Here is a 57,671-nt window from a genome sequence, read left to right as displayed (position 1 = left end):
TTATCCTGACTACGGTTACGCAATTGCCGAAGACACAGGCGGCGCAATCAAAGGAATGAGAATCGATTTATTTATGGATACTGTTTGGGAATGTTTCCAATTCGGAAGACGAAAAGTTAAAGTTTTTATTTTACCTGCAAGCACGCCTGACAGTTTGTTCAGATAATTACTACCCGAGTTTATGCTCGGGTTTTTGATTGAAGTTATTTATTTTAGGGTAAGAATATTTTATAGGAGGTATAATATGAACAGAGATAATAAAGTTATGTCAATTGTTTCAATTGTGCTCGGCATAGCTTCCATTTTATGGTATTTCGCCGAAGACACAAGATTTGTTCCGTTTGTGCTTGCTGCAATTGCACTCGTTGTTGCAATCATTGCATTCTTTAACAGCAAAAATGAACTCACCACTCCGGCACTCATAATCTCTATTGTGGGCATCGCTCTTACAAGCGCAAGATTTATCGGATGTGTCGCATGTGCAAGTTGCATTAATAACGGACTTGGCTCAATTTAGATAGAGTTTATATTCATGGAATCGAAATTAATTTTTCGATTCTTTTTTTTTGCAAAAATATGAAAAATTTGATATAATATTAAGAAGGTATTGATATATGAAGATAAAGACAAGTTCAAAACTAAATCTGTTTTTAAAAGTGATTTCAAAAAGAGATGACGGTTACCATGATATAAAAACAATTATGAGCGAGTTCGACTTCGGAGACGAGATTTTTATTTCAAAGAGCGCTTCCGACAGTTTTACTTCAAATATGGTTTCAACCGGTCCGAATCTTGTGGAGAAGACGCTTTTAAAGCTGCGTGAACATGTGCATGTTCCGAGTGTTTCAATCGAGCTAAAAAAAATGACCCCAATCGGTTCTGGCATGGGGACGGGTTCGTCCGATGCCGCCGAAACTCTAAAGGGGCTGAATGATTTTTTCAATCTTAAACTCGAGAGAAAAACTCTTTTAAATATCGCCTCCGAAATCGGGATGGACGTTCCCTTTTTCATCGACGGAAAGCTTGCACTTGCAACAAATAGAGGCGACGAGCTAAAAGCAATCGACGGCATTTTTAAAAAGGCGCTTGTCGTTATGGATGAACCTGTTATTTCTAAAAATATTTATACTCTTTTGGAGCCATCTGATTTTGATTCAGACGAACCGAACACACTTATTCTTCCGGTTTTAAGAAATTATCCGAAGGTGCGCGATTTTTATTTTCACCTTCAGATTATTGATAAAAACTTCAGAATGAGCGGTGCCGGGGGAGCATTTTTCCTAATTGGTGAAAATGATTATTTAAACCAAGTAAAAGATAAGGTGTCTGCAAAGTTGAAGATGATTGTGGATATCCGAGTACCTGAGGTGGGTTATGACGACTTTATTTTTAGTTCTTAAAATAATATTTGTCCTGTTTTATTTGGGTATTTTGTCGTATATGGCGAACTACTTTTTCAGAAAGTCCGGTTGGAGCAGGTTCTACTATATTTTGGGCGTGCTTGCGGTCATCGGAATAATTATCACGGGACAGGCGTTTATTGTGAGAGCTTACAATTATTTTTCCCCAAATGAGGCGCTGCCTTTAGTCCTTGGAATAAGCAGATTTTTGGTCGCACTTTTCTTTGTGATTGTGAATGTTCTCAGTTATTATATGTATATTGCATATTTCAACAAAAAGAGATATCAAAATCAACAAAATGTGGTTTGGATTTTGACCGTGCTTTCAATTATTTTAGTTGCACTCCCTCAAAACGACTACGCAAAAGATGTGCCGGGGCTTTTACTTCCAAGACTCAGAGTCATTCCGTCTATAATTTGCGGACTTTATATTTCGCTCATTCTTATGGTCGACTCATATTACAAAAGAAACGCACATTTTCAACACTACGCACTTTGCTTGTTTTTGCTGCAGCTCGTGCAAATCGTTAACAGCTATTTTTTAAAGGCGAAGGCGAAAACTGAATTTATTTACTATGCAATGATTTGTGTAATATTCATTGCAATGCTTACTATTTTTTATCGTGAACTATATAAGAAAAATGAGCTTGAACGATTCTAAAGCAGGATACTTTTCCACCCGAAGAGAAATTGGCCGGATTGTCCTGCTATTTTTGTCTTAATTTTTATTGGAGGTTTGTATGAAAAAAGAACTACTAAATTGCTTAATTGCAAAATCACAAAGAAAGAGAAATTGGTTCGTTATGCCAGGGCACAAAGGACGCGATTTCGGTTATTTAAAAGGACTTAACCTTTCCGCCGACACAACGGAAACATATGACACAGATAATTTAAACAACCCTGTTGACATCATTATGCGCTCACAGGAAAGAGCCGCCGAAATTTTCGGTGCAAAAAAGACCTACTATACCATCAACGGTACAAGCGGTGCAATGATTGCAGCAGTTACAGCCTTGACCCTTCCGGGCGATAAGATTTTGGTTTCGAGAAACTGTCACGTCTGCGTTTACAGAGCAGCCGCAATAAGAAGGCTCGAGCTCGACTACATTTTGCCGGAGGTAAAGGACACTGTCGACAGAAATGTAACGCCGGAAGAAGTTGAAAAAAGAATTATTGAAACCGACCCGAAACTCGTCATCGTGACAAATCCGACATTCTTCGGATACACGACCGATATTCAAAAAATCGTGGATATCTGCAACAAACACGGCGTCCTTCTAATCGTTGACGAAGCACACGGTGCACACTTCCCTTTCAGCGACAATCTGCCTCTTTCTGCAGTTCATGCGGGAGCAGACATCGTCGTTCACTCAACGCACAAAACGCTTTTGGGACTCACAAGCGCAAATATGATTCACGTTTGCTCCAACAGAGTTGACACCGAAGAACTTATGAGATGTATCACCACTTACCAAACGACATCTCCGAACTATTTAATAACCCTTTCAAACGAGCTCTCCGCCGCATTTATGACCGAAGGTGGAAAGGAAGTTTTGGAAGATAATATAAGATGGGCAAATGAAGCAGCCGACGAGATAAATAAAATCCCGGGACTCAGCTGTCTTAAAGACCCATGCAAAGATCCGCTGAAGATTATTGTGGACACGTCGAAACTCATAAACGGACGTGAGTTCGCAAAATATCTCTTTGACAAAAAGGATATGGACTCCGAAATGTGCGACGAAATGCACATCGACTTCTATGCGGGCATAGGTAATATTGAATCCGACTATCACGAACTCGTGCAAGCTCTAAAAGAAGCAGCCGCAGAAGTCGAACCGCATCCGGTGGTGCAAAATCCGCCGAAGATTCAAATACCTGAAGTGCAACTGGACATTTGCGATGCGCTTGATGCAGACTTCTATTTGGAAGACGTCGAAGATGCTGTCGGAAAAGTTTCAGTCGACTACATCATGCCGTATCCGCCGGGAATTCCACTAATTCTTCCGGGTGAAGTAATTACGGAAGATGCAATTCAATTTTTCGACAAACCGAAAATTAAAATCTTTAAAAAATCTCCGTTCTTTTAAAATCTTAACCGACACATCTGACTAAAAATTGTTTAAAGAAATGTGAAAAGGGTATAAAAAAGTGAGGAGGTACGAAATATGATTTATTCAATTATAATCGGTGCACTTGCAGGATGGCTTGCATCAATATTTATGAATAAGAATGCTGAAATGGGATGGCTAAAAAATATCATCGCAGGTATTTTGGGCGGAGCTGTCGGAAGATGGATCCTAGGCATGATTATCTCAAAGTCGGAAGGCGGAGTCATTTATGACTTACTTGCAGGCGTTATTGGTGCATGCATACTCATCGCAATCATAAATTTGATCACCGGAAAAAAAGGAAGGTAAGAAATGCTAATTGACGAACTAAAGAAAAAGCTCGAGGGTAAAAATGCTTCAATCATTTTGCCTGAAGGCGAAGACGAAAGAGTCAGAGAAGCTGCAAAAATTCTAAAAAAAGAAGGCATCATCGAGCCGATTGTTTTGACTGACGGAGAAGAAATCGAAGGCGTCACAACAATCAATGTTCACGACTATGACATCACTGAAATGGTCGATGCTTTTGTAGAAAGAAGAAAAGGAAAAATCGATGCGGAAGGCGCAAAGAAATTGGTTTTGGAAGATAAAAACTATTTCGGCACAATGCTCGTTTATATGAAAAAGGCAAGCGGACTTGTTTCCGGAGCATGCCACAGCACAGCAAACACTGTCAGACCTGCTCTTCAAATTATCAAAATGAAAAAACCGTATAAAAAGACAAGCGGCGTTTTCGTTATGATGAAGGGAACGGAAAGATATATTTTCACGGACTGCGCAATAAATATCGCTCCGACATCTGAAGATATCGCTGAAAATGCTATTATTTCATACGACACTGCAAAATCTTTCGGAATCGAAGAACCGAAAATTGCTCTTCTTTCATTCTCAACAAAAGGCAGCGCTTCATCCGAAGAAGTCGACAAGGTTGCAAACGCTTTGAAACTTATCAAAGAACAAGCACCTGAACTTGTGGTCGACGGCGAACTTCAATTTGACGCGGCATTTGTTCCGAAAGTCGGCGAAACAAAGGCAAAGGGTTCCCCTGTTGCAGGACACGCAAATGTATTTGTTTTCCCGAGCCTCGAAGCCGGAAATATCGGATACAAAATTGCTCAAAGAATGGGCGGATTCGAAGCAATCGGACCTATTCTTCAAGGACTCAATTCTCCGGTAAACGACCTTTCAAGAGGTTGCTCAACCGAAGATGTGGTTGCACTTTCGTATTTAACAGCTGCACAATCACTATAAAATTAAGCGGAGAGAAATCTCCGTTTTTTTGTTGCAATAATTGTGTCGTAAAATGGGTATATTAAAGGTGGAGGCAAGTTATGAGAGGAAATTTTAATGTTATTTACAATGGAATGGAATATTATGGAGGGCATCAAGAATGGCTCAAGAGTTTCGGCGTCAATGAGTTTTTCAGAAATCGCGCATGCGGTCTTGCCGCAATTTCAAATGTTGTTTATTACTACAGCGACGCTGAATATTGCGAGATTTTAAAGCTCGCATACAATATTATAAAGCCCTCTCTCGCCGGCATATACAGCGCAAAGAGACTCGAAAATGCGCTCAACGAAATTGCACTTTTATATGAACTTCCGCTTTCCACGGAAATTTTTAACCCCTATACATATGAGGGATTCAGATGGTATATAAATGATGTGATTAGAAGCGGCGGTTTTATTATAATGCTTAACTATAACAACCGAAACAAGGAGCTTTCGTATCATTGGGTCACAATAACCGGTGCAAAGGGCGACGTCATCACTACCTCGAACTGGGGCTCGAAGCTCAAATACAATCTGCGCGAGATTTGGAAGATGAAGGGGCTAATGCTAAAGCTCATCAAGGTGAATCTCGATGACAAACAAATAAAATAAAAAAGGCAAGCCTTTTAGCTTACCATTGTTGTGTGTCTTATTTTCCATTGACGGAGTTTTATAAATACCCAAAATCCGTAGATGCCGAATGTGATTAATGTGAAGAACCACCATTTAATCCAATTTCCGAAAAGTCCGGTTGCGGTTCCGTTGAATTCAAGTCTGTGTCCGTCGATATACGTGTTGTTGATTTGCCATTTATACAAAAGGCAAACAGCCCACGGATACATTATCCCGAAAGTTACAATTGTCAAAAGCGAGCCGACGATAATTCTTAGAACATAGTCCAAAAGACCACCTTTAAAATCTGACATAATAAATCCTCCCTTTTAAATATATTATAACATATTTTTTACAAATATAGAAAGGAGATATCATGAGTAAAATTGATGAATTAAAAAAGATTATAGACGAGTCCAAAAATATTGTTTTCTTCGGAGGTGCCGGCGTTTCGACCGAGTCGGGCATTCCGGACTTCAGAAGCAGCAACGGAGTTTTTTCGAAAATATTAAACTCAAATCTTGCGCCCGAACAAGTCGTGAGCCACACATACTACAAAAAAATTCCGAAAGAGTTTTTTGAATTCTACTTCAACAATATGGTCTTTCCGGATGCAAAGCCGAACGCTGCGCATATCGCGCTTGCAAAGCTCGAAGCCGAAGGAAAGGTTAAAGCCGTCGTCACGCAAAACATAGACGGACTGCACCAAATTGCGGGAAGTAAAACCGTTTATGAACTTCACGGCTCCGTTCACAGAAATTACTGTGAAAAGTGCCACAAGTTTTACAATCTCGAAGACGCGCTCAAAAAATACTACGAAGGCGGCATTCCGTTTTGCGACTGCGGCGGTGTCATAAAACCTGACGTCGTGCTTTATGAAGAAGCGCTTCCAAACGACATGATGTTCGGTGCAATCGACTCCATAAGTAAGGCGGACACTCTTATAATCGGCGGCACAAGCCTCGTCGTCTACCCTGCCGCAAGCTTTATAAACTACTTCAGAGGCAAACATCTTGTGGTGATAAATATGACGCCGACAATCGCCGACCGCGATGCCGATCTTGTCATCGACGAAAAAATCGGTGAAGTATTTAAAAAAGTTATGGAATAAAATTTATTCGTAAATTTTTATAATGCTTTCAATTATTTCGCGGGATTTTTCGTCCTCGATTTTTAAATAATCTCTAAACTTTTCAGGAACATCTTGTTCCTGAATTTTTTCATGAAAATCTTATCTTTAACCTCGTAAAATTCATATATATGATCTGAAATTCCGATGTCAAAAATATAATACTTGGAATCGTCAAAATAAAAGTTTCCTTGCGGCTCTCTTAAGCTTAAAAGTCCAACGATGCCCAAATACGGCACCGAAAGAACAAGTAGAATTGCGACAATTGCAAAAATAATTTTTAAATACATTCGTTTAAATTCGTTAATCATATAGCCTATTAAGATTGCATCTAAAATCGGAAGAAGCGCAAAAATAAAAACCGTAATTACATTATTTATAATTGGAATAAAATCTATTTTTAAAATAGTAATATATAGAATGACTTTTAAAATAAAGCTTGCCATTAGTATGGTTATTAATTTTTTCATTGAAATCTTATTCATACTGCACCTCATATAGATTATATCATATTTTATAATGTAATAATATATCGTGCTAATATATATTGAAAAGTTTTCAATATTATGTTATAATTAATTTATATGAAAGGAGAATACTATGATTTGTAAAAAATGCGGACAAGAACTCCCGAACGGTGCAAAATTCTGCACGAACTGTGGAGAAAAAATCGAAGAGACAAGCGAATTTAAAGTTTGCCCGAAATGCGGCGCAAAATGCAAAAAAGATGCAAAATTCTGTACAACTTGCGGATATGCTTTCGACGACAATGTAAACGTTGGTAGCGGCGACGGTAAAATCGAAGCGGCGATAAAGAAACCGTCAAACCAAAAAATCATCCAATATGTAGCTCTCGGAGTTTTAGGACTGCTCCTAATATTTGTATTGTTCAAAATGGGCTCCTGCATCTTCGGCGGTGGAAAACTCACTGAATCAAAAGCGGAAGACATAGTCGACGACTTTGTAGACGCACTTTTTGATTTTGATGTAAAGAAAATGGCAAAATACACAGTTTATGATCCGGATTCTCTCGAGCGAATAATCAGCGACGGGGATATGAGATCTCTAAACGCTCTAAAAAATTTGAAGGACACAATGGTTGACATAGACGTTGACGTTGATATCGTCCCCGGAACGCTCCAATTCTCCGACGACAAAAAAGAAGCCTGGGCGGACTTTGAAATGAAAATGGAATACAAAATGATGGGCGAAGAATACAAGGACTCCGACGTCTCAACCGTCAGATTCATAAAAAAGAATAACAAATGGCTAATCTCACTGTTTGAAAATATGTTTTAAAATTTACCGCAGTATGCGATTGCATATTGCGGTTTTTGTTTATGCGAACCGCGCGATTTGGGTATATATATAAAAGGAGGGATTCTATGCAATATTTTTGGATAATTTTACCGGCGATTTTGCCAATATTGATGATTATAAGAGGTGTGCTCGTTTTTCGAAGCAGATTAAATAAGGAGTTTTACGGAACGACAAAGAAAGACGGTTTTCATAAGGTGAGCGAGTTTACGCTGCCGACGGAGCTTCACAACGAAAAGAATATCGAAATTTCGAATTTGCTGCGCGGATATTGGACTCTCGTAAGCGGTCTCATACTGTTTGTTTGCTGGATGATTTATGCTTATGTGTTTACTTTTAATGTTCAAGCGAATTCAAACCTCGCTATTATAAGTGTGATTTCATTTGTCGTCGAACTTGTTATTAACGCAATTATCGTTAAACGCACAGCTCCGCATTTGGAGTAGTCGGGAGTTTTTATGAAGACAAAAGATATAAAAAATTTACTTATAGCGCTTGAAGATGAGATTGTTTTAAACGAAAGCGAAATTTCTCGAGCGCTTTTTTTGGACCTCGGGAAGTCGAGAGAAGAGGCAATCATGACGGAGACCGGCATGGTTTTAAAAGAGCTGCGCTCTATGATAAAAAATTTAAAGAGATATAGAAAACCGAAGCGAGTCAGAAATACAATTTTAAATTTCAGAAGCAAAAGTTTTATTTATCCTGAGCCGTGGGGCCACGTTTTAATCGTGTCACCTTGGAACTATCCTTTTAATCTCTCAATGATTCCTCTAATCGGCGCAATTGCCGCCGGAAACACGGTCACTTTAAAAACATCGTCGAAGTCCATAAACACGTCGCGCGTGATTAAAAAGATTGTGGAAGATGTTTTTCCGGATTATATTTGTCGTGTGATTTTCGGCGGTGAATCGAATGCGGAAGTTTTAAGCACAAAATTTGATTATATTTTTTTCACGGGCGGACTTGAAACCGGTCGACTTTTTTATGAGAAGGCGGCGCGCGATATGGTTCCCGTGACGCTTGAACTCGGCGGAAAGAGCCCCGCATTTCTTCTCGACTCTGCGGATCTCGATTTGGCAGCACGGCGCATCGCGTTCGGCAAGTTTTTAAATGCAGGGCAAACCTGTGTCGCCGTCGATTACTGCATGTGCCCTAGAGGAAAGGAGCGGGAGCTCAGGCTAAAAATTCTAAAATATGTGCGCGAATTTTATGGAGATAATCCGACAATTTCACGAAATCTCGGAAAGATTATTTCTGAAAATGATTACAGAAGACTTGTCGAAACACTCGAAAGTGAAGATGTGAAGTTTAAGAGGGACGACAGGAGACTCAAAATCGAACCGACAGTTGTTATAACCGATCTCAATTCTCCTTTAATGAGTCGTGAAATTTTCGGTCCGATTCTTCCGATCATTCCGTACGACTACAAGGAGAAAGCGCTCGACTATATAAAGAGTCAAAAAACGCCGCTCGCATTTTATATTTTCGGCTCCGAAAAAGAGGCGACTGAAATTGCGGGTCGTATGAAGTTCGGCGGCGCATCGATAAACGACACGATGAGTCATATGGTCGGCGACCTTCCTTTCGGAGGAATGGGCGAGTCCGGCATCGGAGCATATCACGGGGAATATACTTTTAAAACATTTGCCCGCGAAAAAAGTGTGCTTGTGAAAAAGAAATGGCCCGATTTTAATATGAGATATCCCGGAAAAACAAGTGTTGAACTCATTAAGAAAGTTTTTAAAATAAAATAACGATTTTAAATTGCACTCCTATGTTATTTTTATGAAATTTGTGTTATAATAACATAGGAGGGATTTTTATGGAAAGAAAATATCTTGCAATAGATTTAAAATCATTCTATGCATCGGTCGAATGCGTCGAAAGGGGGCTCGATCCTCTAAAGACAAATCTCGTCGTTGCGGATGAATCGAGAACTTCAAAGACAATCTGCCTTGCTGTTTCACCGTCTCTTAAAAGTCTCGGCGTGCCGGGGAGACCGCGCCTTTTTGAAGTGATTCGCGATGTGGATGAAATAAATAAAAATCGAAGATACAGGCTTAAACGCGAGTTCACCGGCTCTTCGGTCTTTATTGACGAGCTCAATAAAAATCCGGAACTTAAACTCGACTATATCATTGCCCCTCCGAGAATGTCGAAATACATTCACACCTCCACCGAAATTTACAAAGTGTACTTAAAATGGGTCAAACCCGAAGATATCCACGTCTACTCGATTGACGAGGTGTTCATAGACATAACCGACTATTTGAAGCTTTATGACGCCGATGCGGAGACGATTATTTCAAAAATTATTTTGGATATTTATAACACAACGGGCATCACAGCGACGGGCGGCGTCGGCACAAATCTCTATCTTGCGAAAGTCGCGATGGATATTTTGGCGAAACACAAAACTGCGAACGAACACGGAGTGCGCATTGCGATTTTAGACGAGATGAGCTATCGTCGTGAACTTTGGGGGCATATGCCGCTCACGGATTTTTGGCGTTTGGGAAAAGGCTACAGCCGTCGCCTTCAAAAATTCGGGCTCTTCACCATGGGCGATATTGCGCGCTTTTCAATCGGGAGTGCAGACAAGCTCTACAAGGAGTTCGGTGTGAATGCGGAGCTTTTAATCGACCACGCCTGGGGCTATGAGCCGTGCGAAATTTCCGACATAAAATCATATCGCCCGCAAAAAAGAAGCATTTCGAGCGGACAAGTTCTGCCGGAGCCGACAGTTTTTAACGATGCGCTCACGATTATAAAGGAGATGGCGGAAGCGGTTTCCTATGACTTGGTCTCCGAAAATCTCGTCACGAAAAAACTCACACTCACCGTAAAATATGACACGAGTAATCTTGAAAATCACGGACAAATTTACACGGGCGAGAAAAAGACGGATTCGTACGGAAGAATGGCACCGAAGGATTCGCACGGCACCATAAATCTCGACTTCAACACTTCTTCTACAAGAATTTTGCGAGAAAAAACGGAGGAGCTTTTCAGAAAAATCGTAGACCCGACTCTATATGTACGAAAGATGTATATTGTCGCATGTGACATTGTAAAAAAAGGAAGCGCTGACGACTCAGGCGTCATAAATCAGCTAAATCTTTTCAGCGCGTTCGATAAAAAAGACACCTTGCTCGACGAAAAACTTAAAAAGGAAGAAAAGGTCCAAAAAGCGATGCTCTAGATAAAGAAAAAATACGGAAAAAATTCCGTTTTAAAGGGTATGAATCTCTTAGAAGGCGCAAGGCAGATGGAGAGAAACTGCGAAATCGGAGGACATCGGTCATGACGGAAAATTACGACGATATTATAAATCTTGCGCGCCCGGAAACGAAAAACAGAGAGCATATGTCGAGATTAAATCGTGCAGCACAATTTGCGCCTTTTGCCGCCCTCACGGGATATGCCGCCGCTGTTTCGGAGACGGGACGGCTCACCGAAAAGAAGCGCGTGCTTTCAAGCGACGAAATTGCAATTTTGGAGCGCAGGATAAATTTTTTGATTGAAAATGAGATAAATGAAAGAATAAAAATAAAATATTTTAAGAAAGACGAAATAAAATCCGGCGGAAAATATTTGGAAATCGAAGACAAATTTAAGAAATTTGACGATATAAATCTGATTTTAGCTCTCGAGTCGGGACTTAGAATAAATTTTCGGGACTTATATTATATCGGTCCCGAAGAAATTTTTGAGAAAGAGCTTTAATGCGAAAAATATGTAAAATTTTTTGAAAATATAAATCTTTGCAGCATTAAAAATTTAATTAAGAAAATATTTTATAAAGAGGCTATAAAAATAGAAGTCTCTTTTTTATTTTAAATGCTACTTGCGAATTTACTCTCTCCAACTCAATAAAATACCCCCTCGTCATTTTACCGACAAAGAGGGTATTCTTACATAATTATTTATAGATAAACCAAACGAGTATATATCCCACAAAAACCGCCGTAAGTGTAAACGGCACACTCATTTGCATAAATTCCTTGTTTGAAACAGCGTGTCCGTTTTCTCGAAGTATTCCCAAAGAGGCGATGTTTGCAGATGCGCCGATCGGAGTGATGTTTCCCCCGAGTGTCGCTCCGCTTAAAAGTCCGAAATAAAAAACGGTCATATCAAACGGCACCTGTGCAGAAATGACGAAAAGCACCGGAAGCATTGTCGCAATATACGGGATGTTGTCGACAAATGCGCTTATTAAAACGCTGCCCCAAACGATTGCCGTGTATAATAGAAACGGTTTGTCCGATAGTTTTACGAAAAGTTTTGCAACTTCGTCGATAACTCCGGCATTTTCAATGCCCGAAATTATTATAAAGAGTCCAGCGAGAAGAAGAAGCGTGTTGTAGTCGATTTCGCTTATAACGCGCTTTATAACCGCCTTGTCCTTGTATCTCAAAAGATAATATATAATTCCTACAAGAGCAAGCGAGACGCAGATTAGCCCGTTTAAAATCGGAATCTTTTTATCCGAAGGGATAAATGATGCTGCAATCAATAGCACTAGCATTGCAATTAAAAGATATGTCGGGACCATGTCCTTAACTTTTGTCACTTCAATTTTGTCAACTTTACCCTTTAGATTTCGCACGGCAATATAGATACAAATCGTCGAAATGAGCGCAGAGATTTGCACTATAAAAAACATTCCCATCTTTCCGTTGTATACAAAGAAATCAAAGAAAGTCATGTCGAGTGCGCTACCGAGAAGGATCGACGAGGTATCGCCGACAAGAGTTGCGGCGCCTTGAAGATTTGACGAAATTGAAATCGCAATAATCATTTTTACCGGCGAGATATTGAGTTTTTTAGCTAGACTTATCGCAACCGGTGCAATCATAAGCACTGTCGCAACATTGTCGATAAATGCGCTCACAACGCCCGCAAAGAGCGATAGCACGATTATTATGAGTCGGATGTCTTTGAATCTGTTTATAATTAAATCGGCGAGTCTTGTCGGCATCAAGCTTTCCGAAAAGAGGGAAACAAGTCCCATAGTACCCGCAATCATTAAAAGTACGTTATAGTCAATTACACTTAGGACCGACTTTATCGGTACGATGTTTAAAACAACAAAAATCAGTGCGCTTATGCCAACGACAAGCGGTCTATGATTTACAAATTTTATCATAAATATATATGTCAATATAAAAAGCACACTTGCAATGATTAATTTATCCATAATTTCCTCCGTATACGAGTATTATACATCAATTACCTTAAAATAGAAAGAAAAATAAGACCCACAAATGTGAGTCTTATTTTATATATTCTGTAATTAAATTACATTCTTGGTCCCATGTTTAAGATCATTCTGATAGAATCGATCATTTCTTGAACTTTGTTGCTTGATGGTCTGATTGACATGATGAGTTTGTATGATGCGTCGATAACGTCGCCCAATTCTTTTCTCTTATCTCCTTGTCTTCTTGCCTTCTTAGCAGCACGTCTCATTTCTTTGAGGTCTTCGATTTCTGTCTTTGTTGCTCTGTGGTCTGTTTGAAGTTGTGAATAAGCTTTACCTACAGCTGCGTCAAGCATGTCTTCTGCTTGGTAAATTTCTGCAACTGTTCTTTGTGGTTGAAGTCTGATTCTTGTAACTTCTCTGATAACCTTGTTGAGTTCGTCCAATACATAATCCGGAGCTTCTTTGAGGTCGTTCATGTAGAGGAATCTTGCTTTGTGAAGTTTAGCATCGAGGTCTGTTCTTACATAGAGGTTTGCTGTATCGTTTTGTGTTAAATCAGGATATCCGATTAACTTTGCTTTCAAAGCTTCGAATTCAGCCATGTAAGCTTTCATGTCGTCAACTGTGTGGAATGGGCTTACTGCAATTACGAGTCCTTGGAAAACGTATTCAGCGATTTCTACGTGTGCTTGGTCAACTTTATATCTTAAAGCTGTTGTAGCAAATCTCATAGCTACGCAAAGTCTTCCAACGAGCATCAATCTTTGTGGGATTGAAGATAGGTCGTAGATTTGTGAGAATCCAAGTCCCATACCTTGTGCTTCGAATGATTTTTCAATGCTTACTTCGAGTTCATCTGTCTTTTCGTCGAAGTTGTTAAGCATCTTAACGTTTTCTTTGTTGTGCGGTGTCAATTGTTTTGCTTCTGATTTAACTGCTTGAACCTTTCTTTTGTATGTTTCAAGGTCGTTGATTGTCAGATCTTCTTCTACTTCCGGAGCGTCGTCATCGATGAGAGCTGCGTTTGTCACTGTAGGTAGTAAACTACCGACTGCCATAAATCCTGCTAATGTGATTGATAAAAACTTTTTATTCATAATTTTCTCCTTTTATTATTTGAAGCTGAAGTTGTGTTCTTCAACTATGTTTCCAATGCGAACCTTTGCATTGAAGTCCTTTGTCCATACGCCGAAGTTGAATCCGTTAAATTTAACAGATGCTGTTCCATTTTGCATATAAACAGTTCTTGTGATTGTCTTCTTTCCGTTTGAAACATCGAATCTTACATATCCTCTGTAAGGATTTCCGTTGTTTGTAGCTTCTACTTCAACTGTAAAGATTCCTGCTTTTCTTTCTGAGTTTGTGATGTTAACGATTCTGATATCGTTTTCAGGAGCTTTTTCTGTAACTTCTACAAGAATAGATCCCATTTTTCCGTTATTGCTGTGTGCAAAGATGTTAACTTTTCCAGGTCTCTTTGCTTCTACAAGTCCTGTATATTTGTCAACAACTGCGATTGTTTCGTTTTCTGAGGTGTAAGTTAAATCCTTGTTGATTGCTTCTGTAGGGAATACAAGTGTCTTTGAAGAAACATCAACTGAACTTCCTTCTTCAACCTTTACCTTATCAACTACGAAGTCAACGCTTGTTACTTCCGTCTTGTCATTTGAGATAGGTGGTAAGTCTTCGTCACCAGGTGTCGGGTCCATATCAAATGCATAGTTGTTTCCTGTTGGTTGAAGCGGTGGCATACCGTCCATATATCCACCCGGTTCTACAATGTAGAGTGTGAATGTTGCTTTTACGTTGTTGTCTTTTGCGATACAAATAACTTCAACTGAACCTGTTTTTTCAGGAATGATTTCTCCTGCACTTACTCTAGCAATGTAAGGATTTGATGTATACATGATAACATCTTTATTCTTTACTTCATGTGGGAAAATAACAGGTCTGATTCTTGTCTTTTTGTCAAGAGCGATATATCCTGCTTCACCTTCCATGAATTCGATTCTTTCAACTCTGATCTTAGGTCCTGTGATAACTTCCATTTGTTCGTGAACTTTTGCGATTTGAGCGTCGAGTTCGCCGCAAGTTACGTCAACTCTCCACCACATGCGTTGTCCTTCTTTGATTGCTTCAAGAAGCGGTTTTGCTCTGAATTGTTTTGTGATTTGGTTACAGCTGTTGTAAACGCGTCTAGCTTCTCTAAGTTCTCTGTTGAAAGCTGCTTTCTTATAGATTGTAGCAATATCTTCAGGTCTTAAATCAGGATATGCAAGCAATTCTTCTTGAAGTGGTTCAAATCTGTCGATATATTCCATGATTTGTCCTTCACTTGCAAATGGATTGAGTACATATAGAATACCTGTTAATATATATTCTGTAATCTTTGTGTGTGCTGCAACAACTTTGTTTGATAATTCTGTTGTTGCAAATCTGATTGCACGTCCAATTCTGATTAATAATTGAACTCTTACCGGGATAGTTGTGAGATCATAAACTGAATCTCCTAATCCAACTGCTCCATTAACTCTTTCTTCGCTTACTTCGAGTTCCCTGTTAATGCTGTCTGCTGCTTCGTGATACTTGTCAAGAATGTCTTTTTCGTCTTCGTTTGAAGGTTCGATGTCTTGAACGCTTGCGACAGCTGTCTTAACATCTGACTTCAAATCCGAGACTTCTAAAAGAAATCTGTCTTTTTCAGAATCTGCTTTAGCAATATTTCCTAGCGGACTCATTGTTGTTAATACCATCATTATAGCTAGTACGAATGATAGTACGGACTTATAATTTTTCATAAGTTCTCCTCCTCATAGTAAATTTATATAAATGGCAGTGCCAATTATAACCTATTTGTATCCGAATCTAATTTCTTCCGAAACATCTCCGATTGTAAGTGTTGCCTCAAAATCCTTTCTCCATACGCCGAATGCGAATCCTGTATATGTCTTTTCGAATTTTCCGTCTTTGAATTTAACTTCATGTTCTTGAACATGGTCTCCACTTACAACTCTGATAATAGCCTTTCCGTTGTACGGCATTCCATCTCCGAGTGCTTCAGCGTAGATGTGGAAGACACCTGCTTTTCTTTCAGGTGAATTATAGAAACGTGTGATTTCTATAAACTTCGGTGCTTCTTCATGATTTTGTTCCTTAGATTCAAAGAATTTAATAGTCTTTTCTTTGTCTCTGATTTTTAATGTTGCAGTGAAATTTTCTCTCCATACTCCGATTTGTCCACCGTGGTATTTCGATTCAAGCTTACCTGCGTTGAAGTACAATTTTCTTTCAATTGTTTTATCTTCAGCTGTGACGATAAGGTCTGCCGGTCCGTTGTATGGCATTCCGTTTACAGTTGCTTCAGCATAAATTCTGAAGATTCCGCCCTTACGTTCAGTGTTTCTCAAACTTGTAATTTCGATTACTTGTTTGCTGTAATCAGGAACAACTTTTGCCTTAAATACAGTTTTAAGATTGTTGTCCGTCATAACAGTTATATTTGCAGAGCCCACCTTGTGTGCTACCAAAATTCCGTCAGGTCTTGCTTCAACAACATCCGGTCTGTCCGAATAATATATGAAGTTTCTCTTTGCGGTTTCAGGGAAAACACCTACATAAGGCTCAACATTGAATTCTGTTCCTTCTGTGATAAGCTCGGATTGCTTTTTCATAAATAGTGTCATCGCAACACTTGGGTCTCTTTCCGGTCTGATTGGGTCCGGTTCTTTGTCGTCAGGAACGACACCCGGATCAGGTTCCGGTTCCGGCTCAGGTTCAGGTTCGTAATCGTTCATTCCGACTTCTTCGATTTGTTGTCTTCCCGGAACTCTGATTCCCGGATTTACAACTTGTACATTAAATCTTGTAACGATTTCGCCGCCCTTTGTTTTAATGTAAACATTTGTGTTTCCTGTATTAACCGGATATAAAACTCCGCCTTCTTTAAATACTGCAATATTCTTGTCATCTGTTCCGAATTCAAGTTCTACTTCAGCATCTGCCGGGTCGATTGTATATCTTAAAAGACCCTTCTTATCTATATGGATAAATCCTTGGCTTCCGATATCAAATGTAATATTTCTAACCTTGACTTCTCCATCGATTGTAATATCTGTGTCGTGGTCATCAACTTCGTCCAAATCCTTTTCAGGAACTTCATCGCCCGTTGTTGTTATAGCCTTGATACAGAAGTTTGCATTTGGCAAATTACCTGTAAGGTCTGACCAACCGTCTCCAACTCTTGAGAAATATGATTGACCCGGAGCTGCAACAGCTTTTGATGAATATCCGCCGATTCTTGTTTCAATAGGAAGCGGGGTGTTGTTTTTGGACTTTGTTGAGTTCATATAAACAATAACTGCAAATTGTTCGCCTTCATTTAACTGAACAGGGTCAATTGGAACTGTGTAGTATCCAGGATATAGGAAACTTCCCGATGCAACTTTAACTCTTTCATTCGAAAGTTGGCTTGTTCTTTCAACATTTCTTACAACATAGATTTCGTAATCTGTTTGGTTTGCAACGTTGAAAAGACCTACTTCGTGTAAAAGTTCCTTATATTGTGCCGTGAAAATATTTGCCATATAACCTTCGCCCTTAAATCCAACAGATCTTGTTGCTCCAAGCGGGTCATATTGGTGAATAATTCCTCTTAAATCCTTTTTCTTAGGAATAAATACCGTCGGGCTCTTACCTACAAATGCATCATAGTATGATACATAATAATAACCTGAGTCCATATATTTTGATCCCCATGAGTTCTTACAAATCCAAGCTCCATTTCCAGGTGCTCTTTGTGTAAAAGCCGTTGAAGGATATGTGTCGTCCCAACCTACAATCGTTACAGCGTGGTTTGCTGTTCCTCTTCCCGGATTGTACATTGTGAATGTTTTTTTATTTTCGTAATATGAGGATGAATTTATTGTCGTATAAACTCCACCATATTCACTGATTGCCCATTTAAGATTATCGACTTCGTTGATGTTTGTTACATCCGGAAGATAAATAACCTTATCCATATCAAGTTGTCTTCTTAGTCCTTTCGGTGAAACCGTTATAACCGGATCATACGGGTCGTCGTCTTCTGCGATAGGTCCCTTTCCGCTTGCAAGATATGCGGCAGCCATATCACGGTTGCCTCCCTTTTCAGCGCTCCAGTCAAATCCGTGCATATTTCTTAAATGCTTTTCACTGAAATCGAATTTACCTTTCTTTTGTCTAAGAAGAATTGATTCCATTGAACCGTAAGTAGCAAATGCCCAACATGAACCGTTAGGGCCTTGGTCTCTTACCGGTGAAACCATTCCAAACTTTCTTAAGTCAAACTTTGAAGGATAACCGTTTCCCGCAACCGGATTCAATGACATAGTTCTCATTTGAAGCGGTGCACTTTGACTTTCAATCTTAAGCGGTGATACTGTAAGACCGTCTTCCAAATCGTATTCGTTTGGATTAAAGTCCTCATTTATCTCGCTTAATTCCAACTCGGCCTCTTCCTCAGGGCCTTCCTCCTCAATTGTCGTTCTAGCGATTTCTTCATTTAATATATCGTCGTAGATTACATTTTCATCCGCTTTCGTTACTGATAGCGGTGTTAAAAGTGGAACTACCATTAATATAGTAAGAAGAAGTACCAGAACTTTTACATTTTTCTTTACCATTGTTCCTCCTCTCGCTGTCGTCTTTGCGACATCCTTTCCTAAATAAATTTATATAGTCACATTTTGACAATGATTTCTTTTGGGTTTTAAAAGTTGATAACATTTTATCACATTTATGTTGTTTGAGCAAATCTTTAGTATTTTTATAAGTATCGTAATTAATTTCAGTTTTTTTTACTATGTGATTGAAAACACTTTGTTTTCTAATATTTTCATAATACCAACCTATCTTTTTCTTAATTATACCATTAAAAACTATAAAAATCAACAGATTACAAAAAAATTAAGAAAAAAAATTGTTAATTTATCTATAAAAAACATTGAATGCATTGATATTACTTGTTTTTAGCATAAATATTAAATTTTCGCAACATTTGTATTTGTATTGTAATGAAAAGAAAAATCTGCTATAATTAATTTAGAGTTGTTTTAATTAGAAAATTTGTTCTTAAAATAAAAAAATCCAAATAATTTTTATCTAAGAACAAACAAAAAGATGATTTTCTAAAAACGGCTTTAATACGAAAGGAGAGTATTATGAACAAAAGATTTGTTAATACCATTATTAGTGTAGTACTTGCATTAGTTATGGTAGTGGCACCTATTTCTGTTTTCGCAGAAGACGGTCTTGAAATCAGCGATGTGATTCAAGATGTAAATCCGGAAACAGGAATTGTTGCCGAAGAAGAATTGGTCGATGATTTATTTGTCGACGAAGCTCCGGTAAATCCGGAATTTAATCGCGTAAGAGCTGCAGGAGATGAAAAGTTCTACGGTTTACGTGTTGACCCGTTAAAGGTTAATACAAACTATGACTTAAAAAAAGCTCCTGAATTTTCTCGCCAAGGTGCTCCAAGAAAGTACGATTTGAGACAACAAAATCGTGTAACGCCTGTTAAAAACCAAGGACCTAACGGTTCATGTTGGGCATTCGCAACTTACGGTTCAGCAGAATCAGCTTTGATGCCGCAAGTAAACGACTTCAGTGAAAAGAACTTGAGAAACACTCACGGTTACGACTGGGGTCCGGACCAAGGCGGTACATGGCAAGTTGCATCAGGTTATCTCGCTCGTTGGTCAGGTCCTATCTCAGAAGCTGACGAACCATATTCACCATATGGATTCACTTCACCAACAGGACTTCAAAGAGTTAAGGATATCGACAAGATCATGAATATTCCTGACGTCAGAAACGGTTGGGACACAGAAGGTCTTAAAGATGCTATCATGAGATACGGTGCTGCTTACACAACTATTAACGGAAGCGAATGGTATTTAAACGACAGAACAATGGCAAGTTACAACCCTGGTAATTCAGGATACGCAAACCACGCTGTAACTATTGTCGGTTGGGACGACGATTTCAGCCGTAACAACTTCGGTATCACACCTCCGGGAGATGGCGCATGGATTATTAAAAACTCATGGGGTCAAAACTGGAAGTATATGGGTGGATACTATTATGTTTCTTATTTCGACGGTTTTGCAGGAAGAAGCAATGCTATCTTTAAGATGAAGGAAAAGAAAGCAAACGAATCAATCTGGTACTACGATGATTTAGGTATGACTTCAAACATCGGTAACGGTCAAACAGGTTATTTCTCAAACGTATTCGGTCCTGTAAGAAACAACACAGATGTATTCGAAGTTGGTTTCTTTGTTCCGTCAAACGGCGCAAGCTATGAAGTTTATATGACTTCAGGAAACGGTCAAGTAAGTTTCAACAACCGCACACCGGTTGCAAGCGGTAATATTGAATACGCAGGATATGTAACTGTTCCTATTAGAACATATAATGTTCAAGCAGGACAATATTTCGCTCCAATTGTTAAACTTACAACTCCGGGATATTCATATCCTATTCCTATTGAAAATCCGATTGCTTACTATTCATCACGTGCAAGAGCAAACAGAAATGAATCATACATTTCTTACAACGGAAGCAACTGGATGGACGTTACAACACAAAGATACAATGCAAACGTATGTTTGAAAGCTATGACACGTCCTGCAGGATATAATCCGGGACCAAACCCTGAAGTAAAGAAAGTTGATTCAATCAGCTTCAACGAAAATCCACTTGAAATTGAAGTTGGACAAAGCTATGAATTAAATCCTGTAGTTCTCCCTGAAGATGCAGCAAACAAGACTTTATCATACAGTGTAAATCCAAGTTATGTTGCAACAGTTCAAAACGGAGTTATAAAAGGATTGAGAGAAGGTTCTGCAACAGTTACTGCAACTGCAACTGACGGTTCATACAAGAGAGCTACATTTACAGTTAATGTAAAAAATAAAGTTGTAAACGTTCCTGTAAAATCAATCGCTCTTTCAGAAACAAATGTAACACTTTCAGCAGGTGCTACAAAGACTATCACAGCAACTGTTTATCCACAAAACGCAACAAATAAGTCCATTTCATGGTCAACAACAAATTCAAGAGTTGCAACTGTTTCAGGCGGAGTTATCCGTGCAAACGGCGAAGGAACATGTAACATTATTGCAAAGGCTTCAAACGGAGTTACTGCAAGTGCACGTGTAACTGTAGAAAGCGCAGGAAAACAAGTAACTTATATTTCTCTTACACCTAACAACAAGACAATCTCTGTTGGCGACTCATACAGAATCTCTGCAACAATTATGCCGAGAGATGCAAAGAACCAAACATTGTCATTTGTAAGTGAAAATCCACGTATCGCAACTGTTGACAACAACGGAAACGTTCGCGGTATCAGCGCAGGTAAGGTTAAGATTACAGCTACTGCTACAGACGGTTCAAATGTTTCACAAGTTGCATATGTAACCGTTACAGGAAACAGCGGCAATACAAACCCTATCAATGTTACAACAACTCTTTCAAGCGATGTTGTAAGTAGCGGAAACAGCCAAACAATCACTGTTAATACAAAGGATAAATACAACAGAAACCTCAAATATACAACTGTTGAAATCGACATTGTAGGACCGAACGGAAACCACATCACAAAATCTGCTTATACAGATTACTACGGAAATGCAAGATTCACTATTTCATCTTATGAACTCGGCGTTTCAGGTAAATATACTGTAAATGTTAAAGCAAGCGGCGGAAACTATAATCCTGCAAATGATGTAGCAACATTTGAAGTTAACGACGGTCGTCCGACATTCGTAACAACTGTTACACCTGCTCAAAATTCAATTTACAGCAACGGTTCAATCGCACTTAATATTCAAACAAGCTATGGACAATATGCTATCAGCTATGCTGACATCAACATCGAAATCACAACAGCTGACGGTACAGTTCACAGAAACACAGGACGTACAGACTATTATGGTAGAGCAACCTACACATACAAACCTGAAAACGGTCCTGCAGGAACTTACAAAGTTAAGATCACATCTTCAAAATCAAGTTACCAAAATTCAATCGGTGAAGCAACATTTGAAGTTGTAAAATATGTAAATCCTAAACACTTGACAATTGAATTCACACAAGATAAGGACGAATACCAAATCGGTGAAAAAGCTACTATCGGACTTCAATTGAACTATCAAGACGGAAAACCTGTAAGAACAAACGCTATGAAGATTGTTGTTACAGACCCGCAAGGAAAAGAATACAAACTCACAAAATACAGCAACTGGTATGGTAAGGCTGAAATCTATGTTACTTCAGACACAACTATGGGTGAAGGCGAATACACAGTTAATGTTGTTGCAGACAGATGGGGATATGACGGAGTTAACGAAACATACAAGTTCTACATCGGACAAAAACCTGTAGATCCTGTTGACCCTGTTGACCCGGTTGACCCGGTAGATCCTGTTGAACCTGATGAACCGGAAGAAACCATCTACAAGATGATTGAAACCGACGAAGGTCAAAAGATGATCGAAGAAAACAAAGACAACGAAGACTTTGTACTTCTTGACGTAAGAACAAAGGCTGAATACAACGAATCACACATCGACGGATGTATTCACCACGACTATTACGCAAAAGACCACGAAGATTTCTTAAAAACATTAGACAAAAACAAAACTTATTTGCTATACTGCAGAACACAAGTTCGTTCAGGCGGTACAGCAGAAATGATGAAAGCCCTCGGCTTCAAGAAAATCTACTGGATGAACGGCGGAATGACCAAATGGTTAAGAGAAAACCGCCCATCAGTATTCCCTGAATATGAAAAAGCACTCGATATCAATATCGGAGCTGACAAAACAGCATATGTTAAGGGTTCAACAGTAACTGTAAACGCTAAAGTTACAGACCTTGAAGGAAACTATATTAGAAAATCATCTATCACTCTAAGTCTTAAAAACCAAGACGGAAGAGTTCTTGAAACAAAGACAGTAACAACAGGAAATACAGGAGAAGTTAGCCAAGTATTCACAGCTCCACAAGAAAACGGAAAATACAGTGTAGTTGCAGAAGCAAGCTACAACAACTTCGAAAAGATTACAGGTATTGCAAGTTTTGAAGTTGCTGACAGAGAAGTAGCATTCAAATCATATGCTGCACGTAAGGCTGAAGGTCAATTCAGACACTTAAAACCTACAGATTTCGAATATGAATCACTCGAAAAACACTACGGCAAAAACATTCTTCAATACACTGTTAAGGACGCTACTTTAGGCGACCACAAAATCGCTGATCTCATCGACCCGTCAAAGAAAACAGTTCTCGTATTCGGTTATCCTGGATGCGGAGCATGTGTTGACATGTGGGAAAAGATGGCTCCACTTCCTCACGATAAATACAATTTCTTAGAAATCGTAACATCAGTTGAAGAAGACGTAAAATCAACAGTTGACTTTGTAGACAGAGTTCTTAAAGACTTAAATATCGAAAACTTCAGAGATCAAATCTACTATGACGCTGACCAAAAAATTTGGGCATCACGTCTAGGATTCCTCACAACACCTAACACAGTTATTCTTGACGAAAACGGAAGACTTTTAAACATTGCAGGTCCGCTCGACAAAGACGGTCTATACAATATTCTAAAGACAACTGTTGACTTGGATGTTGAAGGCGAAGATGAAACTCCAGGTGAAGTTTACAACTCAACACTCTCACTCTCAGTTGACAAAACTGAAATCAGAGCAAATGAAACAGTAAGAATGACTGCAATGTTAAGAGATGCATCAAACAATCTTGTAAGAAATACAAATTTAAGATACACTCTTAAATATCCTAACAACCAAGTTCAAACAGGAACTTATGACAGAAACACAGGATATCAAGGTCAAACAAACTTATACTTCACACCGGACAAAGATTCACCGGTAGGAACTTATGAAGTTTCAATCGAAGCACTCGACGGAAACTATGTCGCTAAGAAAGAAACTGTAACTTTCGAAGTTGTAAAAGAAGAAGAAAACAACAATGCAAATCTTACACTCACATGCGGCGGAGACACATTCAAACCGGGTGCAGTAATCAGAATGACATTGTTTGTAAAAGACCAAAACGGAAGTGCAATGACAAACCAACCGGTTAAATTCACATTCACATATCCTGACGGAAAATCTTACAACTACGACAGAACTACAGACTACTACGGAAGATCAGTTCTAACATTCACAACAAACCAATCAATTCCACAAGGAACATACACCATTGAAGCTGAACTCGCAAACGATTCAAGCGCAAGAGCTGCAAGCAAATTCACTATCACAACAGGAAGCAATCCTGACCCTTATGAACCGTCATCCGGCGAATTAAGCTATGACGAAAGAGCAAGAAAAGGTGAATTCAACCACTTGAACAGCGGCGACTTGGGACCAAAGCTAAGAGCTATCTACGGAAGAAATGTTAAGAACTACACATTGACAAATATGAACGGTCAAAGCGTTACAATCGCTTCACTTATCGACGGCAAACGCCCGACAGTCATCGCAATGGGATATCCTGAATGCGGCGGCTGCCAAGGCAGCTGGAGAAGCCTTGTAAACATTGACAAATCAAGATTCACAATGGTTGAAGCAATGACTTCCGGCAACGCTTACTCAATCAGAAACATCTTGAACAGACTTGGTTTAAGCCAAATGGAACCATATTTCCACTACAATGCAAGAGGATTATTCAACATCGTAAATTCAAACTATGTACCATGCTTGATGTACCTCGACAAAGACGGCAACGTAACAAACCTCAGCTACTTTGAATCAAACAACCAAGTTCTAAATATTGTCAATACAATCGGAGATACAATCTCTAAATAACAATAACCAAAAAGACTGCTACAGTTTTGTAGCAGTCTTTTTTTGTAATTAAATTTGCGGGCCTTTTCGCGATAAACGATTGATTCAATATTTTAGTCGTTGCGACGTACTTGCCAGTACGTCTCGCTCCTAAAATATTTCATCTAACCGTTTCTCATCGAAAATTCCTCGCAAATTGTGTGTTGTAAATTGTAAAATATTGCAAGCACCGAAGTAACGATGGCTGCGTTTTCCAACGCATGAGAAAGAAATTCTTAATTTTGCTTTTGAGCATGGAAATAATATCGCAAAAAGGTCTCACTCCTAAAATTTTAATCTAATCGTTTCTCATCGAAAGTTCTTCGAAAATGTATATATGTACCGGTAATCGTCGTTTTTTATACACCGAAATTATCTACATGCGAAAATAAATATTACTGTAAGTGAGATTTATTGTTGTATGTGATTACGTTGTTTGTAGCGTCGGGCTACGTCCCGACGCATGAGATAAAGCTAAACACACAATTATGAGTGATGTTGGAATATAACTTTTGTGCGCCGTATGTGTCGGACAGCATTTTTTGGCACATAAAAAGAAATCTTAGATTTCGTTATGAGATGAGATAAAAATGTGTATAGATACCAAAAACGTGCGCAATAAAAATTTATTTTTGCAGCATTTAATAATGATTTCATCAGAAATTTGAATAGACAAAAATTAAAGCCTGACACTTTGTATAAACGATTTTATATAAAATACGATCAATTATACTTGATTTAAATATAAAAGCCGTTATTGGGCGATAGCGGCGAAAATTTTACTATAGATTTTTGGTTTTGATATTTATGTGCGAACGTTGTATCATTCTCTAAAAGACGTCAGAAAAATTTCCAACAAAAAAAGAGCCTCATTCATCGACTCTCTCAATCTTCAAAAAATTTTCCCATATCTGCTCCTTCATGCGCGAGGAGCGATATTTTTTTATCCATTCCATACCGATAGCCCGTCAATTTACCGTTTTTCCCGATAACTCTGTGGCACGGGATTATAATTGCAATCGGATTTTTCCCCACAGCTCCGCCAACTGCCTGTGCGGACATTCGGGAAACATTTTTGATTTCCGCGATTTTTCCTGCAATTTCTCCATATGTCGTCGTTTTTCCGTACGGAATCTCAAGAAGTATTTTCCAAACGAGCTTTTGAAATTCCGTTCCCTTCGGATTTATAGCAGGAATGTACCCCGGATTTTTTCCCGAAAAATATATGTCGAGCCATCTCTTCGCCTCTTTTATCGCGCTCGTTTCTTTATATTTCTTGTCGCAAAGCACTTCAGTTTCCGACTGTCCCTTAAATCGAAGACCCGTAATCTCCGTTTCGTCCGATGTGATTATGATAATTCCAATCGGCGACTTATATTCAAAAATATATTCCATAGATTCATCCAATTTTCAAAAACCTTTTCGTAAGTTAACCTTTATTTTTCAGTGCATAATCCCTCATTTCGGGAATCGCGCCTCCCGAGACCGCCCAAAGATAAAGACTTGCAACGCTGCAATAAGGACTATATCTCTTCCGATATTTTTCAAAAAGTTTTCTGTCGATTTTTCGGTGGTGATACACCATCCGAAGCCCCCTTTGTATGCCGAGGTCATTGAAGCTAAGTACATTAGGTCTCTCGAGTGAAAAGAGCAGTATCATCTCCGCCGTCCAAACGCCGACACCTTTTAAACTCGTCAAATATTTTATAAGCTCGTCGTCATCCATCTTCTCAGCCGCATCTATGTCAAATTCCCCCATGTGAACTTTTCTCGCAAAATCTCTTATATATTCAACTTTTCTTAATGAAATTCCAAAATAACGAATCTCATTCTCACTTGCGTTTAAGATCATCTCCGGCGTGACCGCCCCAAGAGAATTTTTCATTCTTTCCCAAATTGTCGCTTGAGCTTTTGTTGAAATTTGTTGGCCGACAATGTGGTGGACGAGTGCGGAAAAAAGCTCCGGCTCCGTTTCTCTTTCGATAAAGCCGACTTTCTCAATAACTTCCGCAAGTTTCTTGTCCTTATTTTTTAAATATGAAATCTCTTTTTCACCGTATTTAAAATACACCGTCCTCACCTCGAATCCGTTAATAATTTCTATTATATCTTATACATATCTAAATTTCCAATTTAAAAAATGCTAAATAACACTTTTTTAAATCACTAACATATTTCATGTGCTCAATCCAAAAATTCACTTTTCATAACATTACACAACGAGTAAAAAACCTTTCAAAAAAATTCATAAAAAAATACTCCCGAAAGATCGGGAGCATTTTATACAAATTCAACTATTTTATAACATAAAGAGCGTCGATGTCGTCTTCAACAACGTGCATTCTTACAACAGAGCCGACTGTCGGTTCTGCTCCGAAGATTGTGATGTCTTTTCTGAAAGTCTTGACAAATTCTTTGCCTTCTCTTTCAAGTTTAACAGTTGTAACGCCGTCCTTTACAGCATAATCTGTAACTGTGTATTCACGATAATTGTATGGAATGAGTTTTTCTACAGAGATAACTTCTCCATCTTTTGAAAGTGAAACACGTACGATGTCTTCAGGGTCGAGTCTGTCAATTTCTGCATTTTTGAAGATGGCAAGTTCTTTCTTTTCGCCTTTGTTATCTTCAGCTGTGATTTTAGCATCTGTTCCTTGAACAAATCCGTAAACCATTTTTAGGGTTTCAACATGATCAACAGGAACATTTTCTTTAAAGTTTGTAAATACAATTGTCTTTACAAGGTCTTTTCTTGCTGTCATCGGTGTTGCAGCACCCGGAACACTGTTTTGGAAGTCTTCGGTTGAAACAACAACAGCTTGAAGTGCGCCTTCTGAAGCGAATTTCTTGACATATTCAAGAGTTCTGAAATTGTATTGTCCATTTTCATTAACGATTATATCGCTGTCTTTTGTTAGTTCATATTCGACTTTGTCAACACTTACAAGTCCATATCTTCCACGGCTCGGTCTTGTGTCGATTGCAAATTCTGCGCCTTTTTTGTCCACATTTTTAGCATCTGTTGTGCTTGCATATTTTTGGATTTTTGCAACTTTGTGGTCTTTTGTAGAGACATAAACGAGGTCACCTGCGTTTAAATCTTGCATTCTGATAACTTTTTTGCCTTCGAAAATTTCGAGGTTTAAATTGTCGATAACGTCAACCGGATTGTTGTCTTTGTCAATCATTCTGATTTCGCCTGATGCAACTTTTTCTACAATCATCGTTTCTTCTTTTTCTGCAAAGTTTCCGCGAACGAGTTGAACATTGTTGTTTAAGTCAAGAAGGATAACATTTTTCTTTGTTTCCATTGCTCTTAAAGTGCTGTCATTTTCATCATTTGGTATAACTTTGTAGTTTTCAAAATCAACGCTGATAACACCTCTTTTATCCTTTTCAGTGTTAATCTTGTAGTAGTCGCCGTTTACATAGAAGTTCAAAACGCCGTCCTTCTTAGAAAGTCTGAATGTAACGTCGCTCAAGCTCTCGTCTGTAACGATAGCTTCGTTGTTTCCATAAATATGGAGAACTCCGTCTGTCGGAACTTCGATAGGTTTGATTGCTTCCAAACCTTCTTTTGTTACTTTATAAACATTTGTCAAAGGTTGAATTGAAATTGCTTCAGGATTTGCGTCTTTTATTACATAAACTTTTCCGTCTTTAACATCTGCAATCGGTGCGATGTCTTTGAAGTTGAAGCTTCTGATGAACACAACTTTGTTGTTGTGAACAGTAACTTGTGCAAATTCAACATTCTTAATTTCTTTTTCATATTTGTCATAGCTGTATTTTACGCCGTTGTGTAAAATGCCTGCCAAATTGTCTTCGAGTTTCGTTCTGTCGCTCAATGAAAGGTCATATCCGCTCTTGTCGCCGTTCATATAAAGTCTGTTTCTTAGGATTTCGAATGTTCCTGTCTTAACTTCATATTCACCTGCAACTTTTAAAGCTGTAATTTTGCTTTCAGGACCGACTGTGAGGTCGCATACTTTACCGATATAGTGTCTTGCGTCGAGAAGTTCTGAGAATTTGAAGTTGATTTCGTCTTCAACTTTAATATCTTTTGAATCTGTGTCGATAACCAAAACTTTTGCGCCCTTGTCGTCAGCTTCAACAACGAGTCCGCGAACTGCTGCTTCAGGAGTTTCCAATCTTCTGATAATTACTTCGTATAAAATATCAAAAGCTTTTTCACGAACAGCCGGTGATTGATAATCAACAACACCCAAGTTCTTTAAAAGTCCAAGTTCAATAGCTTTGTCGATATATGGTTTTGACCATCTGCCTTCAACAGCTTTTTCAGCTTCTGTCAAATCGCGACCTAGAGCTGTGTTAACCATCATTTTGATAGCTTCTTCATAGGTTACGTTTTGGCGCGGTTTAAATGTTCCGTCAGGGAAACCGTTTACGATTTTTGCAGTTGATGCAACGTTAACATATCCGTTTGCCCATCCGCCAACTTTCATATCGCTGAATTGGGATTTAAGTCCAATCAAATTGTCTGCTTTTTCTTGATCACCCAATGCGTAAACAACAATTTTTGCAAATTGGTCACGAGTGATGTTTTCTGTCAGGTTTAATTCACCGTTTTCGTCTCCGATGATAATCTTTTTATCTTGCAAATATTTGACGCGTGGATTGTCGGCTGCATTTAACTCGAATAGAAAAACACCGCTTATAACAAGTGCCGCTGCAAGAATAACACTTAGTAGTTTCTTCATAGCTAATACCTCCTTAAGTAATCGCTTTAATTTAATTATAACCTATTTTTTATGCTTTTAAACAATATTACATGAAATGTAATGCTAATGAAATATGAAAATCACATTTTAAAAGTCTTTGTTTCTCAAATTTATTCCAATCTCGTGAAGCACATCAAAATTTAAAGTTTGATTTTGCGAAACAAAAAGTGTTTCCAGATTTTTTAAATTTGCAATCGGGGAAAAGTCCTTTATATTATTCTTGTTTAAATAAAGCCTTTCAACCTCATCGAGACTCGAGAGCGCCTCAATATTTGAAATTCTGTTTTCTTCGAGCTCAAGATTTTTTATCAGCTTTTTATCTTTAAGCGCGTCAACATTTGTGATTCTATTGTTTCCAAGATAAACCGTTTCAAGCTTATAAGAATTTTTTAGCGCCGAAATATCCTCGATGAAATTGTTTTCAAAATTTATATATTCCAACTCACTCTTGTCTTCAAGCGCATCAATCGACGAAATTTCATTATTTGCACCCCAAACCTCATCAAGTTTCTCCAAATCTTTTATCGCACTTATGTCCGAAACGCGATTGTTTCTAAAAAGAATTTTTTTGAGCGCCTTATTGTTTCTTAAAAAATTTAAATTTTTAATATTATTGTCCTCAATTAAAATTTCCTCGAGATTTGTGAGCTTCTCCATCATAATCTCATCGAGCGTATAAATTCCCGTTTCGTCCAAAACGAGCTCTCTTAACTCAGTCATTTCGTCAAGCGTGCCCGCAGGGATTTCCATAATCGAAGGATTGTCCGCCAAATCGAGACTCTTCAAATGTTTCAACCCCGACAAATGCCTCAGAGTCATCGCATTTAAATTGTTTGAATAAAGCGACAGCCTCTCCAAATTTACTAAATTTTCTATGCCCTCAAGGTCCTTCGTCCCCCTTGAAATCACCTCAAGCTCATATATGTTTAAAGTTTCCGAAAACATAATCGGTCCTTGCATCTTCTTTAACTTCTTCCTTACTTCAAACTCAATCGCCCTGTCCTTAAAAGTGACTTCGCGATCATAAAGCATTTTATTTTTCAAAAAATCACATCCTTACATATATTATATCATAAAAATCTCATGCATTATATCAAATTGTATATGTTTATATTTAACAAAATCTTTTATATGTTTATTTTATATTTACATATATTCAAACCTCGAAAGATTTGTACACAAGATATATATAATTCAATATCTTTCAAAAAGTTAGTTGACGCTAACTAAAAATTGTGCTAATATATGTTTAACAATATTTGAGGAGGTGTTTTTATGATTAGAATTTCAAATTTGCATAAGTTCTACGGAACAAAAGAAAATAGAGCGGAAGTTCTAAAAGGCATAAACTTAGAAATCGAAGACGGCAAAATTATTTGCGTGTTGGGACCTTCAGGGTCCGGTAAGTCAACTTTGCTAAATATTTTGGGTGGCATCGAGACTATTGATGAAGGAGATGTAAACGTTTTTGGCGAAGACATAAAAAATATGTCGAAAAAAGCTTTGGAAAATTACAGACGCGAAAATCTCGGATTCGTTTTCCAATTTTATAATCTCATAAGCGATTTAAATGTACTTGAAAATGTTGAAGTCGGCAAATATCTCTCGAAAAAACCACTGAACACCGACACTCTACTAGACGAACTCGGACTTAGTGAGCATAAATATAAATACCCGAACGAAATTTCAGGCGGACAAGCGCAAAGGGCATCAATTGCACGCGCAATGATAAAAAGTCCTAAGCTGTTAATTTGTGACGAGCCAACCGGGGCACTTGACTACGAAAGCGCAAAAGACGTTCTGTGCTTAATAGAAAATTTAAACCACAAGTACCACTCAACCGTAATCATCGCAAGCCATAACACTCAAATTGCAAAGATGAGCGATGTGATTTTGTCACTCCATAACGGCAGTATTAAAAGTGTTGTCGAAAACAAGGATAAAATTTCTGCAAAGGAAGTGACTTGGTAGATGAGAAATCCGATCAACAAGAGAATTTTCAGGCAGTTTAAATATAAGCCTTTAAAAGTATTCCCTATACTTATAGCACTGAGCTTCATTGTGGTTTTTGCTTCATCATTTTTCACCGCACAACAATCAATCAAAAAACTTTATTATAAGCAAATTGACGAGGGCAAGGTTGAAGACGGAGAATTTCAAACTATATATGAACTTACCGACGACTTACAATCAAAAATTGAGGCTCTCGGATTAAAACTTTACGAAAATTACTATTTCGAAGAGAAAATAGATTCCGACAAGGTTTTAAGAATTTTCAAAAATAGAAAAAATGTTAATGAAGCCACACCCCTTGAGGGCAGTTTAGCAAAAAAATCGGACGAAATTACTATGTCCGCATATTTTTCAAGAAATAACAATATTAAAGTCGGCGATAAAATTACTGTAGCTGACAAAACCTACACCGTTGCCTCTCTTGCATCTTTTCCGGACTATTCTTCTGCACTAAAGAATAGAAACGATTTGGTAATGGACACCGGCCACTTTGGCATTGCAACGCTCCCTGAAAAAGCATTTGATGATGTGTCCGACAAACAATTAAATTTTCTTTATTCATATCACACAAATGAGAACTTAGATAAAAAAGAAGCACGTGAAATACTCAAGTCCATTTCAAAAATCGTGAACAAAGATAATTTGATGGTTGATGGTGTTACAAGATTCGACAATAAGTGTATAACATATATTATGGATGACATGGGTGGCGATGTCCCTATGATGACAATAGCAACCGCTCTTCTTTTTATAGCGATAGCATTTATATCAAGCGTTCAAATTAAAAGCATTATCGAAGAAGAGGCCCCTATAATCGGCACTCTTCTTGCCTCAGGCTACAGAAAACGAGAACTCCTTAAAAATTATATGTCAATGCCACTTTTTCTTGTTCTCATTTCATCTCTAATCGGAAATGCTGCGGCATATCTATATGTGTATAAAAAATATGCTGAAATTTATTATAGATCATTTGATTTGCCTTCATTCGAGCCATTCATAAGCCCAAGATCATTTCTTATAACGTCGATTATGCCGATGATTCTCTATCTTATAATAAACTACGCAGTCATATCCCGAAGTCTCAACATGAGTCCCGTTAACTTTTTGAGACGGAATTTTAAAAAATCAAAAGCCAAGAGCAGATTTCATTTAAAAAATTTAAGCTTCATTAAAAAATTTAAATTAAGGGTTATTTTTGCAAATAAGCTTACTTATGTTTCCCTTCTTTTCGGCGTTTTTATTGCAAATCTTCTGTTAATGTTTGCACTATCTGCAAAACCGATTTTTAATATTTACGCCAAGAATATGAAAACACAAATGAAATATGCCCACACTTATATAGTTAAAAGCGACATGGATAAACTTGATGCACCAAAAGTAACAATTATAAGTGCAGATCTTGCAGACAAAAACGATGAAAGTGTTCAGATTTACGGAATAGATGACGACACTAAATATGACAGTTTAAATATTTCAAGTCTTCAAAACGACGAGGCCGTCATAAGTAATGGCCTTGCGAAAAGATTTGAATATAAAATTGGTGATACAATTAAAATTAGAGAACCGTATAATAGTAAAGAGAAAAATATAAAAGTTAAAGCTGTTGATAGTGAAAATAACTATTTTCAAATATTCACAAAAAGAACTTCTCTAAACAAGATTATAAACCGTGACTATGCATATTTTAACGCATATATGAGCGACAATGCACTAAATGTGTCGAAGGAAAATCTAGTCACAGAAATTAATCGTGATGAAATGAGTAAATTTATGATTCACTTTTTAGACTCATTCTCGGTCGTTTTTACGATGATTCAAATGGTTGCCGTTGCCTTCTATTTTATATTACTTCTAATGGTAACGGAACTCATTATCGAGCGTGCAAAACTCAATATGACTTATCTTAAAATATTTGGTTTTAGAGATAATGAAATCACAAAAATTTATGTAAACACCAGCTTTTTGATCTTATTATTCTTCCAAATCATACTCATCCCAATACTTGACAAGATTATGAAATACCTTTACTTCATTTCTATGCAAAAATTTGACGCATATATTAAAGTAACCATTCCTCTTAACGTCTTCTTGCTCGGCTACCTAATGACCATTGTGATTTTCGTTTTGTGTCAAGCAATTGAAAGACGAAAAATCGGAAAGATTGACATGGTTAAAGAACTTAAGACTATCGCCGGATAACATATATTTATACATCGTTTTTATCTTATCTAGAAATATATGAATAAAAATCTTGTATAACAATACAATTTTACAAATCAAAAAAACCTCTTTACTGATTGTATTAGTAACGGAGGTTTTTTATATTACAGAATATTTGAAGCAAAATTTATATTTAATAGAAGCAAAATTTATATTTAATAGAAACAAAATAAATAACTAAAATACAAACTTCAAAAATAAAAAAATGCTTCCCCATTAGTGGCTAAGCATTCTTAAAATTTTAATCTCTTATAATATTCTCTTCTTCATATTTTTTTAAAAGTTCAGCAATATTAGGAATTTTATTGTCCGCAATATTTGAAAAACCTTTTCCAAAAATATATGTGTCCTGATATACTAGAATATGGTTTTTAATTTTATCGCCGCTCGTTTTGTCAACAGAGTAGTCGGCTTTCCAGTCCGCATCCGGATTAATTTCTTCAAAAATCTCGAGCACTTTTTCTTTGTCAGGCTTTTCAATTTCACCTCTAATCGAGCGCATTGCGATTTCCACAAGAAGCTCCGTCGTGCTGCTTCCGTATGAATAGACCCAAGTTCCCATTCGGTCCGGATTTTCTTTATACAAAACCATTTCTTCCTTGTGCAGCATGTCATGATTGCTCATATCTTCATTTATATCAAGCGCCTCTTTGTACCCAAGACTCGGACTCGGCAAGTCCTGCTCCACAAAAATGGCGCCATATTCCATCGTCTTTTTAATTAATGGCGCTATATGTGCATCATTTGTCGAAAAGAACGCCGTATTTTTTCCATATTTTTTTATCCATAGCGGAAATTGATCCAAAATAAAATTTTGCGCTTCGGCAACTCCGCCGTCACTTGCCGGGTCCGGCGCATCAATCGAGACAAATTCGAGTCCGATTTTATTGCACGTCGCCTTCATTATACGCTCTCTCAAATTTATTTGCTCGATATCCCTGTGCCTTTTAAAGGAAACATGAGCGAAAGTTTTTGCCCCCATTTTTTTCGCACACAGCGGAATCAAATACCCTCTTTTGATATTGTCCGGGTCGATGACAAGGTCGGCGTATTTGTTAATCTCATCGGGCTCCTCGTGTGAGTTTGAAACAAAACACAATATGTCCGGTCTTTTTTCTTTTATAATTTTAAAAGCCTCTGCCGTCCCTGTTATTCCTTGATTCACAACAACCGCCTTAATCTTCTCGTCTTCAATAAAGCTTGTGATTTGCGAAATTGCATTGTCCTGCTCCTTAGGAAAATTGTCGGGATAGTTTAGATGGCAAATATATCCGCCAAGATTTGCATCTCCATACTTTTCGATGAGCTTTTCCGCCGTCTTAAAAACATCTCGACTTTGGGTCGTAGTGCCGGTTACAAGCCCAATATGAAACTTTGCAGACTCCTTGCTTGTGTTTTCTTTGCTTTCTTCATTGCCGCATGCCGTAAAAAAAAGCATTGATAAAGCAATAATAGTTATTAAGATTTTCTTATAAACATTATTTGTATCCATGTTATTATTATATACTGTAACCTATCCTTAAAATTTAAATTTTAGTTACGAAAAATTTGTGAAAGAAAAGCTTTCACATTAAAATGCGAAAGCTTGAGTTTATATATTGTATTTTACAATAGAAAATACATCTGTGTCGAGCTTTTCACGACCCTTGAGGTCCGTGAGTTCAATTAAAAATCCGATTTTTACAACTTCAGCACCGGTCTTTTTTACAAGTTCCTCAGTCGCCTTAATTGTGCCACCGGTTGCTAAAAGGTCGTCTATGACCGCAACTCTGTCGCCCGGTTTTAAATCGTCCTTGTGCATGAAAAGTTCGTCCGTTCCATATTCCTTATCATAAGAAACGCTGATCGTTTCGCGCGGCAATTTGCCCTTTTTTCTTATAGGTACAAAACCGATTCCAAGTTCATACGCAACAGGGCATCCAAGCACAAAGCCACGTGCTTCAGGTGCGACTATATAGTCAATATGTTCATCTCTCAAAGGCTCTGCAAGCGCTTTGACCGCTTCTTTGAATGAATCTCTTTCTCTCAATAAAGTTGTGATGTCCTTGAATGAAATTCCTTCTTTCGGAAAATCCATTATGACATCAATTTCTTTTTTTAAATCCATAATATCCCTTTCTAAATTAGTCCCCGCCGCGAATAGCTCTTTCTATTGCAAGTTCTTCCTCTTCGGAGAGCATAAGATTTGATTTTTTATTTTTTATAGGCTTCGCATAACACACACTTGTTTGACTTGTGTAGATACTCGTAAGCACAAAACCGTTGTTAAAACCGTCAAGAAACGCAATTGAAAACGAGAGCTCGCCGCCTCGTCCGGCATCTTTGTTTAAAAATGCATTGTATCTGTAGAAACCGACTTTTCTGATTGTGAAATTTAATGCGGTTTCCAGTTCCTTAATCTTCTCTTCTTTTAGTATATTGGCGGTTTCAAGGTCTCTTATATCCTTTTGAATCAATTTTATAACTTTTTCCGGATTTGCGTCTTCGATTCCAAATGTAAAAGTGTCCACGCGCTTTTGAAGCTTTCCTATCTTTGAAAACAATACCGCCGAAAGTATTGCAAGAATCAGGACAATTGCTCCGAGCGAAACCGTTATTATTGGTAAATATGCTTCGAGCATTTTAGTTTTCCGCCGCTATTTCTTTGACTGCAAGAACAGCTTTTTCGATTTCCTCATCGGTCGTAAAATATCCCGGTGAAAATCTAACCATTCCGCTCTTAAGTGTATTGAAAAACTTATGAGAAAGCGGTGCACAATGGATTTGGCTTCGGGTGCAAATGTCATATTTGTTTGCTAAAATATCTGCGACCTCACCGCTGTCCATATCTTTTATATTTATCGAAACAACCGATGTAATAGTGTCCACACCTCCAATTGAATAGGTTTTAACTCCGTCTATTTTCTCAAATTCCGTAAACAGTTTTCTTGCAAGAGAGTGAACTCTCTTCATTATTTTTTCTTCAGTTTCATTCATTACAAATTCTATTCCGGCTTCAAGCGCCGCATATGACGGTACTGCAAGCGTTCCCGCCTCAAATTTATCCGGACTGAAATTCGGTTGAACAGGCGAACTGCTCTCAGAGCCGGTGCCACCCACCATAAAAGTTGTGAGAGTATCAGGATTTTTCACATACAAAAACCCGCTCCCCATCGGTCCGAAAAGCGACTTGTGTCCCGGTGCTGCGCAGAGGTCGATTCTATACTTTTGCACGTCGATTTTTTCGTGACCCAAAGATTGAGCGACGTCGACCAAAAATAAAACATTGTCCGAAAGGCTGTTTCCAATTGCTTCAATGTCCTTTTTAAATCCCACAAGATTGTCCACATGGCTAATTGCAACCATCTTCGTGTTGTATCTCACATTTTTTAAAATATCAGCAGTGAGATTCATGCTCGGCTCAACATATGTCACCTCAACTCCGCGCTCTTCCATATCATGAAGAGGTCTTAAAATTGAATTGTGTTCAAGATAAGTCGTAATAACATGATCTCCCGGTGAAAGTGCGCCGAAAATTGCAATATTCAAACCTTCCGTGCAGTTTTTTGTAAGCACTATATTCCTAGTGCTTTCGGCATTTATGAGAGACTTGATTTTATTTCTGCACGTAAAAACCATCCTCGCCGAATCCATGGCGAGTTGATACGCACCCCTGCCCGGGTTTGCCGAGTTTCTGAGTGCGTAATCATTCGCTTTATAAACCGTTTCCGGCTTTGGATATGAGGTAGCCGCATTATCTAAATATATCAAAGCAAACCTCCATGTTCTTCAACTATTGTAGTTTTGAATAGACAATTTCCAATGTCTTTTCTTTTAAGTCCTTGCCTTCTTTCATTATTTCATCAACTTCAGCTCTCTTTTGTGCAACATATTCCGCATCTTTTACAGAATTCAAATTGATAAGTGCGTTGAATAGTGCTCCTTCGATTCCCGATTGCAAGAGAAGTGTTCCAACTCCGACGTCTGTTATAGCATTCTTGTTTCCTTTAAGAGCATAGATATTTTGAAGTCTCATTGCTTCAAGTCCGAGCTTTGCAGCGTGAATAGGTGTTTCAAGAGCCTTCTTGTATCCTGTTTGAATTGCTTCAGTTCTCTTTTTCTTTTCTTCGTCCGTGTTCTTAGGGAGTTTAAAAGCAGCCATAACGTCGTCGAAACTGTTTGCATCTGTGTCTACGATGTCATTTAATTCATCGATAATTCCATCAAGTTTCTTTTGATTTTCTCTCATCAAAGCTTTTTCATCGTCTGTGAGTTCTTCAAAAGCTTTTTTGTCAATTGTCAAACTTCCGACCATTTGTGTGAGCGATGCGCCAAGTGCTGCTGCATATGCGGAAACAGATCCGCCGCCCGGTGCCGGTTTTTCGCCTCTAACTTCATCTGTATAAGCTGTCAATGTCAAATCTACTAATTTTGTCATATTTACCTCCAAAAATATTTATTGTTCCACGTGGAACATTTTAAATTTTATATTTTATATTTTCATAATTCCATCCATCACAAGTCTCGAATGTCCGCTCATCCAAATCTTGCCATCTCTATATTCGACGTCAATCCTTGCAGGACGTTTCATCATTTGACCTTGATAGATTTCTATATTTTCTATATTCTTTCTATCGAGCAGAATTTTTCCCGCAACAACGGCGCTTGAACCCGTTGCCGCCTCTTCCATAATTCCGAAGAGCGGTGAAAAATATCTTGCATAAGTGTGAAGCTTCGGTTTTTCTATTTCTTCAGTCATTGCGAAAAGGCCTTGAGTACCTGTCTTTTCATTTAGAGCTCTCAGCGCCCATGGGTCTACTCTTAGACTATCAAGCACTTCTTTGTTTTTCAAGGATACAAAAATGTCGCCTTGAAAAGCTTCTCCGATAATTACCTCGGAAATATCACTCTCTTTTATTTTAAGAACTTTTCTTATCGATTCCTTATTTATAATGTCCGAAAATTTCTCGTTTGTCGTAATCTCCGGAGAAAGAATCGAAACCAGTCCCGCTTCATAATTGTCGTATTCAATTTCTACATCCAAAATTTGACCGTTTTTCAACTTGGCATGAACAATTTTCTTGCCGTTTTCAATCGGTCTTATAAAGCCCATTCTACCGAGCACATAAAATGCAGCTATAGTAGCGTGTCCCGAAAAGTTAATTTCGCGATTCGGTGTGTAGAATTCTATATAGTACATATCTTTTTCTATTTCGTCCACAAATGCAGTCTGCGCAAGATTTATCTCATTTGCAATTTGAGGATAATACATTTGAGGAATAGCTGACGCCTCAGGAATGACTGCGGCAGGATTTCCGCCGAATCTGCACTGAGTGAATGAGTCAACCGTGATAACCCTCACTTCAAATTCTGACAATTACATCACCTCTATATCTAAATTATATCAAAGATTCTCAAGTATTTCAATTATGCGTGTAAGTTCGTCTTCCGAATAATAGCTTATCGAAATCTCACCCTTGCCTTTTTTATCATTTATTTTGACCTTTGTCATGAGGCGGTCTTGAAGCTTGTCCTCAATCTCCTTATAGAGTATGTTTGATTTCGGCGAACTCTTCTTTTTGGCTTTACGTTCTTTTTCGGTATCGCGAACGCTGAGATTTAAATCGATAATCTTTTTTGCAAGCTTCTTTTGCTCAGGAACTGAAAGTCCGACCAAAAGCTTCGCATGACCGAAACTTATCTTTCCGCTTCTAACCATATCCCTCACTTCTTCATCCAATGTCAGAATCCTTATTGAGTTTGCGACATGGCTTCTCGACTTTCCAATCTCTTTCGAAAACTCGGCTTGCGTCATTTCGAGTTCTTCCATAAGTTCTTTGTAGCTGAGCGCTTCTTCAATCGGATTTAAATTTTCCCTTTGAATATTTTCGATTAACGAGAGTTTTTTAATATCTTCCTTTTTAAATTCCTTTATAATCGCCGGAATCTTTGTCTCCTTATTCTTCTTAAACGCTCTATATCTTCTTTCACCGGCAACAATCATATATTTGTCGTCGTACGGAGTTATAAGAATCGGCTCCAGAAGTCCATGATTTTTTATACTTGTCGCAAGCTCATCTATGAGCGCTTCATCAAAATCGTGTCTTACCTGTTCCGGATTCGGTATGACATCCGCCAAAGGCACGAGTTTAACCTCGTCGTTTTGTGTCTCCTCAACTTGAGAGAACAGCGCCCCCAAGCCTTTTCCAAGCGTTTTATTTTTCATCTTGATTAAACCTTTCTATAAATTCTTTTGCAAGTTTCTTGTACATCTGCGCTCCGATTGCACTCTTGTCATATTCGAAAATCGACTTTGAAAAACTCGGCGCCTCAGCAAGCTTCACATTTCTTGGAATCATGGTTTTAAAAACATACTCTCCGAATGCATCTTCGACCTCGCGCCTCACCTCAACCGCTAAGTTGTTTCTAAAGTCGCACATAGTTAAAAGCACGCCTTCAAGTTTCAGACCCGAGTTGTAATTTTCACGAACGAGCGAAATTGTGCTCATGAGCTGCTTTACACCTTCGAGTGCATAGTACTCCGTTTGTATCGGAAGAATCACGCCGTCACTTGCATTTAAACTCATAAGACTTAAAATGCCGAGACTCGGCGGGCAGTCGATCAATATAAGATCATAATCGCTGTTCAGCTCCTGAATTTTATTTCGAAGTATAAAAAACCATTCTCCCTTTACCGCAAGCTCAATCTCAAGCCCATATGAATCATTTGAGCCCGGCAGGAGCGACAGTTTTTTTGTATTTGTCTCAACTATTACATCTTTAATATCTTTTTCGCCTATAATAACTTCGTAAAACGTAAATTCCGGCTCCTCCGAAAGCAGTCCCGACGTCAAATTCCCTTGCGGATCCGCATCGACGACAAGCACTCTCTTCCCTTTTAAAGCGAGCGCCGCTCCGAGGTTCAAAACAGTTGTGGTTTTTCCGACTCCGCCTTTTTGATTGAAAAATGATAAGATTTTTGCCATAGCCACCTCCTAATATATGTTTTACTTTCTATATTATATACTAACATCTACTGAAATTATTTTCAATAGAAATGTTCCACGTGGAACAAAAAAAGCTACACGAAATGCGTAGCAAATTTTATCTCTTATTCATAATATTTTGTACAAGCTCGTCAATTGCAGCTTCTCCCTCGTATACATACTTCGATTCTCTTATATGTGCGAGTTTCCAACCGACTCTTTCAAGAAGCAAGCTCGTTTCGAGTTGTCTTTCGAGCTCTTCACGTTTGATGCCCGTCTTTTCCTCTGGCGTTTCAATTGCAACTTTCGGATTTTCTACAACCAGCGGAAGCGGATATCGGCCCGCCGTGTGGTTGTTTGTAACGACGAACTCTCTCTTTTCAAGCTCGTTCATTATATCCATTTCAAACGGCGTGAGTTTTCTTTCTTCTACTTCACGTTCGTGTGATTTTTCTTTGAAATATTCGATTGCCGCAAGTCTCAAGTCCCCGGTTTTTAAATCGCTCTCACCGAGAGATGTGACGAGAAATTCCTGGTCACGCGCACGAGAGAACGCAACATTGAATCTCTTTTTATTAATTTCTTCAGCGCCTTCAGAAAGCAGTCTGAGCGGAGAATCTTTCGGACTGTCGACCATCGAGATGAACATAATATCTCTTTCGTCGCCTTGGAAATCGATTGCCGTGCCCGCCATAATCTTTCTTCTGTCATATTCAAGCGTGTCGATCATTTCCATCAGTCTGTCGTTTATCGCCTTCGCCTGTGCGGAGCCGAGGAGCGTTATAACGCCGATTGTCTTGTCTTCATATTCCGGATTTTTTATCATATCCAAAATCATTTCGACAATCTTTTCCTTTTCAACCTCATTTATATCGCCATCTCTCACTCCGTCAACCTTCACAAGATTTAATGCCGGTTTTAATGTCGTGTCATTTTCATCTCTCAATGGAAGAATCTTTCCGTCGTATGAAAGTGTGTTTACAAACTCGATTATATCAGGCACAGAGCGGAATTCTTCGCTCAATAAGAACGACGGGAATGTAGTTTTTAAAATATCATAAAAACTCGTCGATAAATCCATCAGATGGAAATTCGGGAAATCCTTTGAAAGCATCGTCTCTCTCAAGTTTTGTACACGCTCAAGCGGAACATTTCCGTAAAGAGGCGTAGTTTGTTTATCGTCTCCGATTGCAATCAGCTTGTTTGACGTATAAAGAAGCGGCAGCGCCAAAATGTCGGCCTGCGATGCTTCGTCGACAACCGTCACGTCAAATTTATTTTTAAATACAACATTTTGAATTGCATCGTCGATAGTCATAATCCAACACGGCACAAATTGTTGGCACTGTATCAAAAGCTCTTCCGCTTTCTTTTGAAGTTCCTTTGCATCAAAGCCCGTGCCTTTTCCAAGCTTTTTGTATGTGAGCTCAAGGCCCTTAATCGACTGCCTGATCTCCGGATTTTCGTCCATTCTTTTTAAGAAATGATACCACGCAAGCGTTTTTGCGTATTCACGGTTTTGCTCGATGATTGATTTTTTATACCAACTGAGCATCTTTCTCATTTTTTCGTACGGACTTTTTACAATTCTTTGAATTTCGTTGTTAAGGACATTTGCCATGAACGCAGTTTTAATTCCCTCAGGCACCGTGTCTCCACCGTGCTCACCGAAGCGTTTTTCGATAAATTCACGCCACGAAGGTGCGCACGAGAGTTTCGAAAGAATCTCACTTCTCCTTAAAACGATGTCCTTCTTTCTTGAAAGAACCTTGTATTCGTCGTAATCTGCGGCATATTCCGTAATCTTTTTGTTTTTTATTTCATTTATAAGTTCATACAAAATAGGGACGTCCGCATCCACATAGTCATTCAAAGTAGAAAGACTGCGTTTTATTTTGTTGTTGAGCGGAATATATTCATTTATATGAATGTGCGCGAGCTCGAGCAAATTGTGAATCTCGGTCGAGAGATAACTCAAAACTTCACTCGTCGGATTTTTCTTTACAGGCGCAATTTTATTTATAATCTTCGCCGGTAAAAGCTCATTTAACCTGTCAACGAGTGGCAAATAAAGCTCCTTAAAATTGTAGAGTGTTTCAAGATTTTGGAAAATTTCGTCCTTGTTTCTGAAATATCCCGAAAAATCCGGACCGCCTTTGTCGGTTATAAGCTCGTCATATTGCGCTTTCAAATCGCTTAAAATCCTGTCATAATTCATAAGGATTATAGCATCATTTGCGTCTTTTGCGCCTCTTATAGGCTCACCGTTAATTGTGAATCCTTGAATGACATTTTTCAAATTCTTTTTAAAGAGTGTGTCGAAAGTGCCCGGCTTGTCTTTTTTTCCATAAATTTCCTCGAGATTTTCGAGCGCCTCGATAACATCTTCTCTCGGCATATCCGGATAAACAATAGTCTTTCCCGTCAAAGTCTCTATGTGTTTTTCGCGGTACTCGTCCACAACCATCGCTTTTCTTGAAAGCTCGTTGTACGCTCTGTTGTCTATGAGATTTAATCCCGCTTTAAGTGCGTTTTCTTTGTATGGCGGAAGATTTATAAACGCTTTAAGCTTTTCAAGCTCGGTTTTTACTTCCGAAATATCGCTCATCTCGTCAATCAAAATCGCATCCACCATAACGCCCTCATCCGTAAGCTTTGTGCCTTGCGGCGTTAGCGGTAAAAATTTGAGCTCGTTAAACTCTATCGTGTCCATCGAAGCAATCGTATCTTTTATATCCTCCGGACTTATGAGTTCATCAATCGACGGAAGCGGTCTTTTTAAAAGCACCTCTTCGGACTCTGTAACCTCTTTATTTGTAGTGTAAATATAATCGAGCTCATCGTCTGTGAGCGGGAAAGTTTGAAGCCTTTCAACTTCCCCCGGAACAAGATTTATAATGTCCTTGTTTTTTACAACAAATCTCGCCGCTTCAACGGGACTGAAAGTCTCGTCTCCGACTCCGATCTCCTTTGACTCCGACTCCAAAATGTCCAGCACACTCTTCTTTGTCTCGTTCATCCTCGTAATGATGTCGTGCCTTTCGCTCTTAATTCTCTTCGCCTTCGCCTCCATCTCCGGAGTCGTGTGATTTAAAATAAAATCATTTATATAATATAAAGTTTCCCTTATGTCGTCGTTCGAGTCCTTGACCCTTGAAACGACAAGGCCCGCAAACCCCGGATCAATCATATTCTTTATAACTCTGAGCGCTTTTTTCTTCTTCGAAAGAATTAAAACTCTCTTTCCTTCAGCCAAAAAATGACCGATCATATTGGCGACAGTGTGGGTCTTTCCGGTTCCCGGAGGTCCGTCAACAAGCGTGATCGGGCTTTCGTACGAATTCTTTAAAATGTCCGCCTGTTCCGTATTAAATTCCTTTGTGAAAAGAACATCAAGTTCCTCTTCAAAAGTGCTTTTTTTAGGAAGCGGTCCGTCCCCTGAAATCGAATCTATAATAAACTGATTTTGACCTTTTGACTCACGTTCAACCGCCTCTTCAAACACTTCGACCTCACGAGAAAACTTAGGCGCAAGCATAAAGAGATTTCTTTCAAGCAAAACAAACGACGAATCCGAATCCGCCGCTTCATCAACCGACAAAACCTTGCCGTTTAAATGGAGTCTCTTTGTGAGCCCCTTTAAAAATTGATTGGACTCCGCACTTATAAACGGATCGTAAAAATTGTCCTTAACTTCTTCGGATGCTCTCTTTAATTCAAGAGGACTTATGTTTTGTACCTTAGATAAAAGCTTTATGTCAATCCTTGCCGGACTGTTTGATGGACCGATTTCGATAAACTCCTTCGGCGCATTCAAAATAATATTTGCCTTTTTTGTAAAAACAGGATAATACGCATCCGGCAAATCCTTTGATGTAAGAATGCCGTTTCCAATCAAAAGCTCGGACTCCTCAGTTTCGTTATGAATAATATAATAAAGATTTAAAAATTCACGATACAGCTCCTGAATACGTCTATCCTCCGCAGTTTTTGAAGAAAACGGGCGCTTGATTCGAAAATAAAAATCGCCCGGCGTATTTGAAATTGTCACATAAGGTGAATTTTTAGGCAATTCGTCAAAAAATTTGAAAAATGAAAGCTCATTAAGATTTTCAATAGTTCGCTCTTTTTCATTTGACAACTCGCGCAAAAATTTAAGTAAAGAAAGTGAGTTGGTCATAATACCTCCTACATACTAAAAATAAACTTGACTTAATTGTACCACAAATTGATTAAAATCCAAAATAAATACAAAATCACACGCCTTTACAATGAGAATGAAAAGTGATATAATTAATGGGTCATTCGATAAATATGTTTACAGAAAGGAAAATTTAATGAAAAGATTATTTTTAATTGCTGTTCTTGCTGTTACAATGACTTTTTCAGCTTGTAAAACAGACGACAAAAAAGTCGACGACAAAAAAATAGAAACAACTGAAAATACTACAGAAGATACCACAGCAAACGACGAAAAAGAAGATAATAAAGACGAAGAAGAAAATAAAGACGACACGGAGGAAAAAGTTGAAGAGTTGGAACTCGACGAAGAAAAGAAAAAGACTCTCGAAGAAAATACAAAGACTTTGACAGAGCTCCTTGCTAAAAGAGATTTCGACAAATTCAAGGAAAATATCTCCGAAGAATTTAAAAAAGCAACTGAAGGTCAAGACCTCGACGTCTTTAAAATGCTCGAAGAAGAACTCGGCGCATATAAAGAAATTACAAAGACCGAATTTGAAACCCAACATGGATACTATCTCACAGACTCAACCCTTCAATTTGAAAAGGGAACAGTCGACCAAACAATAGCATATAACAGCGAAATGGTTGCTGACGGAATAAATTTCCTAAATATGAAGAAAGACATTATTCCGGAAGAAGGGGAAAAGGCAATCACTCTTGATGCCGGAACAGGATACCCTGTAAAGGGAATGATCAAAATGCCGAAGGGCGAAGTTAAAGCCGGAATCGTCATTGTTGACGGCTCAGGACCGAACGACATGAACATGACACTCGGCGAAAACAAAATGATGAAGCACCTCTCCGACCAACTTGCTGAAAAAGGCTTTGCTGTTCTAAGATTCAACAAGAGAACCTATGAATACGGCAAAGAACTCGCAAAAATCGGAATGCAAAACAAAACTTTAATAAAAGATGAATTTATCGACGATGCTGCAGAAGGACTTAAAACTCTTGCAAAAGAAGAAGGCGTCCCGGCTGACAAACTCTTTATCTTGGGACACAGCCAATCCGGCTCATACCTTCCGGTAATAAACGAAACTGCAGGCAACCTTGCAAAAGGATACATCATTCTTTCGGGAACACCGACAAATATCGCTGAACTTTCCAAAAAGCAACTCGAAGCAGTGATTGCAGAAGGCTCTGAAAATGCAGATGAAGAACAAACTAAAATGATGAAGGACAACATCAAGACAAATGATGAAATCCTAAGCAAAATAGAAACAATGAGCGAAGAAGAACTGAACAATCCGCAAAATTATCCATATGGCATTCCGGGAGTTTATGTAAAAGACCTCCTGAGATATGACCCGATAAAGCTCTACAACGACAGCAAACTTCCTGTGTTTATTAGAAATGCCGAATTTGACAAACAAGTTCCGGTAAGCGAAATCGAACTCTGGAAAAACGGACTCGATAAAAAGGAAAACGACAGCATCGAAGAAGTTAAAGGTGCAAACCACATGATGCAACCGAGCGACGGAAAAACAAAACTCGCAAACCTTATAACTGACGAATATCAAAAAGATGCTCCGATTGTTTCAAGCGTTATTGATGATATTTCAACATGGATTGAAAAAATTACAAAATAGTATTGTAAAAAAAAAATTAATATGGTATAATAACTTCGTTGGAAATTATTATACCACGTCGGGGTGTAGCGCAGACTGGTAGCGCACATCGTTCGGGACGATGGGGTCGCAAGTTCGAATCTTGTCACCCCGACCACAAAAAAATCCGCCTCCGGGCGGTTTTTTATTTAAAAAAATTATTTTTTAAAGTATTATTTGTGAAAAATAAATAGATATTCGTGAGCCAATAATAAAAAATTATATTTTACACTGTTTGTTTTCCAAAATCCGGTCGCTTTACAATTGTGTTGCTCTTTTATAATTATTTCTTTTAACTTAAAACCTGCATTTTGAAAAACTTCCATAGTTTTAAATCCCAAAGGTATTACATGTCCGTTCTTTCTAGTGTCTCCCATTAAAACAGCACAAAATTTCCCCTTCTTTAAAACTCTGAGGCTTTCACTTGCCACTTTTTCCATTTCCACCAAAAAATCTTTAACGTTAAGTAACGATAAATCTTCAGTAATACCTTCGCTATAATTAATTATATTTGCATATGGCGGATGTGTACATATAAGGTCAATCGACTCATCTTTAATAAAGTCAAGGTTCCTTGCATCTCCTTTTTTTACATAAACTTTTCCCATTTCAGAGTCTGTCTCAAAGTCAGTTTTCTCCAAACATCTGTGAAGAGCCACATCATTAACGTCGACTCCTATGATATTACGATTTAAAAGTTTAGCCTCTACAAGAGTTGTGCCTCCGCCGGCAAACTGATCCAGAACTAAGTCGCCTTCTTTTGAATATCTTAAAATTATATTTCTCGGAATATAAGGCGACCAATTTCCTCTCCATTTTGCATCGTGAGTTGCCCAATTTCCTCTGTTTGGAAATGTCCAATGAGATGTCATCTCAAGCTCAAAATTTTCCGGTCCTGTCTTAAAAATTTTTTTACTCATTATTTTATCACCTTGTCTAAAATACCGTTTCTTAAATCATTAATATTGTATAAATTTGTCATAGAGTCAAATGTTTCTTCTAGATTATTTCTTGCAGTTTGCCAACCCTTTCCATCCGTTATCCAAATAAATTCGAATCCGGCAATTCCCTCAGCCTCAATTGCAATATTTTTATAGCTTCTTGCGGTCTCATTTAACTTCGAACCCCCTGAAGAATAAAAATTTGTCTCAACGGCGTAAATTGTGGATTCCGTTTTAATCACAAAATCAAAACGTTTTGCCGTTTTACCCATATTTGAAATGGACGACAAATCTATATTCCACAATCTTTCGATATCTTTTAAATACATCTCTTTAAAATAAGATTCCCCCTTGATAAATCCTGATTGAATAATATATGTTTCCACAAGATTTTCCATTAAATGACCGCCGCGATTCTTCCTTGCATTGGAATCAAGTCCGGTTTCAATGCCCGTTACATAATCCACAAAATTATTTATTTTTTTATTTTTTATCATATCAAATAATCCAGTTTTATCCATAAATTCAGAATACTCTTCGGGAGATAAATTTTGTTTTTTAAAATCAAAAATAATATTTTCTTTTTCTGTTGTTATTGCAATCTCATTGCTTCTGACTGCCAAAAGAATTGGAATGCACTTCAATATTTCAGGATAATCTTTAAGCAAATTAATAAAATCCGACTCTATATTTTGCGAGCCTATCAATGAATTTAAAATATTTAATTCAATTTTTATCTTATCGACATTTCTGCATATTTTATCAAAATCAACATAATATTTATAGTCGGAAATACTGTCTATAAACTCTCCAAACCAGGTTCTAAATTCCCTCATCATTTCTCCTTTTAAAATTACTCACAATTATTTCATTTATCTTTCCACGATTAGCAGCATCACTGTTAATCATTCTATTTCCACTAACTCTCTCTATATTAAAATCTTTATACAAATCGTCAAAAAAGAGATCTCCATCATTGGATTTAGGATCTGAATTACTCAAAAATACTTTCGCCCCTTTTTCATTCAACTCTTTAAAAAATTGCGACAACTCAACCTGATTATCGTCATTAAATCCACTCTTAGAATAGGATGTAAAGCCGGATTTTGATAAAGGTTTATAAGGTGGATCGAAATAAACAAGAGTGTTGGCGTCTATGAAATTTTCCGAATTCTTGTAATCACCACAATAAATCTCTACATTTTTAAGTTTGTTTGAAACAGCGAGCAAATTTTCCCTATCACATATTTTAGGATTTTTATACTTACCGTGGGGAACGTTGAATTCTCCCGACTTGTTTTCTCTATATAATCCATTAAAACAAGTTTTATTTAAAAAAATCATAAGTGCTGACTTTTCTAAAATATTTTCATTTGCTTTTTTTAAAATATTAAATTTCTCTCGTTTGTTATAGAAATAATTTTTTCTTTCTTCCTCATCCAAAGCAATATATTGAATTTCTATTTCTGAAAGCAAATTAATTAAATCATTTACATTACTCTTAACAACTGAATATGCATCTATAAGTGAACTATTAATATCATTTATGTAAATTTCTTTAGGGCTATAATTATTAAGAACATGAAATAATACTGCTCCACCACCGACAAACGGCTCCGCATACTTGTATATAGAATCATCAAATATTAAATAATTATCTATTTTACTCAGTAATTGAGTCTTGCCACCTGCCCATTTCAAAAACGGCTTCGCAGAAACTTCTTTTGCCATAAATTATATCCTTTCTATGTTATATCTTTTTTATAATAACATAGTAAGCATATTTTATCAACCAAAATAAAATTCGTAATTTTACTTATGTAAATGAAAAAAGACCCCAAAGGTCTTCTTTCGAGAGGTTGGTATAGGTATAACGTTTAGCAAAATGCTATTAGCTAAATGTCCAAATAAATACAATTATAAATCCAAATCACAATTCGACTAATGATTTTATTTATAATTAATATTTATAATGTTGATAAGAATTTCTTATCACATCTATAATTATAATCATAACTATTCTCTTTGTCAAGGGATTTTTACTAACTATTTAATTGTTTTTTTAAATAGTGTTTTTGAATTCTATAAATTTATTCTATAGGTGCACGCGACCCTAATCATTATTTGTTTTTTTAATCAAAGCACAATAAACTATAGGATTGTTTAATAAGGTGTTTATTTAAAATTCTTACTACAGTATAATATAAAGAGAAACTATTATATTAAAGTGAGGCGAAATTTATTGAAGCATGTAGGTATAGACATCGGTTCAACTGCGTCAAAGGTCGCAATTATGGACGATGACAAGAAAGAAATTTTATATACAAAGATCTTGCCGAGCGGTTGGAACAGCCGTGAAACAGGCGAGGAGATAAAAGATTGGGTTGAAAGTTTAAATCTTGGAGATGTCGGCATTGTCGCAACGGGATACGGCAGAATAAGTGTGCCATATGCGGATAAAACGGTCACGGAAATTACTTGCCACGCAAAAGGGGCGCTCTTTTTAAATCCGAAAGATATGACGGTTATCGACATCGGCGGTCAAGACACAAAGGTTATAGTTGTTGAAGACGAGATGGTTTCCGACTTTTTGATGAATGATAAGTGCAGCGCAGGCACGGGAAAGTTTTTGGAAGTTATGGCAAACAGACTCGGGCTTACTCTTCAAGAGATGTTTGAATACGCAAGAAAAGGCGAACCTGTTCCAATTTCAAGTGTTTGCACAGTTTTTGCGGAATCTGAAATCATCAGCCTTATGGGAAAGGGAACTCCGCGCGAAGATATTGCCTGCGGCGTTGTTCATTCCATTGTAAAGAAGGTTGCGGCGCTTTCTTCAAAGCGTTTGAAGAGCGGCGACGTATTTTTGACCGGCGGTTTCTGCGACAGCGATTATGTTATAGAGGAACTTTCAAAGGAACTCGGCGCAACCGTGCACACGGACCCGAGAGCAAGGTTTGCCGGCGCAATCGGGGCGGCTCTTCTTGCATAGTTTGGATATAGATTTTTTTAAGGAGCTACGAAGAGAGGCTTATGTAAAGGCGATAGGAACAAAGTTAGCAACCGACAATGTTGTCGGCACTTTCGGTGAAGTGGATGAAGCGTTTTTACGCGCCTTTTCATTAGTTCCTTATCCAATTGTAAGTGTCGACGGTTTTATTTATCAGTACGGTGAAGTTAATGCGGATTGCGATGCAATAAATTCCACGAGAATTTATCTCGAAACGGGGAAGTGTCCAATTCTTTTCAGCTCAAAATTCATTGTTCATACAAATCTTTGTCCGATTTTTGTGGAGAAGATTTCAAAAGTGACGGATAAAGAATTTGTTCGTTTTGAAGATGTTTCTGAGTTTTTAGAAAAAAACGGATTTTCATATGACGATGGCATTTATAACGAAAAAAAGAAACTGTGTGATACTATCGATGAGAAATTACAATTTTTAGAAAAGACAAATATCGATTCAAGGCTTTTAAGTTATGCGAAATTCTATCTTTCATATGAACCGGAGCTGGAGAAGAGAATTGATATTTTAAACGAAATGATAAATGAATACGAATGCGTAGATAATGAGAGAAGAATTGTACGGGCGCTTTGCCCATACGGCATTTTGGACGGCATTGATGCCGAAAATTACTCAGTCATAGAAAGCACTGAAAATGCGGATTATGCTCCCGACAAGTGTGCTTTTTGTAATAAAAAATATATTAAATACGAGGTGTAAAAATGGACAAGAATCATGAAATGTGGTCAAACATTGGAATGGACGTTGACAAGCACGATATTTTGTGCGAAGTGCTCCCGGGTGCTTTCGGCGACGTATTTTTAAGTCAAGAAAACAGACCGGAAAGAATGGATTACTTCAATATGGTCGTTGGAGACATCCACGGAATCAGACCGTCGGAATTGATTGAAGAACAAAAGAAGGGCAGAAAGGTTGTAGGAACTTTCTGTATTCACGTTCCTGACGAAGTGCCTATTGCTGCAAACGCAATTGTTACAGGTCTTTGCAGCGGAAGCCAATTCTGGGTTCCGGGCGGAGAAAAAGTTCTCCCGACTGCAACATGTCCTTTAATCAAGGCAAGTCTCGGCGCAAGATTTGACAAGACATGTCCGTTCTTCAGAATCGCTGATTTGTTTGTCGGCGAAACAACTTGTGACGGCAAGAAAAAAGCATGGGAAATTTTAGGCGAAGATGCTCCTATGTATATCATGGACATTCCGCAACTTAAAACAGAAGTCGATTTCTTAAAATGGGAAAAGGAAATCAAGAAATATATCACAAAACTCGAAGAAATGACCGGAAACAAAATCACCGAAGAAAGCTTAAACAACGCAATTAAGATTGTAAACAACAAACGTAAAGCTCTTCAAAGATTGAACAACTTCAGAAAACTCGACAAAGTTCCTATTTCCGGAAAAGACGTTTTACTCATCACTCAAATCGCATTCTTTGACGATCCTGAAAGATTTGCAACGATGGTCAACAAGCTTTGCGACGAACTCGATGAAAGAGTTGAAAAGGGCGTAAGCGTTTACAAAGAAGGCGCAAAGAGAATCCTTCTTACAGGAACGCCGCTTTCAATTCCAAACTGGAAGATTCACCACATCATCGAATCCATGGGCGCTGCCATTGTCGGCGAAGAAATGTGCACAGGTTTAAGATATTGTGAAAATCTTGTTGACGAAACTCCGGGAACTATCGACGAACAAGTTAAACACTTGGCAAAGAGATATCTCGGAAGCATCAACTGCGCATGCTTCACACCGAACGACGACAGAATCGACGACATCATTCGTCTTGCAAAAGAATACAAGGCTGACGGAGTTATCGACCTCAATTTGAAATTCTGTACTCTCTATGATTTGGAAGGCAGAAAAGTCGAAAGAGCATTGAAAGAAGAAGGAATCCCTGTAATGGGCATCGAAACCGACTACACAGACGAAGATGCTGAACAATTGAAAACAAGAATCGGTGCATTTATCGAAATGTTAGGCTAGATATTAATTTATCTTAATAAAAATATGTCAAAACAATACTTTGTTTTTTTCAAAAACTCGAAAGATGCTTACGATTTGTTGCAAAAATTAGATAAAATTGAAAAAACTCTCGCTCCAACTCCACGCGAAGCCTCTCATTGTTGCGGTGTTTGTATCATTTATAAAAATGAAGACGACCGCGCTTATATCGAGAAGGTCGCTGCTGAAATCGGCATCGAACTTGACGGCTTTTGGGAAAGAGACGAGGATATCGACCCGAACAGAATGAGATTTTGTTAGCTCGAGATTCAAAAATTGCCCCCTTTGTGGGGGCTTTTTGTTTGGAAAACAGACAGTGGCAGTTCAATTTTGATTTTTAGTTTTAAATGAATTTGTTTTATGCATGCTTAAAACAGTATGTCGAGTTTTTATTTTCGCATTAAAAAATTCATACGATAATAAAGCCGTATTTTAAAAATCTATGTAGACAAAAAGTATAAATATTATAAGTGCTTTTAAAATATTCTCCGAAATTTAAGCTTATATAGTCGAAATTTATAAAATACTCTCGAGATATAATGCTCATGCATATAAAACGCGATTCAAAAATTTTTAACGGATTTAAATTCACACTTTTATAAAATGATATTTTTAATTATGCGATTTGAAAAAAATCCCTACACCAAAAACAAAATTTCTGAATACTTTAAAAAATCGTTTTTAAAAATATTAAAAGTCATATTTATTTAAAATGCCAAAAATTGCAACAACAATATCTATAAAAAATAAAAACGGCGGGGGAGAGTCCTGAAATTTGAACTCTCCCACGCCGTCTTTTTATTTCAAACCTTCAACAATAAAGGTTCGCGTTTCTTCTTTTATATTAATTTTCTTTGTTTCTGTGCCTTCCTTTTTCTTGATTCCAATCTCAACCACATCGCCGTTCTTTAAATTTTCCGGAGATTCCTTAGGAACAAATTCATAAAATTTGAAAATTTCAATTTCCTCCATCATCTCCTGAACTCGGTCGAGCCTTGCCGCAACATTTGAATCAATCGTCATATCGTCGGATTGACCCCAAATCTTTATATGTCCCTTCCAAACGTTCAAATCTTTTTCCGGAATATATTGCTTGTAGACTGCCTCTTGAAACCTTAAAAATTCATTCGGGTCCATCTTCACAGTTCCCTCTCCGTTTGCCCCCGAAAATTGCGGAGTTATATAGTCAAACATACTGATTGCCTTCGGTGTGCATGCATAAAAAATCATCGCAACCGCTAAAAATGTAAAAAGTATCGCTTTTTTAATCTTCAATAATATCTCCCCCTTCTATAAAATCCGTGACGTCCTTTGAAATTGTGTCGCCATCCGTGTAATAAAATCCAAAAACTCTCTCCTCTTTCTCAAAGAAAAACCTGTGGAACCTGAAATCCTTAACAAGAAACTTTGTCGGTCGACTCATGTCGAGCGAAAACTCGTCTCTCACGCTCTCGATATTTAAAAAGTCGTGAAACTTTTCAAGTTTTACAAATCTCGGCTTCAGATAGTCTGCAGGATTTGAACGATTGTTTATAAAGAAATCCAATCGAAGAAGCTCCGTTATCTCGTCAATGTCGTCACGCTCCTTTAAAAAATCGAAAAGCTTTTTATATAAATCCACGCGGCCGTGACCAACCTTGTGATAGCCGTTTTTCTCCCAATAAATCGCCATGTCCTCAAAAAATTTAAACGGTCTTTCATCTTTCAGCAAATAATCGAGAGTGTTCGAAAAATAATCCTCATTCGAAAACTTTTCAACCAAATCTTCGATTATTTTTATTCGCATAATCTCAAACTCGTTTATATAATTTGTCTTTAAAACCTCATACGGCGGATACTCGCTGTAAACAATGCCATATTTTGCCGCATCCGCTTTCATCTTCGAGCCGCGCAAAACCTTCAAAAAACCGAGTTGATGTTTTTCGGCGCCGAGCCCGTAAATAAAATCGAAACTGTGTCCAAAGCTCTCGTAATCTTCGTACGGAAGGCCCGCAATCTGGTCCACGTGTTGATGGATGTTGCCGTAGGAGCGAATTTTTGAAACTACATATTTCAGTCTTTCCAAATCCGTCACTCGCTCAATCACCTTCAAAGTTTCAGGGTTCGACGACTGAACGCCGATTTCAAACTGAAACAATCCCTTCGGCAGAGTCGACAAAAACTCCAAAAATTTATCGCTTATAAGATGCGCCATAAGTTCCATATGAAAAACCATTCCCTCGTGCGCATGCTCCACAATAAAATTCATAATGTCCATGCTCTCGCGCTCATTTGCGTTAAAAGTCCTGTCGACAAGCTTCACAATTGTCGCCCCCGAATTTATAATATAAAGAAGATCGCTCTCAATTCTCTCCTTCGAAAAATATCGCACGCCCTTGATTGTACTCGACATACAAAAAGTACATTTAAAAGGGCATCCTCGGCTCATCTCATAGTATACAATCTTTCCCGGCGGATTTTTGTAGTCCTTAAACGGGCTCGGAATCTCGTCCAAATTTTTAATAAGCGGACGCGGCGGGTTTGTTATTATATTTCCGTTTTCTCGAAAAGTTATGCCCTTAACATCCGAAAGCGGCGTTTTTTCTTCGATTGCACTAAGAAGAGCTGGAGTTGTAAGCTCACCTTCGTCTCGAATAATAATATCGAGTCCCGGATTTTTTTCGAAAAACTCCTCCGTGTCAAACGAAGATTCAATTCCTCCCCAAACAACAATCGCTTTTGAAACCTTTGAAATGTCCGACGTAAGCCTTTCTATATAGTCAATATTCCAAATATAAGTTGAAAACATAACCACATCCGGCTTTCGTTTAATAATTTCTCCGTAGGTGTGCGAAATCTCCTGATTTATATTAAACTCAAGCTTCTCAATGTCAAAATCGGTGCAACAGTCATATATATATTGTACCGCGAGAGCCGTGTGTATATATTTTGAATTTACTCCAACAAGTAAAACTTTCATTCAATCACCGAATACATTATAACATATTCTAAATAAATAAAAAATCGAAAAAGTGTAAATATTAATCTGCACTAAATGTAACATAAACTTAATATAAATATCGTTTTCCATCATGTATTTTGTGATATGATATAAATAGATATTGAACATAACAATATCTCAGTAAAATAAGAAAAGAGGTGTCTATATGTCATTACCGAATAAAAAGATTTATCCCCGTACAGGCGATAAAGAAACAGTTTACCTAAAGGACGTTGTTTCTAACCCGAATATCTTAGTTGGGGATTTCTCAATGTATAACGATTTTGTGAATGACCCTTGCAATTTTGAAAAAAATAATGTCTTGTATCATTATCCAGTCAATCACGATAAGCTAGTGATTGGTAAATTTTGTTCTATTGCTTGCGGCGCAAAGTTTATTTTTACAAGTGCGAACCATACATTATCTTCATTGTCTACATATCCCTTTCCTATCTTTTTTGAAGAATGGGGATTAGATATTAAAAATGTTACAAAGGCATGGGATAACAAAGGAGATATTATTATCGGAAGCGACGTTTGGATAGGTTATGAAGCTGTCATACTGTCCGGTGTCACTATTGGAGATGGTGCTATTATTGGCACTCGTGCAGTTGTTACTAAAGATGTTCCACCTTATACGATTGTTGGAGGCGTACCTGCAAAAACAATCAGAAAGCGTTTTTCAGATGAAACGATTGCTTCCTTGCTTGAAATCAAATGGTGGAATTGGTCTAAAGAACAGATTGCTAAAAATATTGAAGCAATTCAGACAGGAAATATTGAAAAATTGAAAGGTTTATTTTAATGGTAAGTTAATCTGCCGGACGACGGCAAAAGAAAAAAGCCGTCGTGGAGCAGACATATTTTCACGCACCTATTCTATTCCGGCGGCTTTGATTTTCAGAGCCGCCGTTTTTTCGTCTACTTATCCCACACTTTCGACGACCCGAACACCACGAACTGACACGGTGGCATTTAGGAGGTTGCCGCTGTGTCTACTTTGGTATTCCATAATACCCATGAGCTTCATCAATTAAAAAAAGCATAGCTCCACCACCGGGCAAGTCTAACTATGAGTATGAACTGTCAAATCATCTGAATACTACTTACATTTCCTTTGCGTCTGTCTGCGCCTTGCAGACGGGCGTTTTTTGTTTGTTCAAAAAAATTTTTGAACAAATTTCCGGAAATGTTCGGCGTTTTTTCAAAACGCAGTATTGCCCGACGAAAAGGGGGAAGCCCCACCAACTTTCAACGAGAAAGGAGATAAAATTATGAAAAAGGTTCTTGCTGTCATTATGGCTTGTCTTATGCTTGTGCCTATAATGACTCTCGCAGTCGAAGCAAAATCAATAGACCATGTTCATAATGATGAACAAATGGAGCTTCTCTTAAATGAAATTAAAAGAGAAAAAGAAAAGAATGCTTTAAAAACATACGGTCCTGAACCGGCTGGTCCTACAAAAACTGTAGAAGTTGTATTAGTAGTCCCATATGGAGCTAACATTCAAAATAGATACTTCTATCAAGACCAAAACTATTCAGGTCGGATTCCTCAAGTCTCCAAAAAATTAGTTACTTATCCCGACGGAATGAAAGATTATATGGTAACATACAGGGGAGAGGTCAATTTTATAAAATAACATAAAAATATGCGATTTTTTTAGGAGCGGATACATCGAATTCGCTCCTTTTTGTTGTAATTATTAAAAATGTGTAAATGCTTGACACTATGAAAAAACTATGATAAAATTAATTATGTTAAGCCCACGTAGCTCAGTCGGTAGAGTACATCCTTGGTAAGGATGAGGTCACCGGTTCAATCCCGGTCGTGGGCTCCACCATTATTATAATAAAATTTATAAATTTAGGAGGGAAAAATAATGGCAAAAGAAAAATTTGAAAGAACGAAACCGCATGTTAACATCGGAACAATAGGCCACGTTGACCACGGTAAAACAACAACAACAGCAGCAATCACACTTGTACTAAATAAGAGATTCGGCT

Annotated in this window: 48 protein-coding genes, 2 tRNA genes and 1 pseudogene (1 of these 51 running past the window's edge); 27 read left to right on the top strand and 24 right to left on the bottom strand. The window is 37.9% G+C overall.

Annotation, left to right across the window (positions count from 1 at the left end; translation table 11 throughout):
- The 8 genes from SPI61_RS03865 to SPI61_RS03830 form a co-directional block, all read left to right on the top strand.
- Window positions 1-166, top strand: the end of a protein-coding gene (locus SPI61_RS03865; protein ID WP_321136801.1) for a 3D domain-containing protein. Its footprint begins 830 nt before the window's first position; 166 of the gene's 996 nt are visible here — the last part of the coding sequence; its start codon lies beyond the left edge, outside the window; the stop codon is at window positions 164-166.
- A 78-nt stretch (window positions 167-244) separates the two neighbouring features.
- A complete protein-coding gene (locus tag SPI61_RS03860; protein WP_321136800.1) occupies window positions 245-517 on the top strand; it encodes a hypothetical protein in 273 nt (90 codons plus the stop codon).
- A 97-nt stretch (window positions 518-614) separates the two neighbouring features.
- Window positions 615-1,400 carry a hypothetical protein gene (locus SPI61_RS03855; protein WP_321136799.1) on the top strand — a complete coding sequence of 262 codons (786 nt, stop codon included), beginning with the start codon at window positions 615-617 and terminating at the stop codon, window positions 1,398-1,400.
- The gene (locus SPI61_RS03850; protein WP_321136798.1) at window positions 1,375-2,061 is read left to right on the top strand and encodes a hypothetical protein; all 687 of its coding nucleotides are present in this window, start codon (window positions 1,375-1,377) and stop codon (window positions 2,059-2,061) included. Before SPI61_RS03855 ends, SPI61_RS03850 begins: the two co-directional genes overlap by 26 nt.
- Before the next feature lie 79 nt (window positions 2,062-2,140).
- Window positions 2,141-3,490 (top strand): aminotransferase class I/II-fold pyridoxal phosphate-dependent enzyme, encoded by a 1,350-nt coding sequence (locus tag SPI61_RS03845; RefSeq protein WP_321136797.1) that lies wholly within the window; start codon window positions 2,141-2,143, stop codon window positions 3,488-3,490.
- Window positions 3,491-3,568: 78 nt separating this feature from the next.
- Window positions 3,569-3,820: a GlsB/YeaQ/YmgE family stress response membrane protein gene (locus SPI61_RS03840; RefSeq protein WP_321136796.1), complete on the top strand. Its 252-nt coding sequence runs from the start codon at window positions 3,569-3,571 to the stop codon at window positions 3,818-3,820.
- A gap of 3 nt (window positions 3,821-3,823) precedes the next feature.
- Window positions 3,824-4,759, top strand: coding sequence for a phosphate acetyltransferase (gene pta / locus SPI61_RS03835; RefSeq protein ID WP_321136795.1), 936 nt, complete (start codon window positions 3,824-3,826; stop codon window positions 4,757-4,759).
- Between the two features lie 80 nt (window positions 4,760-4,839).
- The gene (locus SPI61_RS03830; protein WP_321136794.1) at window positions 4,840-5,391 is read left to right on the top strand and encodes a hypothetical protein; all 552 of its coding nucleotides are present in this window, start codon (window positions 4,840-4,842) and stop codon (window positions 5,389-5,391) included.
- 14 nt (window positions 5,392-5,405) lie between these two features.
- On the opposite strand, the gene SPI61_RS03825 is transcribed toward SPI61_RS03830, so the two are convergent.
- Window positions 5,406-5,705 (bottom strand): DUF898 family protein, encoded by a 300-nt coding sequence (locus SPI61_RS03825; protein ID WP_321136793.1) that lies wholly within the window; start codon window positions 5,703-5,705, stop codon window positions 5,406-5,408.
- A gap of 59 nt (window positions 5,706-5,764) precedes the next feature.
- On the opposite strand from SPI61_RS03825, the gene SPI61_RS03820 reads away from it, so the two are divergent.
- A complete protein-coding gene (locus SPI61_RS03820) occupies window positions 5,765-6,502 on the top strand; it encodes an NAD-dependent protein deacylase (RefSeq protein ID WP_321136806.1) in 738 nt (245 codons plus the stop codon).
- A gap of 62 nt (window positions 6,503-6,564) precedes the next feature.
- Here the strand turns inward: SPI61_RS03820 and SPI61_RS03815 are convergent, their stop codons facing one another.
- Window positions 6,565-7,005: a hypothetical protein gene (locus tag SPI61_RS03815; RefSeq protein WP_321136792.1), complete on the bottom strand. Its 441-nt coding sequence runs from the start codon at window positions 7,003-7,005 to the stop codon at window positions 6,565-6,567.
- A 115-nt stretch (window positions 7,006-7,120) separates the two neighbouring features.
- On the opposite strand from SPI61_RS03815, the gene SPI61_RS03810 reads away from it, so the two are divergent.
- The 5 genes and pseudogenes from SPI61_RS03810 (at window position 7,121) to SPI61_RS03790 (ending at window position 11,563) form a co-directional block, all read left to right on the top strand.
- Window positions 7,121-7,819 (top strand): zinc-ribbon domain-containing protein, encoded by a 699-nt coding sequence (locus SPI61_RS03810; RefSeq protein WP_321136791.1) that lies wholly within the window; start codon window positions 7,121-7,123, stop codon window positions 7,817-7,819.
- Between the two features lie 86 nt (window positions 7,820-7,905).
- A complete protein-coding gene (locus tag SPI61_RS03805) occupies window positions 7,906-8,283 on the top strand; it encodes a hypothetical protein (RefSeq protein WP_321136790.1) in 378 nt (125 codons plus the stop codon).
- 12 nt (window positions 8,284-8,295) lie between these two features.
- Window positions 8,296-9,591 carry an aldehyde dehydrogenase family protein gene (locus SPI61_RS03800; RefSeq protein ID WP_321136789.1) on the top strand — a complete coding sequence of 432 codons (1,296 nt, stop codon included), beginning with the start codon at window positions 8,296-8,298 and terminating at the stop codon, window positions 9,589-9,591.
- Window positions 9,592-9,659: 68 nt separating this feature from the next.
- Window positions 9,660-11,144 (top strand): annotated as a pseudogene (locus SPI61_RS03795) (DNA methylase).
- Entirely contained in the window at window positions 11,141-11,563 is a 423-nt protein-coding gene (locus tag SPI61_RS03790) for a hypothetical protein (protein WP_321136788.1), read from the top strand. Before SPI61_RS03795 ends, SPI61_RS03790 begins: the two are co-directional and overlap by 4 nt.
- A gap of 196 nt (window positions 11,564-11,759) precedes the next feature.
- Here SPI61_RS03790 and SPI61_RS03785 read toward each other — a convergent pair whose 3' ends face one another.
- The 4 genes from SPI61_RS03785 to SPI61_RS03770 all read right to left on the bottom strand — a co-directional run bounded on the left by SPI61_RS03785 (window position 11,760) and on the right by SPI61_RS03770 (window position 18,703).
- The gene (locus tag SPI61_RS03785) at window positions 11,760-13,037 is read right to left on the bottom strand and encodes an SLC13 family permease (protein ID WP_321136787.1); all 1,278 of its coding nucleotides are present in this window, start codon (window positions 13,035-13,037) and stop codon (window positions 11,760-11,762) included.
- A gap of 101 nt (window positions 13,038-13,138) precedes the next feature.
- The gene (locus SPI61_RS03780) at window positions 13,139-14,140 is read right to left on the bottom strand and encodes a CAMP factor family pore-forming toxin (RefSeq protein WP_321136786.1); all 1,002 of its coding nucleotides are present in this window, start codon (window positions 14,138-14,140) and stop codon (window positions 13,139-13,141) included.
- Window positions 14,141-14,155: 15 nt separating this feature from the next.
- Window positions 14,156-15,841, bottom strand: a complete 1,686-nt coding sequence (locus SPI61_RS03775) for a CAMP factor family pore-forming toxin (protein WP_321136785.1) — start codon at window positions 15,839-15,841, stop codon at window positions 14,156-14,158.
- Window positions 15,842-15,892: 51 nt separating this feature from the next.
- Complete coding sequence (locus tag SPI61_RS03770; RefSeq protein WP_321136784.1) at window positions 15,893-18,703, bottom strand: lectin like domain-containing protein; 2,811 nt, start codon at window positions 18,701-18,703, stop codon at window positions 15,893-15,895.
- A gap of 537 nt (window positions 18,704-19,240) precedes the next feature.
- Between SPI61_RS03770 and SPI61_RS03765 the strand changes: the two genes are divergently transcribed.
- Window positions 19,241-24,919, top strand: coding sequence for a lectin like domain-containing protein (locus tag SPI61_RS03765; RefSeq protein WP_321136783.1), 5,679 nt, complete (start codon window positions 19,241-19,243; stop codon window positions 24,917-24,919).
- A gap of 903 nt (window positions 24,920-25,822) precedes the next feature.
- Here the strand turns inward: SPI61_RS03765 and SPI61_RS03760 are convergent.
- The 4 genes from SPI61_RS03760 to SPI61_RS03745 all read right to left on the bottom strand — a co-directional run bounded on the left by SPI61_RS03760 (window position 25,823) and on the right by SPI61_RS03745 (window position 30,723).
- A complete protein-coding gene (locus SPI61_RS03760) occupies window positions 25,823-26,332 on the bottom strand; it encodes a methylated-DNA--[protein]-cysteine S-methyltransferase (RefSeq protein ID WP_321136782.1) in 510 nt (169 codons plus the stop codon).
- A gap of 34 nt (window positions 26,333-26,366) precedes the next feature.
- Complete coding sequence (locus SPI61_RS03755; protein WP_321136781.1) at window positions 26,367-27,008, bottom strand: DNA-3-methyladenine glycosylase 2 family protein; 642 nt, start codon at window positions 27,006-27,008, stop codon at window positions 26,367-26,369.
- 223 nt (window positions 27,009-27,231) lie between these two features.
- Complete coding sequence (locus SPI61_RS03750; RefSeq protein WP_321136780.1) at window positions 27,232-29,658, bottom strand: S-layer homology domain-containing protein; 2,427 nt, start codon at window positions 29,656-29,658, stop codon at window positions 27,232-27,234.
- 108 nt (window positions 29,659-29,766) lie between these two features.
- On the bottom strand, window positions 29,767-30,723 hold the full coding sequence (locus tag SPI61_RS03745; protein WP_321136779.1) for a leucine-rich repeat domain-containing protein: 957 nt from the start codon (window positions 30,721-30,723) through the stop codon (window positions 29,767-29,769).
- Window positions 30,724-30,954: 231 nt separating this feature from the next.
- Here SPI61_RS03745 and SPI61_RS03740 point away from each other — a divergent pair, with 231 nt between their 5' ends.
- Window positions 30,955-31,650, top strand: a complete 696-nt coding sequence (locus tag SPI61_RS03740) for an ABC transporter ATP-binding protein (RefSeq protein ID WP_321136778.1) — start codon at window positions 30,955-30,957, stop codon at window positions 31,648-31,650.
- Window positions 31,651-33,891, top strand: coding sequence for an ABC transporter permease (locus SPI61_RS03735; protein ID WP_321136777.1), 2,241 nt, complete (start codon window positions 31,651-31,653; stop codon window positions 33,889-33,891). It begins immediately after the preceding gene.
- Between the two features lie 262 nt (window positions 33,892-34,153).
- Here the strand turns inward: SPI61_RS03735 and SPI61_RS03730 are convergent, their stop codons facing one another.
- The 9 genes from SPI61_RS03730 to SPI61_RS03690 all read right to left on the bottom strand — a co-directional run bounded on the left by SPI61_RS03730 (window position 34,154) and on the right by SPI61_RS03690 (window position 45,057).
- Window positions 34,154-35,350: a DUF3798 domain-containing protein gene (locus SPI61_RS03730; RefSeq protein ID WP_321136776.1), complete on the bottom strand. Its 1,197-nt coding sequence runs from the start codon at window positions 35,348-35,350 to the stop codon at window positions 34,154-34,156.
- Window positions 35,351-35,503: 153 nt separating this feature from the next.
- Entirely contained in the window at window positions 35,504-36,019 is a 516-nt protein-coding gene (locus SPI61_RS03725) for an adenine phosphoribosyltransferase (protein ID WP_321136775.1), read from the bottom strand.
- Window positions 36,020-36,035: 16 nt separating this feature from the next.
- Complete coding sequence (locus tag SPI61_RS03720; RefSeq protein WP_321136774.1) at window positions 36,036-36,533, bottom strand: DUF4446 family protein; 498 nt, start codon at window positions 36,531-36,533, stop codon at window positions 36,036-36,038.
- A gap of 1 nt (window position 36,534) precedes the next feature.
- Entirely contained in the window at window positions 36,535-37,662 is a 1,128-nt protein-coding gene (locus tag SPI61_RS03715; RefSeq protein ID WP_321136773.1) for an aminotransferase class V-fold PLP-dependent enzyme, read from the bottom strand.
- Between the two features lie 22 nt (window positions 37,663-37,684).
- A complete protein-coding gene (locus SPI61_RS03710; RefSeq protein ID WP_321136772.1) occupies window positions 37,685-38,329 on the bottom strand; it encodes a cyclodeaminase/cyclohydrolase family protein in 645 nt (214 codons plus the stop codon).
- Window positions 38,330-38,383: 54 nt separating this feature from the next.
- Window positions 38,384-39,268 (bottom strand): PhzF family phenazine biosynthesis protein, encoded by an 885-nt coding sequence (locus tag SPI61_RS03705; protein WP_321136771.1) that lies wholly within the window; start codon window positions 39,266-39,268, stop codon window positions 38,384-38,386.
- A gap of 27 nt (window positions 39,269-39,295) precedes the next feature.
- Window positions 39,296-40,117 carry a ParB/RepB/Spo0J family partition protein gene (locus tag SPI61_RS03700; protein ID WP_321136770.1) on the bottom strand — a complete coding sequence of 274 codons (822 nt, stop codon included), beginning with the start codon at window positions 40,115-40,117 and terminating at the stop codon, window positions 39,296-39,298.
- Window positions 40,107-40,877, bottom strand: coding sequence for a ParA family protein (locus tag SPI61_RS03695; RefSeq protein ID WP_321136769.1), 771 nt, complete (start codon window positions 40,875-40,877; stop codon window positions 40,107-40,109). The genes SPI61_RS03700 and SPI61_RS03695 overlap by 11 nt, the downstream gene beginning before the upstream one ends.
- A gap of 118 nt (window positions 40,878-40,995) precedes the next feature.
- The gene (locus SPI61_RS03690) at window positions 40,996-45,057 is read right to left on the bottom strand and encodes an AAA domain-containing protein (protein ID WP_321136768.1); all 4,062 of its coding nucleotides are present in this window, start codon (window positions 45,055-45,057) and stop codon (window positions 40,996-40,998) included.
- A 157-nt stretch (window positions 45,058-45,214) separates the two neighbouring features.
- On the opposite strand from SPI61_RS03690, the gene SPI61_RS03685 reads away from it, so the two are divergent.
- Both SPI61_RS03685 and SPI61_RS03680 read left to right on the top strand, forming a co-directional pair.
- Window positions 45,215-46,711: a DUF3887 domain-containing protein gene (locus SPI61_RS03685; protein ID WP_321136767.1), complete on the top strand. Its 1,497-nt coding sequence runs from the start codon at window positions 45,215-45,217 to the stop codon at window positions 46,709-46,711.
- A 59-nt stretch (window positions 46,712-46,770) separates the two neighbouring features.
- Window positions 46,771-46,847 (top strand) — tRNA-Pro (locus SPI61_RS03680).
- Window positions 46,848-46,902: 55 nt separating this feature from the next.
- Here the strand turns inward: SPI61_RS03680 and SPI61_RS03675 are convergent.
- The 3 genes from SPI61_RS03675 to SPI61_RS03665 are packed head-to-tail and all read right to left on the bottom strand — an operon-like array spanning window position 46,903 to window position 49,401.
- Window positions 46,903-47,649: a TRM11 family SAM-dependent methyltransferase gene (locus SPI61_RS03675; protein ID WP_321136766.1), complete on the bottom strand. Its 747-nt coding sequence runs from the start codon at window positions 47,647-47,649 to the stop codon at window positions 46,903-46,905.
- Complete coding sequence (locus tag SPI61_RS03670) at window positions 47,649-48,506, bottom strand: type II restriction endonuclease (RefSeq protein ID WP_321136765.1); 858 nt, start codon at window positions 48,504-48,506, stop codon at window positions 47,649-47,651. Before SPI61_RS03670 ends, SPI61_RS03675 begins: the two co-directional genes overlap by 1 nt.
- On the bottom strand, window positions 48,493-49,401 hold the full coding sequence (locus SPI61_RS03665) for a DNA adenine methylase (protein ID WP_321136764.1): 909 nt from the start codon (window positions 49,399-49,401) through the stop codon (window positions 48,493-48,495). The genes SPI61_RS03670 and SPI61_RS03665 overlap by 14 nt, the downstream gene beginning before the upstream one ends.
- Before the next feature lie 511 nt (window positions 49,402-49,912).
- Here SPI61_RS03665 and SPI61_RS03660 point away from each other — a divergent pair.
- Genes SPI61_RS03660 through SPI61_RS03645 form a run of 4 tightly spaced genes read left to right on the top strand, consistent with a single transcriptional unit; the run spans window position 49,913 to window position 52,945 of the window.
- Window positions 49,913-50,659 carry an acyl-CoA dehydratase activase gene (locus SPI61_RS03660; protein ID WP_321136763.1) on the top strand — a complete coding sequence of 249 codons (747 nt, stop codon included), beginning with the start codon at window positions 49,913-49,915 and terminating at the stop codon, window positions 50,657-50,659.
- 1 nt (window position 50,660) lies between these two features.
- A complete protein-coding gene (locus SPI61_RS03655; RefSeq protein WP_321136762.1) occupies window positions 50,661-51,389 on the top strand; it encodes a hypothetical protein in 729 nt (242 codons plus the stop codon).
- A gap of 2 nt (window positions 51,390-51,391) precedes the next feature.
- Window positions 51,392-52,666 (top strand): double-cubane-cluster-containing anaerobic reductase, encoded by a 1,275-nt coding sequence (locus SPI61_RS03650; RefSeq protein WP_321136761.1) that lies wholly within the window; start codon window positions 51,392-51,394, stop codon window positions 52,664-52,666.
- A 24-nt stretch (window positions 52,667-52,690) separates the two neighbouring features.
- On the top strand, window positions 52,691-52,945 hold the full coding sequence (locus SPI61_RS03645; protein WP_321136760.1) for a DUF3343 domain-containing protein: 255 nt from the start codon (window positions 52,691-52,693) through the stop codon (window positions 52,943-52,945).
- 537 nt (window positions 52,946-53,482) lie between these two features.
- Here the strand turns inward: SPI61_RS03645 and SPI61_RS03640 are convergent.
- Together SPI61_RS03640 and SPI61_RS03635 are read right to left on the bottom strand one after the other, a co-directional pair.
- The gene (locus SPI61_RS03640) at window positions 53,483-53,959 is read right to left on the bottom strand and encodes a hypothetical protein (RefSeq protein WP_321136759.1); all 477 of its coding nucleotides are present in this window, start codon (window positions 53,957-53,959) and stop codon (window positions 53,483-53,485) included.
- The gene (locus SPI61_RS03635; RefSeq protein WP_321136758.1) at window positions 53,949-55,643 is read right to left on the bottom strand and encodes a B12-binding domain-containing radical SAM protein; all 1,695 of its coding nucleotides are present in this window, start codon (window positions 55,641-55,643) and stop codon (window positions 53,949-53,951) included. Before SPI61_RS03635 ends, SPI61_RS03640 begins: the two co-directional genes overlap by 11 nt.
- A 187-nt stretch (window positions 55,644-55,830) precedes the next feature.
- On the opposite strand from SPI61_RS03635, the gene SPI61_RS03630 reads away from it, so the two are divergent.
- The 4 genes from SPI61_RS03630 to SPI61_RS03615 form a co-directional block, all read left to right on the top strand.
- Window positions 55,831-56,469 carry a CatB-related O-acetyltransferase gene (locus SPI61_RS03630; RefSeq protein ID WP_035289992.1) on the top strand — a complete coding sequence of 213 codons (639 nt, stop codon included), beginning with the start codon at window positions 55,831-55,833 and terminating at the stop codon, window positions 56,467-56,469.
- A 469-nt stretch (window positions 56,470-56,938) separates the two neighbouring features.
- A complete protein-coding gene (locus tag SPI61_RS03625; protein ID WP_321136757.1) occupies window positions 56,939-57,307 on the top strand; it encodes a hypothetical protein in 369 nt (122 codons plus the stop codon).
- Between the two features lie 122 nt (window positions 57,308-57,429).
- Window positions 57,430-57,505, top strand: a tRNA-Thr gene (locus tag SPI61_RS03620).
- 42 nt (window positions 57,506-57,547) lie between these two features.
- A partial coding sequence (locus SPI61_RS03615; protein WP_321136805.1) for a GTP-binding protein occupies window positions 57,548-57,671 on the top strand: 124 nt, incomplete at its 3' end.

Source organism: Ezakiella sp. (genome assembly GCF_034180565.1).
Lineage (GTDB): Bacteria > Bacillota > Clostridia > Tissierellales > Peptoniphilaceae > Ezakiella.
The sequence above is the reverse complement of the archived record's forward strand: the minus strand, read 5'-3'. Positions and strand labels throughout refer to the sequence as shown.

Coding starts and splice junctions, on each gene's coding strand:
- SPI61_RS03785 (WP_321136787.1), bottom strand. CDS start 13,037: ATGGATAAATTAATCATTGCAAGTGTGCTTTTTATATTGACATATATA.
- SPI61_RS03750 (WP_321136780.1), bottom strand. CDS start 29,658: ATGAAGAAACTACTAAGTGTTATTCTTGCAGCGGCACTTGTTATAAGC.
- SPI61_RS03665 (WP_321136764.1), bottom strand. CDS start 49,401: ATGGCAAAAGAAGTTTCTGCGAAGCCGTTTTTGAAATGGGCAGGTGGC.
- SPI61_RS03675 (WP_321136766.1), bottom strand. CDS start 47,649: ATGAGTAAAAAAATTTTTAAGACAGGACCGGAAAATTTTGAGCTTGAG.
- SPI61_RS03800 (WP_321136789.1), top strand. CDS start 8,296: ATGAAGACAAAAGATATAAAAAATTTACTTATAGCGCTTGAAGATGAG.
- SPI61_RS03695 (WP_321136769.1), bottom strand. CDS start 40,877: ATGGCAAAAATCTTATCATTTTTCAATCAAAAAGGCGGAGTCGGAAAA.
- SPI61_RS03630 (WP_035289992.1), top strand. CDS start 55,831: ATGTCATTACCGAATAAAAAGATTTATCCCCGTACAGGCGATAAAGAA.
- SPI61_RS03810 (WP_321136791.1), top strand. CDS start 7,121: ATGATTTGTAAAAAATGCGGACAAGAACTCCCGAACGGTGCAAAATTC.
- SPI61_RS03815 (WP_321136792.1), bottom strand. CDS start 7,005: ATGAATAAGATTTCAATGAAAAAATTAATAACCATACTAATGGCAAGC.
- SPI61_RS03740 (WP_321136778.1), top strand. CDS start 30,955: ATGATTAGAATTTCAAATTTGCATAAGTTCTACGGAACAAAAGAAAAT.
- SPI61_RS03710 (WP_321136772.1), bottom strand. CDS start 38,329: ATGACAAAATTAGTAGATTTGACATTGACAGCTTATACAGATGAAGTT.
- SPI61_RS03845 (WP_321136797.1), top strand. CDS start 2,141: ATGAAAAAAGAACTACTAAATTGCTTAATTGCAAAATCACAAAGAAAG.
- SPI61_RS03775 (WP_321136785.1), bottom strand. CDS start 15,841: ATGAAAAATTATAAGTCCGTACTATCATTCGTACTAGCTATAATGATG.
- SPI61_RS03725 (WP_321136775.1), bottom strand. CDS start 36,019: ATGGATTTAAAAAAAGAAATTGATGTCATAATGGATTTTCCGAAAGAA.
- SPI61_RS03825 (WP_321136793.1), bottom strand. CDS start 5,705: ATGTCAGATTTTAAAGGTGGTCTTTTGGACTATGTTCTAAGAATTATC.
- SPI61_RS03830 (WP_321136794.1), top strand. CDS start 4,840: ATGAGAGGAAATTTTAATGTTATTTACAATGGAATGGAATATTATGGA.
- SPI61_RS03840 (WP_321136796.1), top strand. CDS start 3,569: ATGATTTATTCAATTATAATCGGTGCACTTGCAGGATGGCTTGCATCA.
- SPI61_RS03770 (WP_321136784.1), bottom strand. CDS start 18,703: ATGGTAAAGAAAAATGTAAAAGTTCTGGTACTTCTTCTTACTATATTA.
- SPI61_RS03700 (WP_321136770.1), bottom strand. CDS start 40,117: ATGAAAAATAAAACGCTTGGAAAAGGCTTGGGGGCGCTGTTCTCTCAA.
- SPI61_RS03720 (WP_321136774.1), bottom strand. CDS start 36,533: ATGCTCGAAGCATATTTACCAATAATAACGGTTTCGCTCGGAGCAATT.
- SPI61_RS03735 (WP_321136777.1), top strand. CDS start 31,651: ATGAGAAATCCGATCAACAAGAGAATTTTCAGGCAGTTTAAATATAAG.
- SPI61_RS03635 (WP_321136758.1), bottom strand. CDS start 55,643: ATGAAAGTTTTACTTGTTGGAGTAAATTCAAAATATATACACACGGCT.
- SPI61_RS03645 (WP_321136760.1), top strand. CDS start 52,691: ATGTCAAAACAATACTTTGTTTTTTTCAAAAACTCGAAAGATGCTTAC.
- pta (WP_321136795.1), top strand. CDS start 3,824: ATGCTAATTGACGAACTAAAGAAAAAGCTCGAGGGTAAAAATGCTTCA.
- SPI61_RS03855 (WP_321136799.1), top strand. CDS start 615: ATGAAGATAAAGACAAGTTCAAAACTAAATCTGTTTTTAAAAGTGATT.
- SPI61_RS03860 (WP_321136800.1), top strand. CDS start 245: ATGAACAGAGATAATAAAGTTATGTCAATTGTTTCAATTGTGCTCGGC.
- SPI61_RS03730 (WP_321136776.1), bottom strand. CDS start 35,350: ATGCTTTTTTTTACGGCATGCGGCAATGAAGAAAGCAAAGAAAACACA.
- SPI61_RS03765 (WP_321136783.1), top strand. CDS start 19,241: ATGAACAAAAGATTTGTTAATACCATTATTAGTGTAGTACTTGCATTA.
- SPI61_RS03805 (WP_321136790.1), top strand. CDS start 7,906: ATGCAATATTTTTGGATAATTTTACCGGCGATTTTGCCAATATTGATG.
- SPI61_RS03650 (WP_321136761.1), top strand. CDS start 51,392: ATGGACAAGAATCATGAAATGTGGTCAAACATTGGAATGGACGTTGAC.
- SPI61_RS03790 (WP_321136788.1), top strand. CDS start 11,141: ATGACGGAAAATTACGACGATATTATAAATCTTGCGCGCCCGGAAACG.
- SPI61_RS03690 (WP_321136768.1), bottom strand. CDS start 45,057: ATGACCAACTCACTTTCTTTACTTAAATTTTTGCGCGAGTTGTCAAAT.
- SPI61_RS03780 (WP_321136786.1), bottom strand. CDS start 14,140: ATGAATAAAAAGTTTTTATCAATCACATTAGCAGGATTTATGGCAGTC.
- SPI61_RS03850 (WP_321136798.1), top strand. CDS start 1,375: ATGACGACTTTATTTTTAGTTCTTAAAATAATATTTGTCCTGTTTTAT.
- SPI61_RS03685 (WP_321136767.1), top strand. CDS start 45,215: ATGAAAAGATTATTTTTAATTGCTGTTCTTGCTGTTACAATGACTTTT.
- SPI61_RS03670 (WP_321136765.1), bottom strand. CDS start 48,506: ATGAGGGAATTTAGAACCTGGTTTGGAGAGTTTATAGACAGTATTTCC.
- SPI61_RS03760 (WP_321136782.1), bottom strand. CDS start 26,332: ATGGAATATATTTTTGAATATAAGTCGCCGATTGGAATTATCATAATC.
- SPI61_RS03625 (WP_321136757.1), top strand. CDS start 56,939: ATGAAAAAGGTTCTTGCTGTCATTATGGCTTGTCTTATGCTTGTGCCT.